Source organism: Aeromonas sp. R10-1 (assembly GCF_040908465.1).
GTDB classification, from domain to species: domain Bacteria; phylum Pseudomonadota; class Gammaproteobacteria; order Enterobacterales; family Aeromonadaceae; genus Aeromonas; species Aeromonas caviae.
This window is the reverse complement of record NZ_JBFODT010000010.1, coordinates 1-54,162: the sequence shown is the minus strand read 5'-3', so window position 1 is coordinate 54,162 and position 54,162 is coordinate 1. Positions and strand designations below refer to the sequence as shown.

Here is a 54,162-nt window from a genome sequence, read left to right as displayed (position 1 = left end):
CAAGGTGGTGGTGATCCGCTCCGGCGACAAGGGCGCCGAGGTGATGACCGCGTATGGCAACCCAGCCACCTTCTTCCAGGTGCTGGACAACGGCAAACCGGTCAATGCCCATGGCAACAGCATCCGCTACGAGCTTAAGAACCGGCTGGTGACCATCACCGGCAACGGCCAGCTCAAGCAGGAAGACAGCCAGGTGACCGGCGATCTCATTCGCTACGACATCGTCAAGCAGAAGATGATTGCCGAGAGCAAGGGGCCCACCCAGCGCGTCAAGACGGTGTTCCTGCCGGATCAGGTGGAGAACTTTGACAAACCCGCTGATCAGAAGAAGTAGGAAACAACAGCCATGGCAGTGTTAAAAGCAACGGGTCTGCAAAAGAGCTACAAGCGCCGCATGGTGGTCAGCGATGTGAGCCTGGAGGTGGGAACGGGCCAGATCGTGGGCCTGCTCGGCCCGAACGGCGCGGGCAAGACGACCTCCTTCTACATGATCGTGGGCCTGGTGCAGCGGGATGCTGGCCTCATCACCATCGACGAGCAGGACATCAGCCTGCAGCCCATGCATATCCGTGCCCGCAATGGCATCGGCTATCTGCCCCAGGAGGCCTCCATCTTCCGGCGCCTGTCGGTGTTCGACAACTTGATGGGGGTCATGCAGACCCGCAAGGGGTTGAGCCGCGAAGAGCGGGAGGATAAGGTCGAACAGTTGCTGGAAGAGTTCAATATCACCCATATCCGCGACAGCCTGGGCCAGAGCCTCTCGGGTGGGGAGCGTCGCCGGGTGGAAATCGCCCGGGCGCTGGCGGCAGAGCCGAGATTCATTCTGCTCGATGAGCCTTTCGCAGGTGTTGATCCTATTTCTGTCATCGATATCAAAAAGATCATCCAGCATCTGAAAGAACGCGGGTTGGGTGTGCTGATAACGGACCACAACGTCAGAGAGACGCTGGATGTGTGCGAGAAGGCCTACATCGTCAGCCACGGCAAGATGATTGCCGAGGGCGCGCCGGCCGATATCCTCGCCGATGAGCAGGTCAAGCGCGTCTATTTGGGCGATCAATTCAGTCTATAGTAAGGGGGCACCCCTCATTTTTGTTAGGTGACTGCCTCGCTGAACATAAGGATATCCCGACGTAGATGAAGCCGACATTACAGTTGCGTCTCGGTCAGTCCCTGACCATGACGCCACAATTACAACAAGCGATTCGTCTGCTCCAGCTCTCCACCCTGGAACTCCAGCAGGAAATTCAGCAAGCGCTCGACAACAACCCCTTGCTGGAGCAAGAGGAGAACGAGGCGCAGGAAACCAGTCAGACAGAGACACAGGACGCCAGTCAACTCGACTCCAGCGATGCCATGGCCCAGGAGAGCATGCCGGATGAACTGCCGGTGGACACCACCTGGGACGAGGTCTACTCGGCCGGTACGGCCCAGAGCGCAGGCCCCATCCATGACGGGGAAGACAGCGTCTATCAGGGAGAGACCACCGAGAACCTGCAGGACTACCTGCTGTGGCAGATGCGGCTCACCCCGTTCAGTGATGTGGATGCTGCCATCGCACTTGCCATCATCGATGCCATCGACGAATCCGGGTATCTGACTGCCACCCTCGAGGATATTCAGGCTGCAGTCAGCAGCGAGGAGGTAGAAGTCGAACTGGATGAGATCGAAGCCGTGCTCAAGCGGGTGCAGCATTTCGATCCGGTCGGCATCGCCGCCCGTTCGGTGCAAGAGTGTCTGCTTATCCAGCTCGGCCAGTATTCGCCGGACCTGCCCTGGCTCGACGAAGCCAGAGAGGTGATCCGCGAACACATGGACCTGCTCGGCAATCGCGACTACCGCACCCTGGCTCGCAAGACCCGCCTCAAGGAGAGCGATCTCAAGGAGGTGCTGGATCTCATCCAGCAACTGGAGCCCAGACCCGGCAACGGCATCATCCAGAGTGAATCCCAGTACGTGATCCCGGATGTGTCCGTGGTCAAGAAGGGCAGCAAGTGGGTGGTTGAACTCAATCCGGATTCTGCTCCGCGCATCCGTGTCAACGAGGCCTATGCGGCCATGGCGCGCAATGCCCGCAGCAGCACGGATACCCAGTTCATCCGTTCTCATTTGCAGGAGGCCAAGTGGTTCATCAAGAGCCTGGAGAGTCGTAACGACACCCTGCTCAAGGTGGCCAGCTGCATCGTCGAGCAGCAGCAGGGCTTTTTCGAGTACGGCGAAGAGGCCATGAAACCCATGGTACTCAACGACATCGCGGAAGCGGTGGAGATGCATGAGTCGACCATTTCACGGGTCACGACCCAGAAGTACATGCATACGCCCCGCGGCATTTTTGAACTGAAGTTTTTTTTCTCCAGTCACGTCAATACGGAGGGAGGAGGAGAGTGCTCATCGACCGCTATTCGCGCCCTGATCAAGAAGCTGGTGACGGCGGAAAACCCCGCCAAGCCGCTTAGTGATAGCAAGATCGCGGATTTGCTGGCCGAACAGGGTATTATGGTGGCGAGACGCACGATCGCAAAGTACCGTGAATCCTTGTTGATCCCGCCATCCAATCAGCGCAAACGCCTGGTTTAGGCAAACAAAAGGAAGACGTTATGCAAATTAACCTGACCGGACACCATGTCGAGATTACCGAAGCTCTGCGTGATTATGTGAACAACAAATTTGCCAAACTCGAGCGTCACTTTGACCATATCAACAACGTACACGTGGTGTTGAGCGTCGAAAAACTGAACCAGATCGCCGAAGCCAAGCTGCATGTCAGCGGGGGAGAGGTGTTCGCCAATTCGCAGCATGCCGACATGTATGCGGCGATTGATACCCTGCTGGATAAACTGGATCGGCAGATCATCAAGCACAAAGATAAGTTAAATCAAAAATAACTATGCAACTTGAACACATACTGAGTCGGGACTGCACCAAGAGTGCGGTCCCTTGTACCAGCAAGAAACGCGCGCTCGAGATCATCAGTGAACTGGCCGCAGAGCGCCTCGGCGCTTCCCGCCAGGTCCTGTTTGAAAGCCTGCTGGCGCGAGAAAAGATGGGCAGTACCGGGATCGGAGCCGGTATCGCCATCCCCCACGGCCGGATTGACGACGCCTTCGCGCCGACCGCCGTGTTGATGACCTTCTCCGAGCCCATCCCTTTCGATTCTATCGACAATCAACCGGTTGACCTGCTCTTTGCATTGCTGGTGCCGGAAAGCGAGTGCAAGCAGCACCTCAAGACTCTTTCCCTGATGGCATCCAAACTGGGTGACAAGGCCGTCTGCCGCCAGTTGCGCCAGGCGACCAGCGACGAAGAACTCTATCAGATCATGACGTCGGCCTGAGGCCGGGTCTGACACAGCCACGTTGGCGTGAGGGGACAAGATGCAGTTAATAGTAGTAAGCGGTCGTTCGGGCTCCGGCAAGACGGTGGCCCTGAGGGTGCTCGAGGATCTCGGGTACTACTGCGTGGACAACCTGCCGGTCAACCTGCTGCCCCAGTTGATCGTGTCGGTGGAGAGCCAGTATGACAAGCTGGCTGTCAGCATCGACGTGCGCAACCTGCCTGCCCAGGCAGACAGGCTGGAGAACCTGCTGAGCCAGGTGCGCAACGAGGGGCGAGTCAAGTTTTCGAGCTTCTTCTTCGATGCGGACAACGCGACCCTGCTCAAACGCTACGGTGAGAGCCGCCGTCTGCACCCTCTGTCCCGCAACAAGCTTTCGCTGGACGAGGCGATCCGGGAAGAGACCCACCTGCTGGCACCGCTCTCCTCGACCGCCGACCTGCGCATCGACACCACCAACCTCAGCATTCACGATCTCAGCGAGCTCATCAAAACCCGGGTGCTCGGCAAGAAAGAGAACGAGCTGGTGCTGGTGTTCGAGTCATTCGGTTTCAAGTACGGCATTCCCAAGGATGCGGACTTCGTGTTCGACGCCCGTTTCCTGCCCAACCCGCACTGGATCCCGGAGCTCAAGCCCTTCACCGGCAAGGATGAGCCCGTGGCCAACTACCTCTCCAGCCAGCCGGATGTCATGCTGTTCATCCAGCAGATCGAGAACATGCTGGGGACCTGGTTGCCCCACCTGGAGCGCAACAATCGCAGCTATGTGACCGTCGGGATCGGCTGTACCGGCGGACAACACCGCTCGGTGTTCATCGCCGAGCGGCTGGCCAGCGCATTCCGGTTGCTTGGCAAGAACGTGCAGATCCGCCATCGCACGTTGGACAAGCGTTCAAACCCCGCCTGACAGATCCACAGGATGCTCAGATGACCGTTTCCGCCTCGGTAGAAGTCAAAAACAAGTTAGGCATTCACGCGCGACCGGCCATGATGCTGTTCGAGCTGGTGCAGGGGTTCGATGCCCACGTGTTGCTGCGCAACGAAGAGGGAGTCGAGGCCGACGCGGACAGCGTGATCGGCCTGCTGATGCTGGACTCCGCCCAGGGCAAACAGGTGGAGGTGCAGGTGGAGGGCCCCGAAGAGGTGGAGGCCCTGGCCGCCGTGGTGGCGCTGTTCACCTCGGGCTTCAATGAGGAGTAATACGCCTCGGCGTGCTCAAGGTGCGCTGCGAGCCAGCGCCTTGAAAGCGGCAAAATCCCGACAAGCCAGCAGACTTCTGCTGGCTTTTTCGTTCATCAGTGCCAGAAACAGATCATAAAGTCCCATGGCTTCCTCATAATCCGCCTTGGCGATGGCCAGCACGAAGATGAGGGTAGCGCTCTCGCCGTTACCCCAATCGATCCCCTGGGGGGCCAGCACGGTATAGACCAGGGTGCGGCGCGCCAGCAGGCCGAGGGAGTGGGGCAGAGCGATGCCGTCCCCCAGCATGGTTGAGACGATCCGCTCCCGCTCCTGCAAGGATCCCCGGAATCCGCTCTGCACCAGATCCTCCGCCTCAAGCTGGCTGCAGATGCGATCAAACAGCGCTCCCTGGCTGATGGGTTCATCAAGCACCATGAAGTGGTCGGCATCGAAATACTTGTCGAGCAGATAGGGACGGGTGCGATCGACGAGCACCAGCTTGCCGAGCTGCTCCAGCTGGTACTGGGTCGGGAAGGGGGAGACCTGCACCACGGGAGCATTCTTCTCGCTCACCTTGAGGGTGCTGATGACGAAATCCTGCTCGACTCGTACCAGTCCCTCATAGTCCCGCACCGACTCCAGCGTGGTCAGCTGCAGTTGGGGGTATTCCCGCCGGATGCGTGCTTCCAGCACCCGGAAGGTGGCGTTGCCCGCATCGCACAGCAGCAGCGCCTGGGGGCGCCGGGTGTAACCGATGTCGTAGTGGCGCTCCAGGCCGACCCCGATGTGGATCACCAGGTAGCCGATCTCGTGGTGGGTCAACCGGTAGGGGGTCTGCCTGATCCACTCAGAGATGGCCGCCAGGGTGATGTCGTAGGCGAGGGGGTAATACTGCTTGATGTGGTCCGCCAGGGGATTGTGGCTGCCAATCTGGTATTTGACCCGCAGCAGCATGGCGCCGATATGGGTCTGCAGGTCGGCTCGCAATTGCGGGTCGCTGCGCAGGTCATAGGGGTAGTGGTGGTGGATGTAACCCAGCAGGTGCGTAGTCAGCTGCTCGCTCTCGGCCGCCATGGCCGGGCTGAGCAGGGGCGTCTCTGCAGTGAGGCGAGCCTGGATCTGGATGGCGAGACAGGCGATCTCTTCCTGCCCCGGTGACGTCAGGGTTGGCAGCTCGGCATAGATGTCGTGGGCCACCACTGCCAGGGGCGGGGTGATGTCGTCGCTGGCAAACTGGCGCAACTCGTGGCCAGACGCCTGGCGAAGCAGGGCGACGGCACAGTAGACGGTGACTTGCTGCAGGCTCTCGTCGGCCAGGCGCAGCTGATGGCGACCGAGTTGCTCGTGAATGTGGTTGCCCACTACCTCCAGCGTCTTGCTGGGGCAGAGGGTGGGCAACAGGCTCTGGAGCGGATGCTGGTGCAGCAGCTCCTGGCAGAGCAGTTGGGTGAGGCAGGCGCGGATCGCCATCTCGCTTCCCGCAATGCGCATCCCCACTCTGGGTTTGCTGTCGATGGTGAGCCCGAAGTGGGCGAGCCGCTCCCGCACCTCCGTCATGTCTCCTTGCAAAGCCGCCCGGCTCAGATACCAGGTGTCCGCCAGCTCGTCGAGTTTGATCCCCTGTTCCGCCGTCAGCAGCAAGACCTGGAGGTGCAGCACCCGCTCGCGGCTGGTGCGAGGCAGAGGGCTCTCCTGCCCCTGGGCGGCCAGCAGCGCATCGAACAGTCCCTGATTGTAGATCTTGAGCTGGTAACCGCTGCCCCGCTGATGGATCAGGTGGGCGCCCCGGGTGGCAATGAGCTCGTTCAGGGTCGCCACGTCGGTACGCACCGTGCGGGTGGAAACATTGAGACGGCGGGCCAGCTCCTCCTGTGGCAGAGGCTCGGCGTGAAGCAGGGCGAGCAGTTGCTGGAGTCTGGGGTGGGGCAGCTTGGTCATGAGGGGGTGAGGACTCCTGTCGCGCATGGTGGGTCGATGTTAACAAGGGGGTCATTAACAAGCCAGGCACCGCCCAGTGATCGGACCGGTGCCTGTGGGGTTGCTATGCCAGCAGTGCCTTCACCATGGCAAGGAGGGTACGCACATCCTCCGGCCGGGTCTGGCCACTGACACTGTCGATGATGGAGCTGTAGACGTGGGGGATCACCTTCTCGACTCCTGCCTCCAGCGCGATCCGCACTATCTCCTCGAAGTTCTCAAGATCGATGCCGCCGGTGGGCTCCAGCCAGAAGCCGTGGCGGGCACAGGCCTCGGCCACTGCCTGATATTCGGCGCGGCAGGCGAGTCCCCCCATGGGGAAGAACTTGACCGAGCTGCCGCCCATGTCCTTGAGCAGGGCAATGGCGGTGTCGATGGGGACGATGCCGTCAGCCTGCTGTGCGCTGAGGGGGCCAGTGGAGATCTTCACCATCCCCGGGGTGCCGGTGGGGGAGACAAGGCCATTGACGAGGGTGTCAGCTTGACCGAGCAGCGCCCGGCTGGCCCCGACCCCGGTGAACACCTGATTGACATGCTGAGGCTGCAACTGGCGGGCCAGCTCGGCCACCATGGCGGACTGGCGCGGATCACCTGCTCCCAGTCCGATGGAGAGGGCGTTATCGATAAGCTTGGCGTAGGCCTGCATGTCGGCGACGGCAGAGGGGATGTCCGGGTAGTTCTTGGAGAGCACACCGACCAGGACGTGGCCCTCGGCAGCCTCATAAATGTCGACGGCATTCTCTTTGGAACCTGCCAGCACGTTGAGGCAGACCCGATCGCGGTAGTAATTGGGGGTAAGAGACATCAGTTGTTCTCCTGAGCGAGGTGGGCAATGGCGGAGTGGATCTGGTCGAGCTGGGGCAGGGTGACGCTGCGCACGTCTATCTCGATATGCCCCTCGTTGGCCTTGTAGCCGCGGCAGTAGATGGCGGGGGTACCCTGTTGCAGACGGGAGACCACTTCCACCGTGGTCATGCCGATCTGCTGGTGGTCGAAGGCGATGTCGGTGCGGGCGATATCGCGCCCCGCGCTGTCCCACACCACCTTGGCGCTGACGCCGGGCAGCTGGTTGAGGCGCTCGATGAAGGGGGTCATCTTGGCAACCATGGCGGTGCCGCTCTCCTTCTCTTTGACCAGGTAGCGCTCGATGGCGTGGGTCAGGCCAAGGATCCCCTCCTTGCCCACCTTCATGGCACGGCCGATGCCGCCAGCCTGCTGCTTGACCCACTCCACATACTGACGTCTGCCGAGCACCAGGCCGCTGGTGGGCCCTTCGATGGCCTTGGCGCCGCTGTAGATGACCAGATCCGCACCCTGGTTGTAGTAGAGACGCAGATCCTCTTCGGCCGCTGCATCGACGATGAGCGGGATCCCGTGGGCCTTGGCCACCTCGGCCGCCTCGGCCACCGACAGAATGCTCTTCTGCACGCAGTGGTGGGACTTGATGTAGAGGATGGCGGCAGTATTGGCATTGATGGCGGCGGCCAGCTGGGCGGATGAGCACTCGTTGGCGTAGCCTGCCTCCACCACCCTGCCGCCCCCCAGGTTGACCATGGTGCCGACGGGGGCACCAAAGTTCACGTTGTGACCCTTGGGCAGCACGATGTCGCTCGGCACGTCGTGGGCATGAGCATGCAACTGCTCGAGGCGATAGGGGTCGCCGCGCACGATCACGGCGGCCACCGACTGGGCGATGCCGGCGCTGGCGCAGGAGACCACCACCGCATCTTCAACGCCCAGCAGATCGGCCAGGTAGGCGCCGGTCTTGTTGACCAGATCCTTCACCTCGAAGTAGTGGCCGAGGCCGAAGTTGACCGCATCGACCACCTCTTGCTCGGGGGTGGATACGCCGAGGATGGTCATGCGCCCGGAGGCGTTGATCACCGGTTTGAGCCGGTATTTCTCATACACAGAAGGCATGGTGTGATTTCCCGTAGTGAGTCAGAACCAGTTCGCCGCCCACCAGGGCGGCGAGAGGGAGCAGTTGCCGGTCACCGCTGCGGGCGCCGGCCTCGGTATCGGTAAAGAGAGTGGGGCCGCAGCTCACCTCGAACAGGGTGATGTCTGCATCGGCGCCAACCTCGAGTCGCCCCTTGCCGGGCAGGCGCAGGGCATCGGCGGCCTGGTGGGTGACGCAGGCGAGCACCTGCTCCAGGGTCATGCCGATGGCGAAGAATTTCGACATAACGTGGGCAAGGCTGTAGACGGGCCCCTTGATGCGGTTCTTGCAGTAGATGTCTGAACTGATGGTGTGGGGCAGGATGCCCTGGGCAATGGCCAGCTCCGCCACTTCGAAGCTGAAGCTGGCACCGCCATGGCCGATGTCGAGCAAGAGTCCCCGCCGCATCGCCTCGCGCACCGCCTGGCGCAGTTCACCCGCCGGGGTCAGGATGCGGTTGGGCTTGCCGTTGAAGCAGTGGGTCAGCAGATCGCCCTCCCCCAGCAGGGCGACGATCTCGTCCAGATCCGGCGGCGTGTTGCCCACGTGCACCATCAGTGGCAGGTTGCCATTGGCCTGCTGGATCTGCTTGGCCATGCGCAGGGGTTGCAGACCGCTTTCACCCACCACGCTGCCGCTCATGCGTGCTTTGATGCCGACGATGAAGCCGGGATGGCGCCGGATGGCCGCCTGGGTGAGGGCGGGATCGATGTCTGCCGGATCCGCCAGCTCGTTCTGGCGCAGCAGGCCGATGCGGGAGATGTTGAGCAGGGCGTGCACCCGGGTCTTGCAAGTGGCGGCTATGCGCTGGAAGTCGTCCACGTCGTCGGCCCCGGTACTGCCGGCGTCGATGACGGTGGTGACGCCGGACGCCACCCCTACCTTGTCCGGCTCATCGTGATAGAGGGGGGAGGCGGGGTAGCAGTGGGTGTGGCTGTCAATCCAGCCGGCGCTCACATGGACCTGTCCGCCCAGAGTGAGGGTTTGCTTCGCCTCCGAGCTTTCTGGCAGCGCACCCAGCGCCGCTATCTTGCCATGCTTGATGGCGACGTCGACAAGCTGCCCGTTTCCCAGGCGTCCCGCCCTGATGATCATGTCGTACATGCTGATATCCCTCTTGGAACCTGCTTGTGCTCTTACTGCGAGGCCGCTTCCAAGGCTCATGTGCTGCTCGCGTATTTGTAACCAGGAGTTCTCACGTCTATCCATACGCTCCGGCCCCTGCGCTGCTCTTCACCTTGCTGACGACCTCTCGCGACAGAGCGCAAACAGGTTCTTGAATGCCGCCCAAGAGACGGCCTTGGATTAAGCCAGGGCGATGGGGAAGAAGGTCCCGAACAGCATGGCCCCCAGAATGGCGCCGCCCGTGATGGGCTTCTCCCAGATGTAGAACAGCAGCGCACCCAGCAGGGAGCCTATCCCGATGGGAATGGAGGCGCCCATGGCGGAGAGGATGATGAGGGGACCGAGGAAGCGGCCCGAGCTGTTGCCAGCCCCCATCATGACGTCTGCGCCGTAGGTGGAGTTGCTCTGGTTGATGGTGAACTTGCGCGCCAGGATGATCACGTAGCCGATGGCCATCCCAATCCCCATGCCGGTGATCAGGGAAGCGGTGAAATTTTCCACCGGATAGACGATGCCGGCCCCCAGCAGCAGGGCGGGCACCCCGAGGCCGACTCCGGTCTGGATGGCGCCGCCGATGTCGAGGATCCCCACCAGGGAGCCCTCGATGATGCGGGCGAACAGGAAGCTGGCACCGAAGGCGGCGACTGCACCATAGGCTCCCGTGTCCATGCCGGCTTTCAGCATGGCGACGAAGGCCACCTCGTTGAAGGCGCCGACCCCGTAGAGGTAGAACATGTGGGTACCGGCGAAGACGCCGGAAGAGAGCAGACCGACAAAGATGGGGAAGGACCAGTCGGCATACCAGAAGTTGTTTCTCAGTTTCTCATCCATGGTGTGCTTCCTTATTTGCCGCTCATGAGGTTGTGGACGTTTTCCAGCCACAGGGGAACGCCCAGGTGGAAGGATTCAATGAGTTTCATGTCAAAGCCGCGGAAGAAGCCGCTCAGCACGAACAGCAGGACGATGGCACTCATCATCACCTTGGTGACGTGGTTCCAGCCGCTCTCTTCCACCCCCTTGCCGATCAGGATGCCAAGCACCAGGCCTGGTACCGCGTTGCCCATGATGAGCTGGGCTAGACCGCCGAAGATGGTGGCCCAGAAGCCGGACTTCTTGCCTGCCTCGATGGCGGCCAGCCAGAAGATCACCGGCATGACGGTATTGACCAGCAGGTTGGCGGCGGGCACCAGTACCTTGACCGCGGTGACCTGCAGGGCTGCTGGCACGGCGGCGGCGGTGCTGTTGAGGAAGGCGACTACGATGGCACCTATGATGCCGCAGGCGATGGCCATCTTTTTGGGATCATGGAGGGTGGTGGCGAGATTCCGGTTCTTGATCATCAGGGCCGCTGCACCCCAGTTCGGCAGGATGCGGTGATCCACGTCCTGAGTGAAGGCGCCGGCCGCGACCGTGGAGGCCCAGGCGTTGAAGAAGAAGCCCAGACCGAAGGAGAAGTGGGAGGCGGGGTCCCCTTCGCAGGAGTTGAGCTCGCCCAGGGTACGGAACGCGCCCATCCCCTGCACGGTCGGGGCGTGGAACATCCGCGCCGCGCCAGCCCCCACCCCGACGCCTACCAGGCCGCCGATGATGAGTGACTTCATCAAAATGATTAGAAACATCCAACTTGTCCTTTTGGTTGTGGGGTCAGGCCCGGGTGAAATCCACCTTGTCGACATCCAGGCTGGTGACCTTGACGGTGATCGCCAGCCGGACCCGGAACTCGTGGCGCTGGCGTGGCAGGAAGAAGAACAGGAACTTCTCCACCCGTACCGACTCCTCGGCCTCGAGCACCTCGACCTCGAGGGGTTCGATGCGCAGCATCACCTTGGGGCTCTCCTTGAGCAGGCTGGGTTGCACCTGGCTGAGGGCTGCAGCGAACGCCTGCTGGCGAGTCGCCCCCTTGCCGTTGACCGTGATCCGGGTGGTGAAGTCCTCTTTCATCAGGCGCGTCCGTGTTTCTTGGCGAAGGCTTCGATCAGCTTCTGGCCCAGCTCTTCCTTGTCCATGAAGCCGAAGCCCAGTACCACGCACCCCTCGTTGATGGCGGTGACACCCTCTTCGATGGATCGCATGCCGTAGCGGCACTTGTAGCCGTACTTGGTCTGGGCCGTGATGGCGCCCGCGCCACCGCTGCCGCAGAAGGAGATGCCAAGGTCGGCCTGCTCCTTGTTCATCACATCACCGAGCTTCATGTCGGCGGCCATGCCGGGGATGACGGTCACGGTGGCGCCGGCGGCTTCTGCGCCTGCCCCCACTTTCTGACCCTTGCCGAGACGATCTCCAATCACGAGTTTGATGGCAGTCATTTAGCTTTCTCCTTTTACTGAGCTGAGTTCGTTTTCTTTGGCCACTTCAAAATGGACGGACAAGAGGTGCGCCTCCTCGTAGGCGAGGCGGTCGAGCCAGGCAACGACCTGCTCTGCCAGGCGCAGGGAGAGGGGGGAGATCTCCTCGAACAGGCTGAGGTCGACCTCCGGCAGGGATTCCCCGCTGTAGGAGCGCCACACCATGGCCTTGACGTGGGAGGCCAGCATCTGTTGCTGCACGTCGTTGGGGCGTATGCCCTGATCCACCAGCAGGTTGTGAATGCGGGCCAGGGTCAGGTCGGTCTTGCGCAGCAGTGCCGGGCTGTCCGGGGTCAGGGGGGCGTCATGGGTGTCGGTATTCAAGGTCTGCTCTCCAGGCTGGCAGAAAGGATGGGATCACCATAAAGCGGAGGAGAGTGCGGGAGGAGGCAGGTTTTTTCCGATTCGAAGTGGAAATCCGGAGGGAAAGGCATCAAAAGAAGCCCTTTTGGCGATCAAGAAGAGGAAAGGAGCGGACTGGCGGCAAGGGAGTGTGATCGGTGGCGCGTTTTGACGGCGTCTTCGCCCGATTGCTCATTGGCGCAATGTGTGAGCTGTCTCACGCACAGGTGGGAGCCGGAGGAAAGCGGGCACAAAAAGGGCCCTGTCGGGCCCTGCGAGGATCCGCCTCTCAGGTGGCGGGTGCCGCACTGCTGGTCGGCAGGGTCTGATTCTGGTAGCGCAGGTCCTCTTCGATGATGACATCGACGTCCAGCGGCTTGCCGTTGCGGATCACCGAGATGGTGAGCTTGGTGCCGGGGCGGCTCTCGACGATCTTGTCCATGACGGGACGCACGCCGGTGATGGCCTCTCCGTTGATCTTGAGCAGTACATCCCCACGTTTGAGACCGGCCTTGGTGGCTGGGCCATTGGGATCCAGGCTCTCCACCACCAACCCCTGCAAGTCCCCCAGGTTCAGCATGCGCGCGACGATGGGATTGATCTCGACGCTGGAGATGCCGAGGTAGCCGCGGATGACCCGGCCGTTGGCGATCAGCTCGTCCATGATGCGCTTGGCCAGCTTGTAGGGGATGGCAAAACTGATGCCATAGCTCTCCTGATTGCCGTTGAGGTGGTAGGCGGCGGTATTGATACCCACCAGATCGCCACGGCCATTGACCAGGGCGCCTCCGGAGTTGCCCTCGTTGATGGCGGCATCGGTTTGCAGCAGATCCTGTCTGCCATTGCTGTCCGGCCCCATGCTGGAGAGGCCGATACGCCCGGTGGCGCTGATGATGCCTTGGGTGATGGTCTGGCCGACGTTGTAGGGGTTGCCGATGGCGAGCACCACGTCTCCCACGTCCGGCAGACGATCCGGGTCCTGAGGGATCACCGGCAGGTTGTCCGATTCGATGTAGAGCACCGCCAGATCGGTCAGTTTGTCGGTGCCGACCAGCTCTGCACTGAATACCCGACCATCTTGCAGGGCGACGATGATCTGGTCCGCATCGGCGATGACGTGATAGTTGGTGAGCACGTGACCGCGCTGGTTCATGATGACGCCGGACCCCAGCCCCTGGGGTCTGAGTTCGGCTTTTTCACCGCGATTGCCGGCGAAGCTGCGGGTGTAGATGTTGACGACGGCAGGGCCGGCACGATGGGCCGCGTAGGAGAAGCTCAGCTCGCGGGCATTGGTGATGAGGCCCGGCAGGGGGGCGCCGCCGCGAAAATTGGGAAACACCAGCAACAAAAGCGCAGCTATGGCGAGGCCAAAGCCGACGGACTTGCCCAAGTAGCTGATCAGAGGTGGGATTTTCATGTCTTTCTCGTCCGTACAGGCTGCGGGCAGAGAATAACATTATCGATGGATAAAAATCACCCGCGGCGGTTGCCGCGGGTGTGAGGGGCTTAACGGATCACCAAATAGAGCGAGGAGTCACCGCGCTGGATGTTCAGCGCCAGGACTTCCGGCTTGTTTTTCAACACCTTGGTCAGTTCACCCATGGAGTTGATGCGCTGGCGGTTGACCCCGATGATGATGTCGCCCTTTTGCAGGCCGGAGGCGGCTGCCGGTGAGCGGGGATCGATGTCGGAGACGGCCACGCCGGTCACGGGGTCCGTGGTGGTGCTCAGCTTGGCCCCTTCCAGTGCCGGATGCAGGGCGCTGGCCAGGATCTCGCTGTCATCCGCTTTCTTCAGGGTGACCTTGACGGTCTGCTCCTTGCCGTCACGGATGAGGCCGAGCGAGACCTGCTTGTCGGCCCCCATGGTGGCGATTTTGGCACGCAGCTCGCCGAAGGAGCGGATGGGCTTGCCATCGATGCTGATGATGATGTCGCCTGCCTTGATGCCTGCCTTGGCGGCAGCGGAGTCAGGCATGACCTGGTTGACGAAGGCACCGTCCTTCTTGTTGTAGCCGAAGGTCTTGGCGATTTCGCTGGTGAGCTCGGTGCCGGTAATCCCCAGCTGGCCACGGCGCACTTCGCCGTATTTCACGATCTGCTCGGAGAGATCGCGCACCATGTTGGACGGGATGGCAAAGCCGATGCCGATGTTGCCGCCGTTGGGGCCCAGGATGGCGGTGTTGATGCCGATCAGCTCCCCGCGCAGGTTGAGCAGGGCGCCGCCCGAGTTGCCGGAGTTGATGGCCGCATCGGTCTGGATGAAGTTCTCCAGATTTTCGATGTTTAGGCCGCTGCGACCCAGGGCGCTGACAATGCCGGAGGTGACGGTCTGGCCCAGGCCGAACGGGTTGCCGATGGCCAGCGCGTAGTCACCGACTCTCAGCTCGTCGGAGTCGGCGAACTTGATCTGCACCAGATCCTCGGCCTTGATTTGCAGCAGGGCGATATCCGACTGTTTGTCTTCCCCTATTTTCTTGGCTGCATACTCACGGCCATCCTTCAGGTTGACCTTGATTTCGTCCGCCTCGTGGACCACGTGGGCGTTGGTGATCACGTAGCCTTTCTTGGCATCGATGATGACGCCGGAACCAAGCGCCTGGAAGGGCTGCTCGCTCACCTGCTCGTCAGGCATGTTGGGGCCGAAGAAGAAGCGGAATTGTTCCGGCAGGCGCTGGCGGGTGATCTTCTTGCCAGAGACGGAGATGTTGACCACGGCAGGGGTCACCTGCTCGAGGACGGGGGCCAGGCTCGGCATCTCCTGGTTGTTCGCCATCAGGGGCAGTGCGGCCTGCGCCGGTGCTGAGGACATGGCGATACCGACACTGAGGGCTAAGACACTGAATACAGAAAGAGATTTACGCATATGAGAAACAGCTCCCAGAAAAAGTTGCAGTGCAATCGTCAAGGTCTGACCACGATAAAGCGTAATTAGTTCAACCGACGATCAGCCCGGCTGCTTGAGCAGGCCGGACGCACCGGCGTAATCGCGGGGAGGAAGGCCCGGCTCCTCGCTGTTGGCGGCATCGCCTGTTTCTTCCACTTCGGGTTCGCGGAACAGTGGTTCCTGTACCTTGGCCAGGAACTTGCTCTGTTCCGCCATATGGCGATAAAGGGTCTGGTACTGTTCGGCCAGTTGCTCCATCAGGGCTGCGCTGTCGGCGAAGTGGGTGGTGATCTGCCCCTGGTAGCTTTCCAGCTCCTTGTGGGCTTTTTTCAGCTCCTGTTCCAGGCGTCCGGCATCCCGGCTACGGACAGAGAAGCGGCCGATCAGCACGCCGATGATCAGGGCGGCGATCGCCAGCAGGATCCCGTTAAACAGAGTCATAGAAGCTCCTTGTTACAGCTAACACGATGAATTTGAAGCGGTCGGATGGACCGCAACGCCTCGTTGGCACTATACCGTGCCCCCCGAGAGCGTGATACCATTTTGTCCCTCATTCAGGGACTTGGAGGCGGTTTACAGGATGACCCCGCAGCAAAAATATCAGCAGGATTTGCAGCGCCCCGGCTTTGTGGCCGATCCGGCCCAGGCCATGGCAGTCGCCCGCCTGGAGCGACTCTATCAGGATCTGTGCGCAAGCCCGACTCCGACCAGATCCCGTGGCCTGCTGGGTTGGCTGCAAAAGCCGAAAACCCGTGACCCCGTCCAGGGGTTATATATGTGGGGCGGTGTGGGCAGAGGCAAGACCTGGCTGATGGATACTTTTTTTGAGAGCCTGCCGGGGGAGCGCAAACTGCGCATCCACTTCCACCGTTTCATGCACCGTGTGCACGACGAGCTCAAAGGGCTGACCGGTCAGTCCGATCCGCTCAAGCTGATCGCCCGCAAGCTGGCCGACGAGACCGACGTCATCTGCTTCGACGAGTTTTTCGTCTCGGATATCACGGATGCCATGCTGCTCGGCACTCTGTTCCAGGAACTCTTTGGCCATGGTGTAGTGCTGGTGGCCACATCCAACATCCCCCCTCAGGATCTCTACCGCAACGGGTTGCAGCGTGCTCGCTTCCTGCCTGCTATCGCTCTTATCGAGCGTCACTGCGAGGTGATCAATGTCGATGGCGGTGTCGATTACCGGCTGCGAACCCTGGAACAGGCAGAGATCTATCACTTCCCGCTGGATGAGCAGGCCAGGAGCAACCTGGATCGTTATTTCAGCCAGTTGACCGGGACTGGGGCGGTGACTGCCGCCGAACTGGAAGTCAACCATCGCCAACTGAGTGCACTGGGCGTGGGGGAAGGGGTGCTTTATATGGAGTTTGAACAGCTGTGCTGTACTCCACGCTCCCAGGGCGACTACATCGAACTGGCCCGTGAGTTCCACACAGTCCTGCTGGCCAATGTGCAACCCATGGGCAGCAGCACGGATGACGCGGCCCGCCGCTTCATCGCCATGGTGGACGAGTTTTATGAGCGGCATGTCAAGCTCATCATATCGGCGGCGGTCCCCATGACCGGGCTCTATGGCGAAGGCCTGCTGAATTTCGAATTCAAGCGTTGCCTTTCAAGGCTTCAGGAGATGCAATCGCACGAATACCTTGCCAGAGTGCACCTTCCTTAGTCACAATACCGCGCCTGCCAGTCGGATGGGCATCTGCGGCAGGTAGGGCCGGGCGACATTTGCTAGCTTCATGGCAGTGAAATTAGCAGGTGATATTTAAGGCAACTTCACTTATAATCGCCCGGCCCACGTTACAGCTGTCGATAAGACAGCAACACTTTAAGCTTTACTTGTATTCGAAGGGGTACAGGTAGGCCATCGTTTGTTGTTTGTGGGAGAGCCCCCATAAGCAATTGGGTCTGTAACAGGTAATTGGGTTTAACTTAATGAAAACTTTCGTTGCCAAGCCAGAAACCGTAAAACGTGACTGGTACATTGTGGACGCAGAAGGTAAAACTCTGGGTCGTATCGCAACCGAGATCGCTGCTCGTCTGCGTGGTAAGCACAAAGCCGAGTACACTCCGCACGTTGACACCGGTGACTACATCATCGTTGTAAACGCTGAGAAGGTACACGTAACCGGTAAGAAATTTACCGACAAAATGTACCACGCTCACTCCGGTTTCCCGGGTGGTATCAAGTCCATCAGCTTCGACAAGCTGATTCAGCGTAAGCCGGAAATGGTAATCGAAGCTGCCGTCAAGGGCATGCTGCCGAAGGGCCCGCTGGGCCGTGCCATGTTCCGTAAGCTGAAAGTTTACGCAGGCGCAGAGCACGCTCATGCTGCTCAGCAACCTCAAGTACTGGATATCTAACGGGAACTGGCAACATGGCAGAAAATCAATACTACGGTACCGGCCGTCGCAAAAGCTCCACTGCTCGCGTATTCATCAAAGCGGGTAGCGGTAAAATCGTAATCAACCAGCGCTCCCTGGAGCAATACTTCGGCCGTCCGACTGCCCGCATGGTAGTTCGTCAGCCGCTGGAACTGGTCGAGATGACCGAGAAACTGGATCTGTACATCACCGTTAACGGTGGTGGCATCTCCGGTCAAGCTGGTGCGATCCGCCACGGTATCACTCGTGCTCTGATGCAGTACGACGAGACCCTGCGTTCCGAACTGCGTAAAGCTGGCTTTGTTACTCGTGATGCCCGTAAGGTTGAGCGTAAGAAAGTCGGTCTGCACAAAGCGCGTAAGCGTCCGCAGTACTCCAAGCGTTAATTCGCTTTTGGTACGCACTCTCAGGAGTGTCAAAAAAGCCTGGCAATTTGCCAGGCTTTTTTTATTGGTAATGTTACATGTGACAATGCTAAGCATACGTCACAAAAGACAAAAAATTGTGTATTTATTGTTTTTGCCCATCGACTCCCTTTCTTGTCAAATTGTTATCTTTTCTTTAAAATTTCCATGGTCTTTCTGTGTCAATTGCCACTCCGCTTCCATCGCAGTTGTCAGAGGGAGAGGAGAAGTAAACAGGGACACTATAAGAATGAGCGGAGTCCACATGGGAGAGTTTTTGGATGAGCAATGCGCCAGTTGATACCGGTCGCCGCAGATTTCTTACCTGGTCAACGGTTGCCGTTGGCGGTGTAGGAGCTGCTTTTACCGCAGTGCCGTTTATTAAGTCATGGAATCCGAGTGCCAAAGCCAAGGCGGCAGGGGCCCCGGTTGAAGTGGATATCAGCAAGCTGGAGCCGGGTCAGCTGATCCGCGTCGAGTGGCGTGGCAAACCGGTCTGGGTGGTGAAGCGCACCAAGCAGACGCTGGATGCTCTGGCTGCACACGATGACAAGCTGCGGGATCCTGAGTCAGACGAGCCACAGCAACCGGACTATGCCCACAATGGCTACAGATCCATCAAACCGGAAATCTTCGTGGCCGTTGGCATCTGCACTCATCTGGGATGCTCCCCCTCCTATCTGCCCGACAGCTTCGGCGAGCAGGTTCAAGGGGTAACTTCCGGCTTCTTCTGCCCCTGCCATGGCTCCAAATTCGACATGGCCGGTCGAGTGTTCCAGGGCGTCCCCGCACCGCTGAACCTGGTCATTCCGCCATACCAATTTCTTAGCGACACCACCATTCTGGTCGGTGCCGATGGCAAGGAGGCCTGACCATGTTTGCCAAACTCATGGACTGGATCGATGATCGTTTCCCGCTCACGGCCATGTACAACGACCATATGGCCAAGTATCCGGCGCCCAAGAACCTGAACTTCTGGTACTTCTTCGGCTCGCTTGCCATGTTGGTGCTGGTCAACCAGATCATCACCGGCATCTGGCTGACCATGAACTACAACCCTTCGGCGGAAGGTGCCTTCGCTTCCGTGGAATACATCATGCGGGATGTGGATTACGGCTGGCTGCTTCGCTACATGCACTCCACCGGGGCATCCGCCTTCTTCATCGTGGTCTACCTGCACATGTTCCGCGGCATGATCTACGGCTCTTACCAGAAGCCACGGGAACTGCTGTGGATCTTCGGCATGCTGATCTTCCTGGTGCTGATGGCCGAGGCCTTCATGGGTTACCTGCTGCCCTGGGGGCAGATGTCGTTCTGGGGGGCCCAGGTCATCATCTCGCTGTTCGGTGCCATCCCCGTTATCGGTGACGATCTGACCCTGTGGATCCGGGGGGACTATGTCATCTCGGGTGCGACCCTGAACCGCTTCTTTGCGCTGCACGTCATCGCTCTGCCGCTGGTACTGGTGATGCTGGTGGCCATGCATATCCTGGCGCTGCACGAGGTGGGCTCCAACAACCCCGATGGCATCGACATCAAGAAGCACAAGGACGAGAACGGCTGGCCACTGGATGCGGTCGCGTTCCACCCCTATTTCACCGTGAAGGACATGATCGGAGTAGCCGGTTTCCTGTTCTTCTTCTGTGCCATCATCTTCTTCAAGCCAGACATGTGGGGCTATTTCCTCGAGAAACCGAACTTTGAGGTGGCCAATGGCCTGAAGACGCCGGCGCATATCGCTCCGGTCTGGTACTTCACCCCCTTCTACGCCATCCTGCGTGCGGTGCCTGACAAGCTGCTGGGGGTCATCATGATGGGCCTCTCCATCGTGGTGCTGTTCCTGTTGCCCTGGCTGGATCGCTGCAAGGTGCGCTCGGTGCGTTACCGCAGCACCCTGCACAAGCTGAACATCGCCCAGTTCGTGGTCTGCTTCATTATCCTGGGGGTGCTGGGCGTGCTGCCATCAACCCCGACCCTGACGCTGATTGCACAACTCTGTACTCTGGGTTATTTCGGATTCTTCGTCCTGTTGTTCTTCTACAGCAAGAATGAGAACACCAAGCCGCTGCCGGAGAGGGTGACATTCAAATGAAAAGAATAATTTTTGCAGTGCTGGCCCTGCTGCCTGGTCTGGTGTTGGCCTCTGGTGGTGGCTTCCCCCTCGACAAGGCGGAGTACGATCTGAGTGATAAGGCATCCCTGCAACGGGGGGCCGCCACCTTCATGAACTACTGTGCCGGCTGTCACTCCACCCAGTACCAGCGTTATAACCGGGTGGCGGCCGATATCGGCATTCCGGACGATCTGATGAAGGAGAACCTGGTCTTCACCGGCGCCAAGATCGGCGATCTGATGAAGAGCGCCATGTCCGAGAAGGATGCTGCTCGCTGGTTCGGCGCGCCGCCCCCCGACCTGACCCTGGTTGCCCGGGTGCGTGGTGCAGACTGGATCTACACCTATCTGCGATCCTTCTACGTGGACGAGACCCGTCCATTCGGGGTGAACAACGCCGTCTTCCCGTCCGTGGGTATGCCCCATGTGCTGGAGCCGTTGCAGGGGACGCCCCGCGCCGAGTTCAAGACGCACACCCTGGATGGCGTGGAGATGCAGCAAGTCGTCAGCATCAAATCTGACGGCAACGGTGAAATGAACAACGAAGAATATGATCAGACGGTACTGGATCTGGTAAACTTCTTGGTCTACTCGGCTGAGCCGGTGCAGCAGGAGCGCGAACGTATGGGCTTCTGGGTACTCGGATTCATCGCTATCTTCTTCATCTTCACTGTGCTGTTGAAGAAGGAATTCTGGCGCGACGTTCACTAAGCGACCAGATCGGAGTAATATGACGCACGGCAATGAAGACAGACATGCTTCATTGCCGTTTCTGCTTTTTAATGACGGGAGGGTTCAATGGCTGTAGCTGCCAATAAGCGTTCGGTAATGACGCTGTTTTCCGGTGCCAACGATATGTTCAGCCATCAGGTGCGTATTGTCCTGGCGGAGAAGGGTGTTAGCGTGGATATCTGCCAGGTTGATCCTGCCAACCTGCCGGATGAGCTGGCCGAGCTGAACCCGTACAACACTGTACCGACTCTGGTGGATCGCGAGCTGGCGTTGTACACCTCGCGCATCATCATGGAGTATCTGGACGAGCGTTTCCCGCATCCGCCCCTGATGCCGGTTTATCCGGTCGCGCGCGGCAACAGCCGTTTGATGATGCACCGCATCGAGCTGGACTGGTACTCTCTGGCCGACAAGATCATGGCGGGCACCGATACCGAAGCCGCCCGTGCCGAGTTGCGCGACAACCTGCTGGCCATCGCCCCCATCTTCGGCGAGATGCCCTACTTCATGAGCGAAGAGTTCGGTCTGGTCGACTGCTACATGGCGCCGTTGCTGTGGCGTCTGCCGAGCCTGGGCATCGATTTCACCGGCCGTGGCGCCAAAGAGCTGAAGGCTTACATGGTACGCCTGTTCGAGCGTGAATCCTTCCAGGCTTCCCTGACCGAGGCCGAGCGCGAGATCCGTGCCGGCGTATGAGCATGGAACCGACAATGACACCCAGTCGCCCGTATCTGCTGCGGGCGTTTTTTGACTGGTTGCTGGATAACGATCTGACTCCCCATCTTGTGGTCAATGCCAACATTCCCCATGTGATGGTACCGATGCAGTTCGTGCAGGATGGCCAGATTGTTCTGAACATCGCCCCCCGGGCCGTGGGCCAGTTCCACATGGACAATGACGCTGTCAGCTTCAGCGCCCGTTTCGGTGGCGTATCGCAGCAGGTCTATATCCCCATGGCGGCCGTACTGGCCATCCATGCCAGGGAGAATGGAGTGGGGACCCTGTTCCCGCCGGAGCCCGGGTATGACCTCTGGCTGGAACAGGCACAGTCACCCACGTCGGTTGACCCCGAGCCGGAACCACCGCGCCCGAGCGGTCGCCCGACCCTGAAAGTCATCAAATAAAAAACGCAGCCTGAAGGCTGCGTTTTTTCATCCTGCCAGATGGTCAATTTTGGGCAAACTCGAAGGCCTTGATCACCTGCTTAACGCCGCTGACGTGGCGGGCGATTTCCACGGCCTGATCCCCTTCCTGGCGGGTGACCAACCCAATGAGGAACACCTCGCCATTCTCGGTGACAACCTTCACCTTGGCGCTGTCGAAGTTCTTGGTGCCCAGCATGTCGGCCCGCACCTTGGAGGTGATCCAGGTGTCATTGCTGCGCACGCCGATGCTGACTGGTTTGCCAAGGCGCAGCTCGTTGTAGACATGGCGAACTCCTTCAATCCGGCTCACGATTCTGCCCGCTTCCTGTTTGTAAGCGTCAGAGGGTGTCTGACCCACCAGCAGCACACGGCCGTTGTTGCTGTAGACACTGATCTTGCTGGCGGCGCTCAGGGGCTTGTTGTCGGCCAACAGGTTGGCGGCTTTCAGCTCTATGGTCTGATCGTCCCACTGGGCACCCAGGGTGCGGCGATCGCCGCTCGCCTTGGCGGTGCCAGCCGCGCCGCCGACCACCACGGCAGCACAGCCTTGCAGCAGCAGGACGCCGGTCAGCAGGGCAAGAGCGAGAATAGGCTTCTTCATGGTTTCAGTCTTCCTGTTGCGGGAAAAGTGTCTGGTCGATGAGATCACAGAGACAGTGCAGGGTCAACAGGTTCACTTCCAGAATACGAGGACGGCGAGCGGAAGGAACGCGGATCTCCACGTCATTGGGGCCCAGCAGACCGGCGATCTCTCCCCCGTCTCCGCCACCGAGAACAATGATGGTCATGTCGCGGGAGAGGGCGGCCTCCGCAGCCTTGATGAGGCTGCGGCTATTGCCTGTCGTGGTGATGACCACCAGGATGTCGCCTGGCTGTCCCAGAGCACGTATCTGTTTGGCATAGACCTCTTCGAAACCGTGATCCGTGGCGATGGCGCTGATGGTCGCCATGTCGGGCGTCAGGGCGAGACCGGGCAGGGAGGGGCGAGGCGTTTCATAGCAGTTCACCAGTTCGGAAATGAACAGCTGTGCCAATGCCGAGGAAGGACCATTGCCACATGCCATCACCTTGTGGCCATTGAGCAGGCAGATGGTCAGCATCTGGGCTGCCGTATGGATGGCATCCGGCAGTGCTTCGGCGGCAGCTATCTTGGTCTGGATGCTTTCGGTGTAATTCTCTTTGATGGGATCAGTCATGGGGTCCTCTTAAAACGCGTTCTGGATCCAGTCCGGCTGGTCGCCCTCGAACGCGATCACATCGAATCGACAGGCCTGGTTGGCCTCATTGATGGCATGTTGCTTGAAATAGTGGCGCGCGGCCAGCACGATCTTGTGCTGCTTGCGCCGGGTGACCGAGCTGGCTGCACCGCCATGGGTGGCGTGGGCACGATATCTCACTTCAACGAACACCAGGGTCTCCCCCTGGCGCATGATGAGATCGATCTCGCCGCCACGGCAGCGGTAGTTGCGGGTCACGGGTTGCAGGCCGCGGGCCTGCAACCAGCGTTCCGCTATTTGCTCAAAGTGTTGTCCCTTGCTCGTCGCTGCCGACGGCAACAGGTTCAACCACTGCTGGTGAAGTTGTGTCAGTAGCCTCTTCATGAGTCGCATCCTCCAGCTGGGGGGCGGCGCTGTCGCTGACCAGCTTGCCATTCTGGTAGGTGGCCCAGTCCAGCATGCGCACTATGTTGCCCTGGGGATCCACGCTCAGCTGGCCGCTCATGCCGGGTTGCTGCATGGCATTGACCTTGCGCATTTGCGGCAGGTTACCTGCCAGGCTGACGGCATCGTAGCCGAGGGCGAACAGGCGCAGCAGGTCGCCCTGGGTCTGGGGCCAGAGCAGGGCTATCTGTTCACGCTGCGCCTCGAAGCCACCCAGCAGCAGCGGCATGTCGGAGATATGCATGCCGTTGAGCTCGGAGGCTACCTCGGTCGTCCCGCCGTCGTATCCCCGAGAGCTGCTGTAGATGGGCAGGCTGCCCATGGGATTGACCGAGATGTCCACATAGGGCTTGATCATCCGGGTTTCCAGGCTGTTGGCCACCACATAGACGGCGTCGATGCTGCGCGGCGCGGCATCGGACAGCTGGACAATCTCCCCGGCTCGTGCGGTGGAACGGCCGCTCAGAGCGTTCTTGACCATGCCCTGCACTTCGTTGCGTGCCCCGAAGGTGGCAACCACGGGCTTCTCCTGGCTGACGCCGGCCCAGGCCTGTTCAAACGCCTTGATACTGCTGTAGCCAATCCGGCCTTGTGCCGCGATCAGCAGCGGCTTGCGGTAGCCCTGACCATAGAGGTACTGGGCCGCCTGGCTCGCATCGGCAGCGGCGGAGAGCGAGAAATAGAAGGTATTGTCGTTGACGATCGGCTTGTCCAGCTCGTTGAGCGCCAGCACCGGCACGGTCGGACTCGACTTGAGCAGCTCCTCCACCTGATCCTTGAGCAGGGGGCCGATGATCATGTTGGCCCCTTCCTGAATCGCCTGCTTGTAGAGATCCCCCATCGCCTTGCCCTGGGTATCGTAGAAGTTCAGGGTGAACTGGCTCTGATTTTCCTTGTAGGACATCAGCATGCCGTTGCGGATGGCGGCGCCCTGGGCTTCCAAGTTGCCGGAGAGCGGCAGGAAGACGGCGATCTGCTGCAGCGAACCGTTGTCCGTAGTAGCGAGATCCCCAAGGCCGGCCGGCATGTCGCTCTGGGCAGGGTGGTTAGGGAAGCTCTGCTTCCAGCCGGCAAGCTGGCGGGCCAGCTGGCTCGGCTGTGCCCCGAATTCGTTCACCAGTGCCGCAAGACGCAGCCAGCCGGTGGTCACATCGGGAGCTGGCTCCTCTTCGAGCGCCTGCAGGGTGGAGGGGGTCATGCTTTTCAGCAGTGACCAGATCTGCTGGTGATTGGTGGCCAGCTCATTCTTGGCCAGATAAGGTTCCAGCAGGATCAGCGACTTGGCCGCACCAAACTTGTTGTTGATGTCGAGCTGCAGCACCACGCGCTGGCGGTACCAGTCCTTCTGGGTATCGGCATCCAGCACCACATCCGGCTTGCCTTCCAGCAGGATCAGCGCCTGGTTGGCGTTGCCCTGGGCTAGCAGCAGGTGTGCCTGCAGCAGTTGCAACTGCGCCTGCTGCACCGGGCTCTTCGCCTGCTTCTGCAACTGCTGATACAGGGCGGCAGCCGGTTTGGCCTGGCCGAGCGCCAGATAGCTGCGCGCTGCCATCATCTGCCACACGAAGGCCTCTGCCGGTTTGGCGGGATCCACCTGCTCCAGATACCACTGGGCATTCTTGGTCAGATCCGAGAAGGCTGACGGCATGCCGGGTTGTCCGGAAGATTGATTGGGCTCCGACGCACAGGCGGCGAGCAGGACTGCCGCGAGTAGGATGCCGAAGAGTCGTGATACACTTAGCTGCTTTATAACCCGGTTCAAGTTCATTCCCCGACCAGTGTTGAAATTCTCCATAGTGTAAACGGGCCAATATGGCGACACAATTGTCGGGACACTCGGAGCTCCCATGAGTGACATCCCAACCCTGTATATAGTCCCCACTCCGATCGGCAATCTGGCCGACATCACCCAGCGAGCACTGGACGTGCTGCGCAGCGTCGATCTGGTGGCCGCCGAGGATACCCGGCATACCGGGATCCTGCTCAGCCACTACCAGATCTCGGTATCGACCTTTGCCCTGCACGATCACAACGAGCAGCAAAAGGCGGATGTGCTGATCGCCCGCATCAAGGAGGGCAAGAGCGTGGCCCTGGTCTCCGATGCGGGGACGCCGCTCATCAGCGACCCCGGTTATCACCTGGTCACCCGTTGTCGCGAAGCCGGGGTCAAGGTGGTGCCGCTGCCCGGTCCCTGCGCCGCCATCACGGCGCTGTCCGCCGCCGGGCTGCCCACCGACCGCTTCGCCTTCGAGGGTTTCCTGCCGGCCAAGGCCAAGGGGCGGGATGATCGCCTGCAAGCCGTCATCGAAGACACCCGCTCTCTGGTGTTCTACGAATCGCCGCGCCGGGTGCAGGAGACGGTGGAAGCGATCGCTCGCATCCTTGGTGAGCGCCAGGTGGTGGTGTGCCGCGAGCTGACCAAGACCTTCGAGTCCATCCACGGTCTGCCCGCCTCCGAGATGCTGGCCTGGCTCGGAGAGGACGATAACCGTTGCCGCGGGGAGATCGTGCTGGTGGTCGCCGGTGCCAGCAAGGTGGATGACGAGTTGCCTGCGGAGGCGATCCGCACCCTGGGCCTGCTGGTCAGCGAGCTGCCCCTCAAGAAGGCTGCAGCCCTCACCGCCGAGATCCACGGGGTGAAGAAGAACGCCCTCTACAAATACGGTCTCGAGCACTATTAATTGCCGTAAACCGGAATTGACGGTTTACCCCGTCCGTCTCGCGAGGCTATAATCCGCGCCTCGGAGTTGGCTGGGCAATCGCTGCTTCGTCGTTGTGTCCCTCGGGACAGACGGGCGGAGGGGAGGAAAGTCCGGGCTTCACAGGGCAGGGTGCCAGGTAACGCCTGGGGGGCGCGAGCCTACGACCAGTGCAACAGAGAGCAGACCGCCGATGGCCCGCAAGGGATCAGGTAAGGGTGAAAGGGTGCGGTAAGAGCGCACCGCGCGACTGGCAACAGTTCGTGGCACGGTAAACTCCACCCGAAGCAAGACCAAATAGGCCCCTATTGGCGCGGCCCGCGTTGGGGGCGGGTAGGTTGCTTGAGCCAGCGAGCGATTGCTGGCCTAGAGGAATGATTGCTACCCGGGGCAACCCGGTACAGAACCCGGCTTACAGGCCGACTCCGACCTCTTTCTGGTAAGTAATTACCTCGAAATCCCGGCACCTTTTGGTGCCGGGATTTTTATTTTCGGCTGGTCACGCGGTCGCGTGGCGCCTTTTGGGGTTTTGTAATAAAGTTCTCGCCCCTTTCGGTCGCTCTGTGTCGTCTGGGCTATCGGTATCGATCATGGAGCCGGCATGTCTCCATGCAGCAGGACGAGATGAAAATGGCAAAGGTGGATTTGTAATGTCATCAAGCGGCGTAATGCACACCCCTTCCCGGTTGATCTGTGCCGAGCGGGGCAGAGCCCTGCCTCAATATGACTTGCTGGGGGTCGAGAGGGCCAACCAGGCCCGTCTCAGGCAACTCAACACCCAACTGAGCGTCTTTTCCCAGCAGGCGTCGGGCTGCATGGCCCAGTTGTTCAATGCGGCGGATTGCGATCTGGGTTACCAGGACTTTTCTTCTGCGTTGCCGCAAGAGGAGGATGATCATCAGGTCTGGGTCGAAGCCCGTACTCCTCTGGATGCCCAGCGTGTCGCCTTTTTCTCCATCTCTCCTGCGGTCATCTATCGGCTTGCCGTGCTGTTTTTCGGCGGCACTCTGCAACACAAGGGGGCCACGGCACCCCATGGTAGGGGATTGACCGACACCGAACAGCGACTGCTGTTGCGGCTGTGCCAGTACCAGGTGGAAATCTGGTCGACCTGTCAAGGTCAGGGAGACCTCTCCTGGCAGCTGAATCTGATCTCCCGGGAGGCCCTGCCCGCAGGCCCGCTCTGGAAGGCGCAGGCCAGTATGCTGGCCGGTGGCAGCCAGCACGATTGGCAGTTCTGGCTGGCGCCCCCCGAAGAGGCGCCCGGTATCGCTGAAGGTCAGCGTGTGCAGGTGGCGCAACTGGAAGAGGCGCTGATCCAGGTGCCGGTGCGGCTGCGGGTAGTCATGGGGCAGATGTCCATGACGCTGGCGGATCTCGAATGCCTCAAGGTGGGAGACGTGCTCTCGCTGGATTTACCCGAGGTGGTGCCGGCCCTGATCGGCCAGCGCCCCTGTTTCAATGGACGCATTGCCGAACATAAAGGCAGCCTGGTGTACCAGGTCGCAACAGTGGTAGAGGAGTAGTCGAATCGTGAACGAGCACAACATGAATGACCCGCTGGATCTGGATGGCCTGGATCAGCTGTTTGGGGACGACATCAGCATGCCGAGTGCGGCCGACTACATGGCGCCGACCAGCAGTACCAAGCAGCGGGATCTCTCCTTCTTTCACCACATTCCGGTCAAGGTGACGCTGGAAGTGGCCAGCACCGAGGTGGCGCTGGGCGAGCTGATGAAGGTGGAAGAGGGGGCCGTCATCGAGCTGGACAAGCTGGCGGGCGAGCCGCTGGATGTCCGCGTCAACGGGCGCCTGCTGGCCAGGGGCGAGGTGGTGGTGGTCAACGGCAAATACGGGCTGCGGCTGGTGGACGTCGTGGACACCAAATTGCTGGGCGGCATGAACGACTGATGCGTTATCTGCTGGTTGCCCTGCTCCTGCTGGCGTTGCCGAGCTGGGGCGCGGACATGACGCTGTTCTCGGTATCGCCGAGCGAAGCAGGGGGAGAGGACTACAGCGTCAAGCTGCAGATCCTCTTCTTCATGACCCTGCTGGGTCTGCTGCCGACCCTGCTGCTGATGATGACCAGTTTTACCCGGATCATCATAGTGCTGGCCATCCTGCGTCAGGCCCTGGGATTGCAGCAGAGCCCACCCAACCGGGTGCTGATCGGCATCAGCCTGATCCTGACCCTGGTGATCATGAGGCCGGTCTGGACCGAGATGTACCAGAACGCCTTCGTGCCATACGACCAGAACGAGATCACCCTGACGGAGGGGCTGGCCCGCGCCGAAAAACCGCTGCGCCAATTCATGCTGGCCCAGACCCGGGAGCCGGATCTCGAGCAGATGCTGCGCATCTCCGGAGAGCCGACCACCCTCGCCAAGAGCGAGGTGCCGTTCGGCGTGCTGTTGCCGGCCTTCGTGCTGAGCGAGCTGAACACCGCCTTCCAGATAGGTTTCATGCTGTTCATCCCCTTTCTGGTCATCGATCTGGTGGTCGCCAGCGTGTTGATGGCCATGGGGATGATGATGCTCTCCCCTCTCATCATCTCGCTGCCATTCAAGTTGATGGTCTTCGTGTTGGTGGATGGCTGGTCCATGACGGTCGGTACCCTGGCGGCCAGTTTCGGCGGGGGAGGCTGACGTGACCCCCGAGCAGAGTGTGGCCCTGGTGGGCGGGGCCGTGAACCTGGTGGTCATCATGGTCTCGGTGCTGATCGTGCCCGGTCTCATCGTCGGGCTGGTGGTCAGCATCTTCCAGGCGGCGACCCAGATCCAGGAACAGACACTGAGCTTCCTGCCCCGTTTCATCGTGACCCTGCTGACCCTCATCTTCACGGGAAACTGGCTGCTGTCGCAGATCACCACCCTGTTCGCCGACCTGTTCCAGAAGATCCCCGGGCTTATCGGATGAACTCCCTGCTGTCGTTCAGTGCGGCCGAGCTGACCGCCTGGCTGGGACAGTGGTGGTGGCCCTTCATTCGCATCGCGGCCGCCTTCTGGGTGATGCCGGTATTCGGTGACGGCCGGGTGCCTGCACAGGTTCGCATCCTGCTGGCCTTCGTCATCAGTCTGCTGATCGCCCCCATGATGAAAGGCATGCCGGCGCTGGATCCCCTCAGTGCCGGCATGATGGTGCTGACCCTGGAGCAGTTGCTGTTCGGTCTGCTGTTCGGGCTCTGCATACAGATGCTGTTCATGGTGATGACCATGGCGGGGCAGATCCTCTCCATGCAGATGGGGTTGGGGATGGCGGTGATGAACGATCCTTCCAACGGAGACACGGCGCCCATCGTCAGCCAGATCATGCTGGTCTTCTGCTCCCTGTTGTTCCTCGGTCTGAACGGCCATCTGGTGACTTTGGATGTCCTGGTGCAGAGCCTGCGCACCTGGCCGCCGGGAACCTCGCTCTACGTCCTCGATCTGAAGGGGGTCATCGGCCTGTTTGGCTGGAGCATCGGAGCTGCCCTCATCCTGACCCTGCCTGCCGTGGTGGCCATGCTGATGGTAAACCTCACCTTTGGGGTGCTCAATCGCACGGCCCCTTCCCTGAACATCTTCTCTCTGGGCTTCCCCATGACGTTGCTGCTGGGGCTGCTCACCATGGCCATCTCCATCAGCGGCGTCCCGGCCCGCTATCTGGATCTGGTCGGTTACGTGCTGACCCAGCTCAGGGCATTGACGCCGACATGAGCCAGAACAGCGCCCAGGACAAAACCGAAGAGGCCTCCTCCCAGAAACGGCGCAAGGCGCGGGAAGAGGGCCAGATTGCACGCTCCAGGGAGTTGAGCTCGGCCGGCCTGCTGCTCGTCGGCGGTCTGGTCATGCAGTGGATGGTGCCGAGTTTCGGGCTCTTCTTTGCCGAGCTGATGAAGCAGCCCCAGCGTTTCAACTGGCAGGGGGCACGGGATCCCCAGATGATGATCCAGTGGACCGCGGACGCCCTGATCGGGATGCTGTGGGTGCTGCTGCCTCTGTTTGGCGTGCTGGCCCTGCTGCTGGTGCTGCTCAGTAGCGTGCCTGGCGGCATGGTGCTGGTCTGGAAGAAGCTGATGCCAAGCGGGGAGAAGCTCAACCCGCTCAAGGGGCTCAAGCGGATGTTCTCCACCCACAGCCTGATGGAACTCCTGAAATCCCTGCTCAAGGTGCTGCTGATCGGCGGCACCCTGGCCATGATGCTCCAGCACCAGTGGCCCACCCTGATGATGATGAATCGCATGCCGCCCCAGGCGGCCATGGAACAGGCGCTGCGGATCCTCTCCCAGGCATTCATCTTGCTAGGCAGTGTGCAGATGCTCATCGCGGTGCTGGATGTGCCCTACCAGCGCTGGTCCTTGAACAAGCAGTTGAAGATGACCAAGCAGGAGGTCAAGGACGAGCACAAGAACAGCGAGGGGCGTCCGGAGATCAAGGCGAGGATCCGCCAGGTGCAGGGGATGCTGGCCAGGGCCCGCATCGAACAGCGGGTGCCCCAGGCCGATGTCATCATAGTGAACCCGACCCATTATGCGGTGGCCATCAAGTACGATCCCGAGCGGGCCAACGCCCCCTATGTGATTGCCAAAGGGGTGGACGGCATGGCGGAGCGGATCCGCGAGGTGGCCAAAGCCCATGACAAGCGGGTGATGAGCCTGCCCGAGCTGACCCGGGCCATCTACTACTCCACCCGGGTGGATCAGGAAGTGCCGGCGGGTCTGTACACCGCGGTCGCCTATGTATTGAACCATGTATTGCAGCTACGGGCCTATGAGGCTGGCAAGGGCAGGAAACCCAATCCCCTTGCCCCTCTGCACGTGCCGCCCGAATTACGTCAACCTGAGAGGTAAGTTGTGAACTGGCGTGTCTTTACCCAATCCTATACAGCCATCCCCATGATGCTGCTGGCCATCCTGGCGATGATGATACTGCCTCTGCCGGGTTGGCTGCTGGATGCCCTGTTCACCTTCAACATCGTGCTGGCGGTGCTGGTGCTGCTGGTCTCCGTCTCGGCCCGCCGGCCCCTCGACTTCTCCGTCTTCCCGACCGTGCTGCTGGTGGCGACCCTGATGCGGCTCTCCCTCAACGTCGCCTCCACCCGGGTGGTGCTGCTGCACGGCCATGAGGGCAACGAAGCGGCCGGCAAGGTGATCCAGGCCTTCGGCGAAGTGGTCATCGGTGGCAACTACGTGGTGGGTCTGGTGGTCTTCGTCATTCTGATGATCATCAACTTCGTGGTGATCACCAAGGGGGGCGAGCGGATCTCGGAAGTGTCCGCCCGCTTCACCCTGGACGCCATGCCGGGCAAGCAGATGGCCATCGACGCCGACCTCAATGCAGGGACTCTGGATCAGCACCAGGCCCGGGCAAGGCGGGAGGAGATCGCCAGGGAAGCGGACTTCTACGGGGCCATGGATGGGGCCTCCAAGTTCGTACGTGGTGACGCCATCGCCGGTCTGCTGGTGCTCATCATCAACCTGGTGGGCGGTCTCGCCATAGGTATCTTCCAGCACTCGCTGCCGGTTTCCGATGCCTTCCGCATCTATGCCCTGCTCACCATAGGTGACGGTCTGGTCGCCCAGATCCCCTCCCTGCTGATGTCCACGGCGGCAGCCATCATCGTCACCCGCGTGAGTGACGAAGGGGAGATGTCGGATCAGGTTGGCCAGCAGATCCTGGCCTCTCCTCGGGTGATCTACACGGCGGCGACCGTCATGCTGATCCTGGGGCTGGTTCCCGGCATGCCCATGCTGGCCTTCCTCAGCTTTGCGGCCGTGCTGGCCTGGACCGGCTGGAGCGTCAGCAAGCGCCGGGTGCAGGATCCCGCGCTGGATGCGGCCGAGGCGCTGACGCGCCAGATGGTGCAGCCGGAGCCCCAGGGTCTGGAGTGGCAGGACCTGCCCCCGGTGGATGCGGTCGCCATCGAACTGGGTTATCGCCTGGTACCGCTGGCGGAGGCGGACAAGGGGGCCGAGCTGCTGGCCCGGGTGCGCGGTATTCGCAAGACACTCTCCGAGCAGTACGGCTTCCTGCTGCCCGAGATCCGGGTGAGGGACAACCTGCAATTGCAGCCGGACCAGTACCGCATCAAGCTCTCCGGCATCCCTTTGGCCTCGGGCAATGTGGATTGCCAGCGGTTGATGGCCATCAGCAGCGGTGAGACCTATGGCGCCCTGGATGGCGAGCTGACACAGGATCCTGCCTATGGCATGAGTGCGGTCTGGATTTCACCGGACAACAAGGCCAAGGCCCTCAATCTGGGCTACTCGGTGGTGGATTCCGCCACCGTCATCGCGACTCACGCCAGCAAGCTGCTCAGGGAGCAGCTCGACGGCCTGTTTGGTCATGACGAGGTGGGCAAGCTGGGTCAGCATCTGGCGACTCAGTCCCCCCGTCTTGCGGAAGAGCTCAATCTGGCCCTGACCCAGATGCAGCAGCTGCGGGTCTTCCGCCAGTTGCTCAAGGAGCAGATCAGCCTCACCGACATCCGCACCATCGCCACCACCTTGCTGGATGCGAGCGAGCTGACCAAGGATCCCGTCCTGTTGGCGTCCGATGTGCGCTGCGCACTGAAGCGCCAGATCGTCAGACAGGCGATAGGGTCCCGCGACGTGCTGGCAGCCTTCACCCTGGATGACCGGCTGGAGCAGACCCTGCTGACGGCCATGAGCCAGTCACAGCAGCAGGGCAAGATCCAGTTGGACAGCTTCCCGGTGGATCCCCAGTTGCTGGCGCAGTTGCAGCAGAACATGCCGCTGGTGAAGGAGCAACTGCAGCAACAGGGATATGCGCCCGTGTTGGTGGTGATGCCCCAGCTCAGACCGCTGATAGCCCGTTATGCCCGTTCCTTCTCGAAAGGCCTCAAGGTGCTCTCCTATAACGAGATACCGGAAGATTTGCGAGTCGAAGTCATCGGGACTCTGGGCTGAAGTGGAATTGCCTTGGCGTCACAGGGACAGGAAGCGCCTATTCCGCATATCTGCTTGAATTGTCATATAAAGCCGCTATCATGTGACGACTTTTGACGCGATACATACTGACAGCAAAGAAAAAATAGAAATAGTCGGATGTATCACATGGCTTCAGGGACAACGTAGCCATGCCATCCAAATACGGGTCGTCGCATGATAAAGGCAAACTGAACTGAAAAGTCAGGACGCAAAGCCTCCGGTCTAACAGCATTGATGCTAATGATAGCGGGGTTACCAAGGCCATGATTTCCCGCCTTGTTTTTATACTGATATAGACCATTCACTCAATAACGGGTGCGGTCTCTATTTGTGTGTCTTTATTTTTCACGCATCAGTTCTGTTGATTGATTCATGTGCAATCACAGGTTCGGGATATATGTTTTCTGATTTATCTAGCAAGGAAAATTCAATACCGACCGGTATTGAAACGCATGCTCATTTATTATTAGTTTCCGCTTCGTTATCAAATGGAAACGATGTTGATCGTATATTGCTCAGTGCCGGTTATCGTGTTTCCTGTGTCGATTCCGTGTCGCTGGCCAAGCAATTTCTCTCGAACCATGCGGTCGATCTCATTCTGCTCGACATGGCGGTCATGACCGAGGCCGGGCCCGCCATGGTGCAGACGCTGGCAGGGACCGACTGCGTCATTCTGGTCAACGAGCATCAGGCCTACCTGGCAGCGGAAGCCATGCGGGCCGGCGCCATCGACTACATCATCAAGCCCTTCAGCCAGCGCCAGATCCTCGATGTGGTGAGAGGGGCCCTGCGCCTGCGCCAGGCCATTCCCAATCTGATCGCCACGTCCCCCCAGAGCCTGCAGGTGTTGCAGCTTGCCCGGCGGGCAGCCAAGACATCGGCCACCATCCTCATCGGTGGCGAATCCGGGACAGGCAAGGAGCGACTGGCTCGTTACATCCACGAGATGTCCAGCCGGGCCGGCAAGCCTTTCGTGGCCATCAACTGTGCGGCCATCCCGGAAGCCATGCTCGAATCCATCCTGTTCGGACACAGCAAGGGGGCCTTCACCGGGGCAACCGCCAACCAGCAGGGAAAATTCGAGCTGGCCCAGGGCGGCACCCTGCTGCTCGACGAGATCTCCGAACTGCCGCTGGCGCTGCAGGCCAAGTTGCTGCGGGTGTTGCAGGAGAAAGAGGTGGAACGCCTCGGCAGTCATCAGGTGATCGCGCTGGATGTGCGGATCATCGCCGCCAGCAACCGGGACCTGAGGGAGCTGGTGCTGCAGGGCGCGTTTCGCGAGGACCTTTTCTACCGGCTCGACGTGCTTCCCATGAGCTGGCCGGCACTGCGGGAGAGGCGGGATGACATCCTGCCTCTGGCGGAATACTTCATCGAACGCTACGCCGCACAGCAGGGGTATCGCCTCGGCGAGAGTGCCCGTCAGCAACTGCTCTCCTATGACTGGCCTGGCAATGTGCGTGAGCTGGACAACGTGATTCAGCGAGCGCTAATTATGGCTCGCGGCTTGCATATTCAGGCCGTCGATCTGATGTTGCCCCATTACGCCGCCGAAGCCGACACCCCGCAACCGCAGGCGCTTGCGGCCCCCGAGGGGCTCAGCGAGACCAAGCGGCATGCTGAATTTCAATTCGTCCTTGAGACGTTGCGCCGTTTCCGTGGTCACCGGACACGCACGGCCGAAGCCCTCGGAATGACGACCCGGGCACTTAGATACAAGCTGGCTGCCATGCGCGAGCAGGGCATCGATGTCGAGCAGCAGATACAAAACTAAGGGATAACCGAGTGAAGATTGAGATCATGTCATCACAGGTGACGCTCCTGCAGCAGATGCAGGAAATGCAGCGAGTCGCCAGTCAACCCCCTTCCATCGAACCGAACGAGGCGTCAGGCGTCTCGTTCAGCGACGCCATGCGCGACGTCGTCGGCCGCGTCAACGAGCAGCAGAACATCGCCTCCCGATTGATGACCGCCGTCGATGCGGGTCAGAGCGACGATCTGGTGGGGGCCATGGTGGCCAGCCAGAAGGCCGGTCTCAGTTTTTCCGCCCTGATGCAGGTGCGCAACAAACTGATGACGGGTTTTGATGACATCATGCGCATGCCGCTCTGAGGTTGATCATGACTGAACTGGTATCCTCCGCACCGGGGGCGTCGGGCTCCCTGCTGGCCCGGGTGCAGGACGGGGTGCGCAACTGGCGTACCCTGTCTCGCGACAACAAATCCATTCTGACCATCGCGCTGCTGGCCGCCGTGGTTGCCGCCACCATAGTGGTCATCCTCTGGACCTCCAGCAAGAATTACGTGCCCCTCTACGGCAAGCAGGAGCTTTACGACACCGCCAACATCATGGAGATGCTGGAGAAGGAGCAGGTACCCTTCCGGCTGGAGAAAAGCTCCGGCCAGATCCTGGTGCCTGAAAGCCAGTTGGCCCACATCCGCATGGCGCTGGCCGCGCGGGGCGTGAGGGCGGCCATGCCGTCCGGCCTGGAGGGGCTCGACAATGTCACCGGCCTTGGCACCAGCGAGTTCATGGAAGGGGCGCGCTACCGCCATGCCCTGGAAGGGGAGCTGGCCAGAACCATCATTTCCCTGGATGCGGTGCGCAGTGCCCGGGTGCATCTGGCCATTCCGAAGCGGACCCTGTTCGTGGGGCGCGACGAGGAAAAACCCAGCGCGTCCGTGATGCTGGATCTGCAACCGGGCCAGACCATGGAGGCGGGCCAGGTCGAGGCGATTGCCAACCTGGTGGCGGGCAGTATCTCCGGCATGAAGCCCGGGGCCGTCACCGTGGTGGATCAAAGCGGCCAGCTGCTGAGTGCCGAGCTCGGCGACAAGGCCGGTTTCGGCAAGCAGAGCGTCCAGCAGATGGAATATGTGCGCAAGCTGGAGCAGTACATTCGCCAGCGTGCCAGCGACATGCTCTCCCCCATGCTGGGCACGGGCAACTTCCGGGTGCAGATCGCCGCGGACGTCAATTTCAATGCGGTGGAAGAGACCCAGCAACAGCTCGATCCCAATGCCGTGGTGACCAGGGAGTCCAACAAATCGGACAAGACCATCGATGCCCTGGCTCTCGGTATCCCCGGTGCGCTCTCCAATCGACCGCCCGAAACCGCTCCCAAGTCCGATCAGGCCGCCACCGAGGGGAATGCTGCCCAGGAGCCTGCCAAGAACGATACCCGCACCGAGCGGCAGGAAGTCAGCAGGCAGTATGAAAGCAGCCGCACCATAGTGCATACCCGCTATCAGCAGGGACGACTTGAGAAAATGAACGTCTCCATCCTGCTCAATCAGCAGAGCGCCCCCAAGGAGGGGTGGAGCCCGGAACAGCTCGAGCAGATCCGCCAGATGGTGGAGCGTTCGGTGGGCTTTGACGGCTCCCGTGGCGACCAGATCAGCCTGCAGGTCTTCGATTTCACCGGTGCGGTGCCGGTGGAGCCGCCAGCGTCGAGCTGGCTGGAAACCCCTTACTGGCAAGACTCCCTGCGTTACCTGGTGGGTGGTTTGCTGGGGCTGACCCTGGTGTTCTTTGGCATCCGTCCTCTGGTGAAGCACCTGGTGCGTACCCAGCAATATCCCGACACTGATGCCGCACAGGAGCCGGACGAGGAGCAGGAGCCGACCATGGGCCTCTCCATGCGCCGGGAAGGGGATGGGGAACTGGAAGAGTCTGCGACGGGCAAGAGCCTGTCCCAGTCTCAGTCCGAGTTCCGGCTCGAGCCCCAGTTCTCCTCCCTGGATCTGGAGGCGCTGCCCGAACCGGGTTCCGAGCTGGAAGTCCAGCTCAAACACCTGCAACTGCTGGTAGACAAGGACACGGCCCGGGTGGCGGAAGTGGTCAGACAATGGGTGAGTGGCAATGAGCAACGTTAATCTGAATCAGAACGCGGTCGACATCGACATCGACAATCTGGAAAAAGCCGCGATCCTGCTGCTGAGCATGGGCACCGAGGCGGCGGCCAAGGTGATGCAGAAGTTGTCCCGCGACGAAGTGCAGCGCCTCATCTCCAAGATGGCCAGCCTCTCCGGCGTGAGTTCGATAGAAGCCAAGTGGACGCTGCAGCAGTTCTTCAACCAGTATCGCGAGCAGAGCGGCATCGGCAGTGCCTCCCGGGAATATCTGGAACAGACCCTGGATCTGGCGCTGGGCCAGCGGCTTTCCCGCAGCCTGCTCGACAGCCTCTATGGCGATGCGATGAGCCAGGACATCCAGCGCCTGCAATGGGTGCCGGCGGATGTGCTGGCCCGCTTCTTCCGCAATGAGCATCCCCAGATGCAGGCTGTCTTGCTCGCCTTCCTGCCCCCCCAGACCGCCTCTGCCGTGCTCGATGCCCTGCCGGGGTCGGTGCACGACGATCTGCTGGTGCGGGTTGCGAGCCTCAGCTCGGTCAGCGAACACGTGCTGGGTGAGCTGCGGCTCACCCTGGATCGCTGCCTCGCCTATGTGGCCGATCAGTCCGGCGCCAAGGTCAACGGGGTGCGCCAGGTGGCCGATATCCTCAATCGCTATCAGGGAAACAAGGAGCAGATGCTCACTCTGCTGCGGGAGCACGATGGTGAGCTGGCCCTCGAAATCGAGAAGAACATGTTCGACTTCATGGCCCTGCGTCGCCAGAGCGACGATACCCTGCAACGTCTGGTGCAGGAGCTGCCGGCGGATCTGCTGGCCCTGGCCCTGAAGAACACCGATGCAGGTTTCCGCAAGGTGGTGCTTGGCGCCATGCCCAAACGGATGGCACAGGCACTGGAGGCCCAGATCCAGGATCAGGGCAGCGTCTCCCTGCGCAAGGTGGAGCAGGCCCGGGAAGAGGCCATGAAGCTGGTGCGCGAGCTGGTGGAGCAGGGCGAGATCGAGTTCCAGCTGTTCGAAGAGCCCACCGTCAGTTAACAGGAGACAGGCATGAGTCAGCATGTGCGCAAACTGGCGGCAGGTGCCACCCGTCTCTACCGCTTCCCGGCGCTGGGCCAGAGCGGGGAAGAGGCCAGAAGCCAGCAGGAAGAGTTCGAATACGGCTACCAGCAGGGGCTGGAGCAGGGGCAGGCGGAAGGGTATCAGGCCGGTTACCAGCAGGGGCTGGCCAGTGGCCTGTTCGAGGGGGAGGCCAAGGGGCTGCAACAGGGACAGGTGCGTGGTCTGGCCCAGGGGCTGGCCGAGGGACGTGCCGCCTTCGATGAGGCCATGGTGCCCTTTGCAACGCTGCAGCAGCAGTGGGAATCCCTGACCCGGGCCCGGATGCTGGAACAGAAGGCCCTGGTGGCCCAGCTGGTGGCCCAGGTGGCCAAGCGCGTGATCCAGGCCGAGTTCACCCTCAATCCCCAGCAGGTGCTCCAGCAGGTGGAGCAGGCCATGGCCAGCCTGCCGAGCGAGTCGGAAGAACTGGTGATCTACCTCAACGAAGGAGACCGGCAGCGCCTGGCCGAGCAGGGGGTGACCCGCTGCGAGAAGTGGCCGTTGCAGGTGGACCCGGCACTGGCCGTGGGGGACGCCCGCATCGAGACACGGGCCGCGGTGGTCGAGATCAACACGGGGGAGCGCCTCGGCCGCTGCATCGAACAACTCAACCAGACCCTGGAACTCTCTTCGGATGCATGATGCGCTGCAACAGGCGCTGACCTGTGCCCTCGATAGCCTGGAGGAGGTGCCCGGCTATCGTCGTTATGGCAGGCTGGTGCGCGTGACCGGCCTGACTCTGGAAGTCGTGGGGTGCCAGCTCATCATGGGGCAGCGCTGCGAGGTGGAGACCGCCACCGGCGCCGCCCTGCTGGCGGAAGTGGTCGGCTTCAACCGGGACATTTCCTACCTGATGCCGCTCCAGCCCATGAGCGGTCTCTATGCCGGCGCCCGGGTGCTGCCCGTCGACGGAGAGGAGACCATCCGGGTCGGCGAGCATCTGCTTGGCAGGGTCGTGGATGGCCTGCTGCAACCGCTGGACGGCCGTCCCCTGAAAGAGGAAGGGGAACGGGTTCCCCTGTTTTCCTCCCCTCCCAATCCCCTGTTGCGCACCCCGGTGCGCGAGCCGCTCGACGTGGGCATCCGGGCCATCAATGGCCTGCTGACGGTGGGCAAGGGCCAGCGTCTGGGATTGTTTGCCGGTTCCGGTGTGGGCAAGAGCATGCTGCTCGGCATGATGACCCGCAATACCAGCGCCCGCATCGTGGTGGTGGGGCTCATCGGCGAGCGTGGCCGGGAGGTGAGGGAGTTCATCGAACACAGCCTGGGTAGCGAGGGGCTTGCCCGCGCCGTGGTGATCGCGGCTCCGGCGGATCAATCCCCCCTGATGCGGCTGCGCGCCGCCCAGCTGTGCCACCGCATCGCCGAATATTTCCGCGAACAGGGTCAGGATGTATTGCTGCTGATGGATTCTCTGACCCGCTACGCCCAGGCCCAGCGGGAAATCGCGCTGGCCATCGGCGAACCTCCTGCGACCCGCGGCTATCCGCCCTCGGTGTTCAGCCTGCTCACCCAGCTGGTGGAGCGGGCGGGCAACGGCACGCACCCCGAGGGCAGCCTGAGCGCCTTCTATACCGTGCTGGCGGAAGGGGATGACCAGCAGGATCCCGTGGTGGATTCCGCCAGGGCCATTCTCGATGGTCACATCGTGCTGACCCGCCGTCTGGCGGAGGAGGGGCACTATCCCGCCATCGACATCGGTGCCTCGGTGAGCAGGGTGATGCCTCAGGTGGTCTCTCCCGAATGGCAGGGGCTGGCGGTGAATCTGCGCCAGCTCTGGGGCCGTTACCAGCAGGTGCGTGAGCTGCTGCCCCTGGGGGGTTATCAGCCCGGGGCGGATCCCCAGATGGACGAGGCGGTCCAGCGCTATCCTGCCATCGCCAGCTTCCTGCAGCAGGGCATTCAGGAAGAGACGCCCATCACCCAGGTGCTGGGCGGTCTCAAGCATGTGCTCGGCAGGGCGTAAGGAGGCGGCATGCTGAAATCCTATCTCGGTCTGCAGCAGGATGCCCTGGAGGCCATGGGCAAGGAGCGGCAGCGTCTGCGCGAGGTGGCGATGAAGGAGGAGCACCGAGCCCTCAGGCTGCAGGAGGTCATCGAGACGATGCACCCGGGCTCGTCGAGCTTCCATCCCCTGCTGTGGCAGAACAAGCAGCAGATGCAGGGGCAGCTTCGCCACCTGCTGACCCACCAGTTGCAGCAGTGTGCGCTCGCCAGCCAGGATCTGGCTCATCACGAGGGGCAGCTCGTCAGGCAGTTCGGTCGGGTCAAGGGGCTGGAGCTGTTGCTGGACAAGCGGGCCCTGGCGGCCCGTCAGCGTCAGGAGTCAGGTGAGCAGCGGCAGCTCGACGAACTCGCCGCATTGGGCCATCGTGCCCGGCAGGGAACGTAAAGGGTCAGTCGGGGAAGTGCTCCTGCCTGCCATAGGATGACTCCTGGCCCAGCAGGGTGTGGATGGTCTCTATCTGGCCTGCCAGCAGGCGGCCGTTCTGCTCGTTCTGGCGGCGGCACTGCAGCAGCAACTGCTCCAGCCGCTGCCACTGCTCGTCCACTTGCTGGCGCAGCGGGGAGGGGAGCTTGCCGATGAGGATGGCCATGCCCCGTTCGTCAGGCTTGAGCCCCAGTGCCTGGAGATGTTCGCAGCGCAGCCTGACCTGGTGCTGGATCTCGCCCATGAGCCGGGTCTGTTGCCGGTTGTGTTCCGTCAGCCCGGCCACGTCGTGGCTTGCCAGCAGACGGTACTGATTGAGCAGCAACTGCAGCAGGTCGGCGTAGCGGCCACAATCCTGCCGGATGCCGATGATCAACTGCTGGATCCGTTGTTTGGGAGGCAGACTCATCGGCGATGCATGTCCAGAATGGCCTGGCTCAGGGCATCCATGTCCAGTTCGAGCCGACCCTCGCTGATGGCCTGGCGGATCTGGTTGACCTTCTCCATGTCCACATCAGAGGTGGAGGCCAGCTCGACCCTCGCCTGATTGATGGTCTGGGCGGTGGCGCTGATCCTGGCTTCCCCCTGGCTGGCCTGGGGCTGGGGTGCCGGTGTGGCTCCCGCCTTGCGCTGAGACTGGGGTTGAACGTAGACAGGGTCGGTGCGTGTGATTTTCATAACGTGAATTCCTGGTGGTCTCTCTTGTGACAGGCGACCCTGAGGTGGCCGAACTTGAATCAAACTCGCCATTTCTGTGCTAAAAGCGGGTTTCGACTTCCCCCTTGTCAACCACCCAGGCCTGGATCTCTTTGCCGGAGCCGAGATTCCTGACCCTCACCCCTTCACCGATGGCGCCGTTTGACAAGGCCGTTCCACGGGTCGTGGCGGAAAAGCCCGGTTGCCCGGCCCGGATCAGCACCCCTTCCCCTGCCCTGACGGCCCAGGCCTGTTGCAGATCGAGTTCACCGACCAGTTGCCCCATCCTCAGATGGCGAAGGCTCTTGCTGCCTGCCAGGGGCTGCGAGCTGTGGGTGAAGCCCCGCTGCAACCGGCTGGCATCGAGGGATTTCTCCAGCAGATCCTCCGGGGCGATGACATGTCCCTTGGGGATGTCCCGTGCCGCCACCCAGACCGGCAACATCAGGGTGACCTCCACCCGGGCCCGCAACTGCCAGGCGGGCTCGGTACATTCCACCAGATAGGGGCGCCGCCCCCAGGGCTGGCGATACTGCCCGCCAGCCTGGAAGCGAACCGCCTGACGACATGCCGGCAGGTGGGCCACGGCGGGGGAGAGCCAGACCTGATAGTCGGCCCGGGTCTCTGGCCAGCCTTGCTGGCGCTGATACTCCCCCAGTGCCGTTTCGGCATCCGCCCTCAGACCGTCGGTCAACTGCTGCGACAGCGACGAAGTGGCCGCCCACGAGGGGAGTGCCAGGAGCAGCAGGGCAAGGAGACCTGCTCGCTTCCCTATGGGAAACAATGCTTCCCCTTTTGTCACTCTTGTCAGCCAGGGGTGATGGCCTGACCAGCGGAAACAACGGTTTTTCATGATTGGCATGAGTCTTGATAAAGGATGCACCGGTCTGACTGGTTCACAAGAAGGATGAAGCATGAGTATCTCATTTGACAGTGCGCTTGGCGTACACCCCTATGCCCTCGATGTGCGGGCAGACAGGGCTCGTATTCTGGCAGGGAACTTGGCCAATGTGGATACCCCGGGCTATCTGGCACGGGATGTGGATTACAAGGCCATCCTCGGCAGGGTCGCCCGGCAGGTGGAGGCAGGAGAGCCGGGCAGCACCATCAGCGAGGGCACCATGGGCAATGACATGCAACATCCCCTCTACCGCATACCCTATCAGGTCTCCATGGATGGCAACACCGCAGAGCTCAGCGTGGAGCAGAGCAAGTTTGCCAGCAATGCCACCGACTTCCAGACCAGTCTCACCTTCCTGAATATGAAAATCACCGGGATCGCCAAGGCGATCGAGGGCCGTTAATCATGTCGTTCAATCGCATCTATGACATCGCCGGCAGCGCCATGCGGGCGCAGACCGTCCGCCTTGACACCGTGGCTTCCAACCTCGCCAACGTCGACAGCGCCGCCGGCAGCGAAGAGGCCGCCTTCCGCGCCATCAAGCCCGTCTTCTCCACCCTCTATCAGCGGGTTCAGGAGGCCGAGGGGCTGGGGGCCGCCCAGGTGCAGATCGCCGGTATCGTCCAGTCTGACCGCCAGGTGGAGAAACGTCTGGAGCCGACCAATCCCCTGGCCGACGGGGATGGCTTCGTTTACTACTCCAACGTCAACGCGGTGGAAGAGATGGCGGACATGATGAGCGCCTCCCGGGGATTCGAGACCTCGGTCGAGGTGATCAACCGCATCAACAGCATGCAGCAAGGGCTGCTGCGTCTTGGTCAGGGGGTGTAAATGAGCCTGCCTCAAGTCAGCAGCCTGGATACCGCCCGCAGCGCCAGCCAGCGCGCCGCCACCCCTGAGATCGCCGCCAACGGTACTTCCGAGGGGCAGGGGGTCCAGCTTCGCAACGAATTCCTCCAGATGATGGTGGCCCAGATCCAGAACCAGGATCCCACCAACCCCCTTGATGGTGCCCAGTACGTTACCCAGCTAGCCCAGTTCAGCATGGTGGAAGGGGTCGAGAGCCTGAAAGTGCTGCAGCAGAAGTCCATCAACATGATGGACACCCAGCAGGTGCTCCAGAGCACGGATCTCATCGACAAGGAAGTGATGGTGCCGAGCCAGACCCTTGGCCAGGAGCAGGAGAAGGCGATCCGCGGTCAGGTGGAGCTGGGCGGCGCGGCCGACACGGTCGAGCTCAAGGTCTATGACAAGCACGGCACCCTGGTCGCCACCAAGAACTGGGGCGAGAGCAAGGCGGGGGCGCTGGATTACGAATTGCCGGTACTGCCCGCTGGCGAATACAGCTTCGAGGTGAAGGCTTCCCTGGGGGGAGTCGCCACCACCACCCGCAATTATGTAGCCAGCCAGGTGGAGCGCGTCAGCTTGCCGGGCACGGGCGAGATCATGCTGCAAGTGGCAGGCGTGGGGGAGGTTCCCCTGTTCAGCGCCGTCCAGTTTGGCAAGTCGGCGTAACCAGATAGGAGCGAAACATGTCTTTTAATATCGGACTGAGTGGCCTGCGCGCCGTCAACCAGGAATTGAGCGTCATCAGCAACAACGTGGCCAACGCCAGCACCGCCGGTTTCAAGTCCAGCCGTGCCGAGTTTGCCGCCATCTACGGTGGCGGCCAGGCCGGCGGCGTGGAGATGAGCAACGTCTCCCAGAACTTCGATCGCAACGGGGATGTGACCCGTACCGGGCGGGGCCTGGATCTGGCCATCTCCGGCAACGGCTTCTTCGTGCTCAAGGATGACAACGGTCAGACCTCCTATACCCGGGCCGGCCTGTTCCAGCGTGATGCCAGCAACTACCTGATCACCGCCAGCGGCAACCGTCTGCAGGGTTATGTGACCAATGATGCGGGTGAGCTGCAATCCGGCGTGGTGGGTGACATTCAGGTCAAGGCGGGCAGCCTGGCGGCCAAGCCGTCCGACACCCTGGAGTTCGTGGCGAACCTCAAGGCGGACGCCAGTGTCATCGACCAGGGGCTGCACCCCTTCGATCCCGCCAAGGCGGACAGCTTCAGCTACTCCCAGTCTAGCAAGGTGTATGACTCTCTCGGGGTCGAGCACACCGTCACCCAGTATTTCGTGAAGACCGGCGAGAACACCTGGCAGGTCAACTATGCCTTCAACGGGACCCAGACCGGTGCGCCGGTGACCATGGAGTTCAACACCAACGGCACCCTGAAGTCGCCGACCACGGCCCCCGTGCTGAACCTGGCCCCCGCCGGTGCCGAGCCCATCACCCTCACCGCCGATCTGGCCCGGGTCAGCCAGTACGCCTCCGATTTCAACGCCACGCGCAACCAGTCCAACGGCTATACCGCCGGGGATCTGACCGGGGTCAGGGTGGATGCGGACGGTGGCGTCTACGCCACCTTCACCAACGGCCAGAGCCTGCTCCAGGGTCAGGTGGTGATGGCGAACTTCGCCAATCCCCAGGGCCTGCTGCAAGCCAACAACACCACCTGGCAGCAGTCGTTCAGCTCGGGCCAGCCCGTGCTGGGGGCACCGGGCAGCGGGACCCTGGGCGGCCTGACGGCGGGAGCCTACGAGGCATCCAACGTCGACTTGACCGGGGAACTGGTCAGCCTGATGACCTCCCAGCGCAACTACCAGGCCAACGCCAAGACCATCAGCTCGGCGGACAAGATGACCCAGGTCCTGTTCAACTCCTTCTAAGGCGTGATCCGTGGAAAAGCTTATCTATACCGCCATGTCGGGGGCGCAACACACCCTCATGGCCCAGCAGATCCGGGCCAACAACCTGGCCAACGTGAATACCGCCGGCTTTCGTGCCGACTTCGAGCGGGCGTCCGCCTATGCCCTGACCGGCGATGGCTACCAGAGCCGGGTCATGGCCAGGGAAGAGCAGGCGGGAACCGACTTTCGGGCGGGTGCCCTGATGCAGACCGGCCGCAAGCTGGACGTGGCGATCCGCGGCGACGGTTTTCTCACCGTGCAGACCGCAGACGGCAAGGAGGCCTACACCCGTGCCGGCAACCTGGAGGTGGACGGGGAGGGGTTACTGACCCTCAACGGCCGTCCCGTGCTTGGGGATGGCGGCGAGATGGTACTGCCCGCCTATCGGGATCTGAGCTTTGGCAAGGATGGCTCCCTCAGCATCACCCCGCCGGGGGGCGGTGCCCGTCTGGACGTGGGCCGGCTCAAGCTGGTGAACCCGGATCCGGCCGAGCTGGTCAAGGGGGCTGACGGCCTGTTTCGCCAGCGCCAGGGCGGGGATGCGGAGATCAGCGAGCAGGTGGTGCTGGCGTCCGGTTTCCTCGAGGGGGCCAACGTGAACGCGGTGGACGAGCTGATCGGCAGCATGTCCCTGACCCGCAACTTCGAGTTGCAGGTCAAGTTGATGAAGACGGCGGACGAGCAGGCCAGGCAGGGTGCCAGGCTGATCTCTGGCCAGGGCTGACGGTCGGCCATGGCGGCCGGGAATGAATACTGACGGGATGCACCCCGTTCGAACGAATCAGGTGGAGAAACGAAGATGCATGCAGCGCTTTGGGTGAGCAAGACGGGTCTGTCGGCACAGGATGCCAAGATGGCCAGCATTTCCAACAACCTGGCCAACGTCAACACGGTCGGTTTCAAGCGTGATCGGGTGGCGTTCGAGGATCTGTTCTATCAGGTTCAGCGCCAGCCCGGTGCCCAGCAGGATCAGCAGAACCTGTCCCCCATCGGCATCCAGATGGGTAACGGTGTGAGGGTGGTCGGCACCCAGAAGGTATTCACGCCAGGGCAGTTCCAGAACACCAACCAGGAGTTGGACATGGCGGTGGTGGGGGCCGGCTTCTTCAGCGTCGAGCGCCCGGATGGCGAGACGGCCTATACCCGCAACGGTCAATGGCACCGCAATGCGGAAGGGCTGCTGGTCAATGCCGACGGCCTGCCCATGCTGCCGCAGATCCAGATCCCGGACAACGCCACCAAGATCGCCATCGGCACCGACGGCACCGTGAGCGCCACTCTGCCGGGACAGCAGGAGAACGTGGAGCTGGGGCGCATCACCCTGACCAACTTCTCCAACCCGGCCGGTCTGGAAGCCCTGGGTGGCAACCTCTACCGGGCGACCGGTGCCTCCGGTGAAGCCATCGAAGGGGTGCCGGGTGAAGAGGCCATGGGGGCCATCAAGCAGTTCACCCTGGAGAGTTCCAACGTGAACGTGGTGGAAGAGATGGTGGACATGATCACCACCCAGCGCGCCTACGAGATGAATGCCAAGGTTGTCTCCTCCGCCGATCAGATGCTCAAGTTCGTGACCCAGGCGCTGTGATGATGAAGCCGGTGTGGTATTGCGTCGTGCTCGCCCTGCTGCTGGGGGGATGCTCCACCTACGAGTTGCAGGCCCCCGAGCCCGGTGACGAGAAGTGGGCCCCTTCCCGCTCCGAGCTGACGAAAGCCGGGGTGGGGGAGGATGGCAGCCTCTACCGTAACGACTACATGATGACCCTGTTCCAGGATCGCCGTGCCTACCGGGTCGGCGACATCCTGACCGTCATGCTGGAGGAGCGCACCCAGTCCAGCAAGAAGGCCAACACCAGCATGAACAAGAACAGCAATCTGAGCGTGCCTGTGCCTTCCATCGGCGGTGTTTCCCGACCGGACTGGAGCGCCTCTATCAAGGCGGATCGCGACTTCGACGGCGGGGCGACCTCCAGTCAGCAGAATACCCTGGCGGGGGCCATCACGGTCACCGTGGCCGAAGTGATGCCCAACGGGGTGCTGGGGATCCGGGGGGAGAAGTGGATCCGCCTCAACCAGGGGGATGAGTACATCCGTCTGGGGGGCATGGTGCGGGTCGAGGACATCGACCAGAGCAACCGCATCTCGTCCCAGCGCATCGCCGATGCCCGCATCACCTATGCCGGTCGCGGCGCCCTGGCCGACAGCAACCAGATGGGCTGGCTGTCGCGCTTCTTCAGTTCCGCCTTCTCCCCCTTGTGAGGATTTCGATGAACAGATGGTATATCGCCCTGCTCTGCCTGGCGCTGTCGGGCGTGGCCGGCGCCGCTGCCCCCGCCAAACGGGCCCTGCTGGACATTGCCGACGTGCAGGGGATGAGAGCCAACCAGCTGGTGGGCTATGGCCTGGTGGTCGGCCTCTCCGGTACCGGGGATCGCAGCCAGGTCAAATTCACCGGCCAGTCCATGACCAACATGCTCAAGCAGTTCGGGGTACAACTGCCCGATGACATCGATCCCAAGCTCAAGAACGTGGCAGCCGTCTCCGTGCAGGCGACGCTGCCCGCCCTCGCTGGCAAGGGTCAGCAGATGGACGTGACCGTGACCTCCATCGGCGATGCCAAGAGCCTGAGAGGCGGCTCGCTGCTGCTCACTCCCCTGCGCGGCATCGACGGTGAAGTCTATGCGGTCGCCCAGGGCAACCTGGTGGTGGCCGGTGTCAAGGCGGAGGGGCAATCCGGCTCCTCCGTGACCATCAACGTGCCGACGGCCGGCATCATCCCGAACGGTGCCATCATCGAGCGGGAGGTGGCCAGCAACTTCTCGGACAAGCCGGAAGTGACGCTCAACCTGCACCAGCCCAACTTCAAGACGGCCCGCAACGTGGAGCGGGAGATCAACCGCCAGCTCGGCCCCGTGGCCAAGGCGGTCAGCGCCGGTCGCATCCAGATTGCGGCCCCCCGCGATGAGAGCCAGCGCATCTCCTTCATGGCCCTGTTGCAGGACATCCAGGTGGACATGGGCAAGGAGCGGCCACGAGTCGTTTTCAACAGTCGTACCGGCACCGTGGTCATGGGGCAGGGGGTCAAGGTGCACAAGGCAGCGGTCAGCCATGGCAGCCTGACGGTCACCATAGGTGAGAGCCAGACGGTGAGCCAGCCCAACGCCTTCTCCAACGGGCGGACCACCACGACGCCCAACTCCCAGATCCAGGTTGACCGGGAGCGCAACAACATGTTTGTCTGGCCAGATGGCACCTCCCTGGAGGTGATCGTCAAGGCGGTGAATTCCCTGGGGGCGACCCCGGATGATGTCATGGCCATCCTGCAAGCCCTCGACGAGGCGGGAGCCCTCGAAGGCGAGCTGGTGGTCATCTAAGGATCTCTATGACCAGAATTACCTCGGAGCCTGGTTTCTATCAGGATCTCAATGAACTGCAGCAGATAAAGAGCAACCCGGATCAGCGCGCGGCCCTGGAGGCGGCGGCCGGCCAGTTCGAGGTGAGCTTCCTGCAGACGGTGCTCAAGCACATGCGTTCGGCGTCCGACGCCATGCAGGATGAAGAGGACAGGCTTATCAAGGGGGAGTCCCTCTACCGCGACATGTACGACAGCCAGCTCGCGATGAGCCTGGTCAAGCGCGGCGGCATGGGGCTCAAGGAGCAGATGGTCAATCAACTGGCCCCCACATTAAAGAATGCCGAGCCGGTGGTCGCTTCAGACTCCCAGACCCTGGCTGCCTTCAGTCAGCCTCTGAATTCGGCAAAAATGAGGAAAGTTGACTGATGTCGCTGCTCAGTATCGGTTTTAGCGGACTCAATGCATCGCAGATCGCATTGAACATCTCTGCCCAGAATATCGCCAACGTCAATACCATCGGGTACAGCCGCCAGGAGGCCATGATGGGCAGCCTGTCGGGCTTTGGCCGGATGGACAACGGCATGGGGGTCGAGGTGACCGGGGTTCGCAGGATCACCGATGACTATCTGGTCTCCCAGCACTGGCGCAGCCGCTCCGCGACCGGCTCCTCCTATGCTTTTCACCAGTACATCAATACGACAGAGCAGTTGCTCGGCAGCGAGTCGATGAACATCACCAAGGGGCTGGACAGTTTCTTTGCGTCCCTGAGCGCCGCCCTCGACAGCCCGGAAACACCGGCGCAGCGCAGCCAGATCGTCAGCTCGGCCGGTGCCCTGGCCAACCGCTTCGGCCAGTTGAACGAGAGCCTGCTGACCCAGGAGAAGCAGATCGACGATCAGCTGGGCAGCACCATTACCCAGGTGAACAGCTATCTCAAGCAGGTGGCGGAGCTCAACACCCAGATCGGCGAGCAGGCTTCCAAGGGGGTCAACACCTCGGCGCTGGAAGACAGCCGCGAGCAGATAGTGCGCGAGCTGTCGACCTTCATGGAGGTGCGGGTCAACCGTCAGAGCGACGGCTCCTTCTCCCTGAGCCTGCCCCAGGGCCAGCCCCTGGTGCTGGCCGGCAGCAGCAGCACCCTCTCTCTGGCCGGCGACACCCTGAGCCTGAGCTTCGGGCCGCAATCCTTCGAGGTCCCCAGGCTTCAGGGCGGCACCCTGGCGGGCGTGCTGGAATATCGCACCACAGTGCTGCGTCCCCTGCGCGACGAGCTGAACCAGATCGCGAAGAAGCTGGCGGATGACTTCAACGCCAAGCAGGCGGGCGGCGTCGATCTGAACGGCGATCCCGGCAAACCCCTGTTCAGCTACGACCCCCTCAATCCCTCCGGCACCCTCAAGGTGGCCGACGGCTTTACCGGGGATCACCTCGCCTTCGCCAAGGCGGGGGGCGGCAACGGCGACAACCGCAACCTGCAGGAGCTGCTGACCATCAAGGATGATCAGTACGATGCCTACAGCGCCCTGCTTGGCAAGATGGCGGTGCAGAGCGGTCAGGCCAAGGCGACCATGGAGGCCGATGCCAACATGGAGAAACAGCTCGCCGCCAAGCTCAGCAGCGTGAGCGGCGTCAACCTCGATGAGGAAGGGGTCAAGGTGATGGCCTACACCAAGGCGTATCAGGCCAATGCCAAGGTGATCAGCACCTCGGATCAACTCTTCAATTCCATTCTCAACATGTTCTGACGGAGTCCGCATGCGCATCAGCACCAACCAGATCCAGCTCAGCATGCTCGACAACCTGCAGCGGGGCTTTGGCGACTACGCCCGGCTGGATCGCCAGATCTCCTCCAACAAGCGGATCCTGCAGCCTTCGGACGATCCCGTGGGCAGCGTGCAACTGCTCGGTCTGAAGAAAGAGCAGGTGGCCATGGCCCAGTACCAGAAGAACATCGCCAATGCCAAGAGCCAGCTATCCCAGGGGGAGCTGCAGTTCGAGACCATGACCAACATGCTGAGCCGGTTGCGAGAGCTGACCCAGACGGCGGCCAACGGTTCCCTCTCCGAGGACGATCGCCGGGCGGTGTCCAGCGAGGCGGCCATCATCAAGGAGGGACTGCTGGATCTCGCCAATGCCCGCAACGAGAACGGTTCAAGCCTGTTCAGCGGCAGCCAGGTGGACAAGACCCCCATCGTCCAGGGTCCGGGTGGCGGCTATCTCTATCAGGGGGATGCCCTGGTGCGGGAGGTGGAGATTGCCCGGGGGGTGACGGTGTCCCTCAACCAGACCGCAGACAGCCTGTTCATCCAGAACGGGGATTTCTTCAAGCAGCTGGACGACATGGTGGCGGCCTTCGATGCCGGCGCACCGGATGCGGCGGATCAGGCCAGAGCCATGCTGGATCGCAGCAAGACCCTGCAGGATGACATCAGCCAGATGGTGAGCACCATAGGGGCGCGCATCAATCTGCTGGATCAGGTGGACGAGGGTCATGCCGAGAAGAGCACCTATAGCAAGGAAGTGAGCAATCAGATAGAGTCCCTCGACTACGCGGGGGCCGTGACCCAGCAGGCGCATGTGCTGATGGCTCTGCAGGTGCAACAGCAGGCCTTCGCCAAGGTGAATGGCCTGAGCCTGTTCAACTACATGCCCTAAATCTGTCTAAGGAGCCAGGATGCAGATTCAACAAACCCGTCCGGGGAGCGTGGTCGAAACGCCGGCCCAACCCAGGTTGCAAGGTCGTTCGACTGCCCAGGCTACTTCTCCCCAGACTCCTCGCAATGAACGCCAGCCCAATGTCATCCGGCTGGATCGCTGGGCCCTGATCGGCACGGCGCAGCAGCGAATCGCCCATGCCCAGGGGGGCGAGCAGGCCCTGAGCCAGGTGTGGGGCGAGCTGAAGCGCCTCGAGCAGCAGCTCGGCCAGCAGAAGGCGGCGAGCGGGGATCTGGTCTCCCGTCTCAAGGTACTGGAAGAGAAGCTGACCCAGCCGCAGGCGCCACTGACGAGCGAGCTCAGGCCACGCTTGCTGGCGTCGGCCACGGACAGCAGGGTGCACTACAGCGCGGAGCGGCTCGATCTGCTGAGCCCAAGGGCGAGTGCCGAGCGTCTTGTCTTCTCCTTCCCTCAGACCAGCAGCGCCGTCGAGGTGCTGCTGCCCGCCGATGCCAGTGAAGCGGAGGCGGCCGCCCGTCTGGATCGCGCGCTGCGCAAGGAGCATATCCAGGCGCGCCTGAACGAGCTGGGCAAGCTGGAGCTGAGCGTGCCGGATCAGCACAGGCGCAAGCTGGATGAACCCGTGCTGCTGAGCGGTGAGGGCATCCGCATTCCCGCCGGCAACCCGGTACCCGTGCAGTTCAAGCCAAAGGCGGGGCAGTTGACCCAGCTCGGCGAGGGGCTCGACAAGGGGGAGATCAAACAGGAGCAGCAACGGCTGAAGCGACTGCTCGGAGAGATAGAGCAGTCGGTGCGCGAGCTCAAGCAGTTTCGCCAGCGGATGGTGAAGCAGCTCGATCGGGTGAAGTCACGCAGCCAGAACCTGCAGCAGGAGGAGCTGGTCCAGTTGCAGGGCAAGCTCAGCCTCCAGCTCAAGGAAGGGGGCTTCATGGGGACCATGTCCGGCCTGCTTGCCCAGGCCAACGTCTCGCGCCAGAACGTGGTGGCGCTGCTCACCTAGGGGGCCAGGTCCCGTTCACGACAGAAAACCGCCATGCAGCTCGCTGGCGGTTTTCTGTTTTCAGGGTTTGAGCAGGGCGTACAGGGAGATGTCCGACGCGAAGCCGGAGTCGTTGAGCCCCTGTTCTATGGTCTTGATAAAACTCGCATTGTGCTGGCGTATGGTGTGGTAGCTGTAGAAGAGGTTGACCACGTCCTGCTCGTCCAGCTCCTTGTCCATGGCCAGTAGGCAAAGGTAGTTGCGCAGCAGGAAGTAGTCGACCACCAGCAGTTGATAGGCCTGGCACTTGTCGCCCTGCTGCAGCGGGAAGTTGTGGTGATAGACGTAGTAGAGCAGGTAGTTGTCCAGGATCTGGGGATGACTGGCCAGGAAGGGGGCGACCCTGTCGTGCCAGACTTGCTGCAGGTGTGCAAGCTTGTCCTCGTCGTAGGTTCCCTCCAGTACCTCGTTGATCTTGTCGAGGCAGACCTGCATGGTCTGCCGCCCCCGTCTCCCCTGGGAGTAGGCCAGCAACTGGTGGGTCATGGTTCTGAGGCCCCACCACTGCAGTCTGGGCAGGGCGGGCAACTGCTCGAACATGGTGTTGAGCTCCCCGCGTTCGGCCAGTACCGCCACCTGATCGAGGAAGGCCTCGTGGGAGAGTTGCGCAGGATCCCGGTGGATCAGCATGCCGACCAGCCATAGCCGAATCGCCACGGGGATATCCGTGGCGGCCAGCACGTGAATGCTCAGGCTGTGCAACGTCGCCATGGCGTTGGAGGGGGGCGGAGCGAAGGGCAGGGGCTGGGTGAGCTCGGTGACCTCGGTCTGCATCGCCAGGGGGTCAAACAACAACTGGCGGCACACCTGGGGGCAGGAGAGCATCAGGGACCTCTTGAGCTGGTTGCCGATGCGGGTCTGGGCTCTGGGGTAAGTCTTGCAGGTGTGACTCAGGGCATCCGGACCCGCCTTGCTGTGGATCTGGCACAGGCGGTGTTCATCGAGGAAGGGGCAGGCGCCCTGTTCGTCGAGCTTTATCTCCCCCCAGCGCTCGTTGCTCTGCTTCACCTTGATGATGTGCAGCTTGCTCAGGGATTTGACCGTGGGGTCGGGGTGGCGCTCATAGCTGCGGAAGGTCTGCTTGTCGATGCTGATGGTCCAGCTGTGGCAGCAGTTGTCCTCGCAGCGATCGCCGATGCACTGAAAATGTTGAACGAAATGCGGTGTGTAGAGCGAAGCAGCCATGTCGCCATCCGGTAGTGAGAGAGGACGTTTTAAAAGCAATAAGCATGCCGGATAGGGGAGAAGGCGCATACCCGAGATACCGGAATGCCCGGGAGGGGGTCAGAAGAATAATATGCGTTGGGGAGATTACATTTCTGCACGAAAGGGGTCGCCTCTATCTGATGTCAACCTAACGGGCTGCTGTGCAGCGTTTAACTCGAGGAATACATCATGGGCTTGTCCATTCATACCAACTTCGCCTCTCTGACCACCCAGAACCAGCTGAACAACACCAACAAGATGCTGGGCACCGCCATGCAGCGCCTGGGCACCGGTCTTCGCATCAACTCCGCCGCCGACGACGCGGCCGGTCTGCAGATGGCTACCCGTCTGCAAGCCCAGTCCAACGGCCAGAAGGTCGGCATGCGCAACGCCCAGGATGCCATCTCCATGATGCAGACCGCCGAAGGCGCCCTGGACGAGATGACCAACATCGTTCAGCGCATGAAGGATCTGGCCACCCAGGGTGCCAACGGCACTACCAGTACCGAAGACTACACCGCCCTGAACGCCGAGTTCGGCGAGCTGTCGAAAGAGCTGGCCAACATCACCGACAACACCACCTTCGGTGGCCAGTCCCTGCTGAAGAAAGCCGCTGGCAACTTCGAGAAGGGGGCGGTCAAGTTCCAGATCGGTGGCTCCGCTGCCGAGACCCTGAGCGTGGACATCTCCACCGACCTGAAGAAAGTGACCGGTTCCACCGCTGGCTCCGGCCTGGATGGTACCGCAGTCAAGGGTGGCGGTATCGGTGATCAGACCAAAGCCAATGCCGCTATCACCGAGATGGAAACCTTCCTGAAAGACATCGGCAGCGCCCGTTCCTCCTTCGGTGCCAACATCAACCGTCTGGAGCACACCGTCAACAACCTCTCCAACATGAAAGAGAACACCGACATGGCGAACGGCCGCATCATGGATGCCGACTTCGCCCAGGAGAGCAC

63 protein-coding genes, 1 other RNA gene and 1 riboswitch (1 of these 65 only partly in view) are annotated in these 54,162 nt (G+C 61.5%); of the genes, 44 read left to right on the top strand and 20 right to left on the bottom strand.

Annotated elements, in window-relative coordinates:
• The 7 genes from lptA to npr all read left to right on the top strand — a co-directional run.
• Positions 1 to 334 carry the 3' portion of a lipopolysaccharide transport periplasmic protein LptA gene (gene lptA, locus AB5Y93_RS04515; protein ID WP_010675873.1) on the top strand. The gene continues 185 nt to the left of window position 1, outside the view, so 334 of the gene's 519 nt are visible here — the last part of the coding sequence; its start codon lies off the left edge, out of view; the stop codon is at positions 332 to 334.
• Positions 335 to 346: 12 nt separating this feature from the next.
• Entirely contained in the window at positions 347 to 1,072 is a 726-nt protein-coding gene (gene lptB / locus AB5Y93_RS04510) for an LPS export ABC transporter ATP-binding protein (RefSeq protein WP_010675872.1), read from the top strand.
• Between the two features lie 65 nt (positions 1,073 to 1,137).
• Positions 1,138 to 2,577, top strand: coding sequence for an RNA polymerase factor sigma-54 (locus tag AB5Y93_RS04505; protein ID WP_039040474.1), 1,440 nt, complete (start codon positions 1,138 to 1,140; stop codon positions 2,575 to 2,577).
• A gap of 20 nt (positions 2,578 to 2,597) precedes the next feature.
• The gene (hpf, locus tag AB5Y93_RS04500; RefSeq protein ID WP_005305957.1) at positions 2,598 to 2,885 is read left to right on the top strand and encodes a ribosome hibernation promoting factor; all 288 of its coding nucleotides are present in this window, start codon (positions 2,598 to 2,600) and stop codon (positions 2,883 to 2,885) included.
• A 2-nt stretch (positions 2,886 to 2,887) separates the two neighbouring features.
• Positions 2,888 to 3,334, top strand: a complete 447-nt coding sequence (gene ptsN / locus AB5Y93_RS04495) for a PTS IIA-like nitrogen regulatory protein PtsN (protein ID WP_010675870.1) — start codon at positions 2,888 to 2,890, stop codon at positions 3,332 to 3,334.
• Between the two features lie 40 nt (positions 3,335 to 3,374).
• Positions 3,375 to 4,241 carry an RNase adapter RapZ gene (rapZ, locus tag AB5Y93_RS04490; protein WP_010675869.1) on the top strand — a complete coding sequence of 289 codons (867 nt, stop codon included), beginning with the start codon at positions 3,375 to 3,377 and terminating at the stop codon, positions 4,239 to 4,241.
• A gap of 20 nt (positions 4,242 to 4,261) precedes the next feature.
• Positions 4,262 to 4,534 carry a PTS phosphocarrier protein NPr gene (gene npr / locus AB5Y93_RS04485; protein WP_010675868.1) on the top strand — a complete coding sequence of 91 codons (273 nt, stop codon included), beginning with the start codon at positions 4,262 to 4,264 and terminating at the stop codon, positions 4,532 to 4,534.
• Between the two features lie 15 nt (positions 4,535 to 4,549).
• On the opposite strand, the gene AB5Y93_RS04480 is transcribed toward npr, so the two are convergent.
• The 12 genes from AB5Y93_RS04480 to AB5Y93_RS04425 form a co-directional block, all read right to left on the bottom strand.
• Entirely contained in the window at positions 4,550 to 6,454 is a 1,905-nt protein-coding gene (locus AB5Y93_RS04480) for a transcription antiterminator (RefSeq protein ID WP_368228871.1), read from the bottom strand.
• Positions 6,455 to 6,557: 103 nt separating this feature from the next.
• Entirely contained in the window at positions 6,558 to 7,298 is a 741-nt protein-coding gene (locus tag AB5Y93_RS04475) for a KDGP aldolase family protein (protein ID WP_042864831.1), read from the bottom strand.
• Positions 7,298 to 8,413 (bottom strand): DgaE family pyridoxal phosphate-dependent ammonia lyase, encoded by a 1,116-nt coding sequence (locus tag AB5Y93_RS04470; RefSeq protein WP_253583603.1) that lies wholly within the window; start codon positions 8,411 to 8,413, stop codon positions 7,298 to 7,300. The genes AB5Y93_RS04475 and AB5Y93_RS04470 overlap by 1 nt, the downstream gene beginning before the upstream one ends.
• The gene (locus tag AB5Y93_RS04465) at positions 8,397 to 9,536 is read right to left on the bottom strand and encodes an amidohydrolase/deacetylase family metallohydrolase (RefSeq protein WP_368228870.1); all 1,140 of its coding nucleotides are present in this window, start codon (positions 9,534 to 9,536) and stop codon (positions 8,397 to 8,399) included. The genes AB5Y93_RS04470 and AB5Y93_RS04465 overlap by 17 nt, the downstream gene beginning before the upstream one ends.
• A 201-nt stretch (positions 9,537 to 9,737) precedes the next feature.
• Complete coding sequence (locus AB5Y93_RS04460; RefSeq protein ID WP_041211843.1) at positions 9,738 to 10,388, bottom strand: DUF4310 family protein; 651 nt, start codon at positions 10,386 to 10,388, stop codon at positions 9,738 to 9,740.
• Positions 10,389 to 10,399: 11 nt separating this feature from the next.
• Positions 10,400 to 11,176 carry a DUF4311 domain-containing protein gene (locus AB5Y93_RS04455; RefSeq protein ID WP_368228869.1) on the bottom strand — a complete coding sequence of 259 codons (777 nt, stop codon included), beginning with the start codon at positions 11,174 to 11,176 and terminating at the stop codon, positions 10,400 to 10,402.
• A gap of 25 nt (positions 11,177 to 11,201) precedes the next feature.
• On the bottom strand, positions 11,202 to 11,498 hold the full coding sequence (locus AB5Y93_RS04450; protein ID WP_368228868.1) for a DUF4312 family protein: 297 nt from the start codon (positions 11,496 to 11,498) through the stop codon (positions 11,202 to 11,204).
• Positions 11,498 to 11,863 carry an SFCGS family glycine-rich protein gene (locus AB5Y93_RS04445; RefSeq protein ID WP_010675860.1) on the bottom strand — a complete coding sequence of 122 codons (366 nt, stop codon included), beginning with the start codon at positions 11,861 to 11,863 and terminating at the stop codon, positions 11,498 to 11,500. The genes AB5Y93_RS04450 and AB5Y93_RS04445 overlap by 1 nt, the downstream gene beginning before the upstream one ends.
• Positions 11,864 to 12,226 carry a transcriptional regulator gene (locus AB5Y93_RS04440; RefSeq protein ID WP_069652273.1) on the bottom strand — a complete coding sequence of 121 codons (363 nt, stop codon included), beginning with the start codon at positions 12,224 to 12,226 and terminating at the stop codon, positions 11,864 to 11,866.
• A 307-nt stretch (positions 12,227 to 12,533) separates the two neighbouring features.
• The gene (gene degS, locus AB5Y93_RS04435) at positions 12,534 to 13,661 is read right to left on the bottom strand and encodes an outer membrane-stress sensor serine endopeptidase DegS (protein WP_324029141.1); all 1,128 of its coding nucleotides are present in this window, start codon (positions 13,659 to 13,661) and stop codon (positions 12,534 to 12,536) included.
• 89 nt (positions 13,662 to 13,750) lie between these two features.
• Positions 13,751 to 15,109 carry a Do family serine endopeptidase gene (locus AB5Y93_RS04430; RefSeq protein WP_042015057.1) on the bottom strand — a complete coding sequence of 453 codons (1,359 nt, stop codon included), beginning with the start codon at positions 15,107 to 15,109 and terminating at the stop codon, positions 13,751 to 13,753.
• Positions 15,110 to 15,190: 81 nt separating this feature from the next.
• Positions 15,191 to 15,571 carry a YhcB family protein gene (locus AB5Y93_RS04425; protein ID WP_010675856.1) on the bottom strand — a complete coding sequence of 127 codons (381 nt, stop codon included), beginning with the start codon at positions 15,569 to 15,571 and terminating at the stop codon, positions 15,191 to 15,193.
• A gap of 139 nt (positions 15,572 to 15,710) precedes the next feature.
• Here AB5Y93_RS04425 and zapE point away from each other — a divergent pair, with 139 nt between their 5' ends.
• From zapE to AB5Y93_RS04385, 8 genes are all read left to right on the top strand, one after another.
• Positions 15,711 to 16,805, top strand: a complete 1,095-nt coding sequence (gene zapE / locus AB5Y93_RS04420; protein ID WP_368228867.1) for a cell division protein ZapE — start codon at positions 15,711 to 15,713, stop codon at positions 16,803 to 16,805.
• A gap of 266 nt (positions 16,806 to 17,071) precedes the next feature.
• Positions 17,072 to 17,500 carry a 50S ribosomal protein L13 gene (rplM, locus tag AB5Y93_RS04415; RefSeq protein ID WP_005336289.1) on the top strand — a complete coding sequence of 143 codons (429 nt, stop codon included), beginning with the start codon at positions 17,072 to 17,074 and terminating at the stop codon, positions 17,498 to 17,500.
• Positions 17,501 to 17,514: 14 nt separating this feature from the next.
• Positions 17,515 to 17,907 (top strand): 30S ribosomal protein S9, encoded by a 393-nt coding sequence (rpsI, locus tag AB5Y93_RS04410; protein WP_005336286.1) that lies wholly within the window; start codon positions 17,515 to 17,517, stop codon positions 17,905 to 17,907.
• Positions 17,908 to 18,206: 299 nt separating this feature from the next.
• The gene (petA, locus tag AB5Y93_RS04405; protein WP_368228866.1) at positions 18,207 to 18,797 is read left to right on the top strand and encodes a ubiquinol-cytochrome c reductase iron-sulfur subunit; all 591 of its coding nucleotides are present in this window, start codon (positions 18,207 to 18,209) and stop codon (positions 18,795 to 18,797) included.
• A 2-nt stretch (positions 18,798 to 18,799) separates the two neighbouring features.
• Positions 18,800 to 20,017 (top strand): cytochrome bc complex cytochrome b subunit, encoded by a 1,218-nt coding sequence (locus AB5Y93_RS04400; RefSeq protein ID WP_104454879.1) that lies wholly within the window; start codon positions 18,800 to 18,802, stop codon positions 20,015 to 20,017.
• Positions 20,014 to 20,748 (top strand): cytochrome c1, encoded by a 735-nt coding sequence (locus AB5Y93_RS04395; RefSeq protein ID WP_104454878.1) that lies wholly within the window; start codon positions 20,014 to 20,016, stop codon positions 20,746 to 20,748. Before AB5Y93_RS04400 ends, AB5Y93_RS04395 begins: the two co-directional genes overlap by 4 nt.
• Positions 20,749 to 20,835: 87 nt before the next feature.
• The gene (sspA, locus tag AB5Y93_RS04390) at positions 20,836 to 21,465 is read left to right on the top strand and encodes a stringent starvation protein SspA (RefSeq protein WP_039040485.1); all 630 of its coding nucleotides are present in this window, start codon (positions 20,836 to 20,838) and stop codon (positions 21,463 to 21,465) included.
• Positions 21,462 to 21,893, top strand: a complete 432-nt coding sequence (locus AB5Y93_RS04385) for a ClpXP protease specificity-enhancing factor (RefSeq protein WP_185367287.1) — start codon at positions 21,462 to 21,464, stop codon at positions 21,891 to 21,893. Before sspA ends, AB5Y93_RS04385 begins: the two co-directional genes overlap by 4 nt.
• 43 nt (positions 21,894 to 21,936) lie before the next feature.
• On the opposite strand, the gene dolP is transcribed toward AB5Y93_RS04385, so the two are convergent.
• The 4 genes from dolP to AB5Y93_RS04365 are packed head-to-tail and all read right to left on the bottom strand — an operon-like array spanning position 21,937 to position 25,223.
• On the bottom strand, positions 21,937 to 22,515 hold the full coding sequence (gene dolP, locus AB5Y93_RS04380; RefSeq protein WP_010675849.1) for a division/outer membrane stress-associated lipid-binding lipoprotein: 579 nt from the start codon (positions 22,513 to 22,515) through the stop codon (positions 21,937 to 21,939).
• 4 nt (positions 22,516 to 22,519) lie between these two features.
• Positions 22,520 to 23,110 (bottom strand): SIS domain-containing protein, encoded by a 591-nt coding sequence (locus AB5Y93_RS04375; RefSeq protein WP_010675848.1) that lies wholly within the window; start codon positions 23,108 to 23,110, stop codon positions 22,520 to 22,522.
• A gap of 9 nt (positions 23,111 to 23,119) precedes the next feature.
• Positions 23,120 to 23,515 carry a YraN family protein gene (locus tag AB5Y93_RS04370; protein WP_049637187.1) on the bottom strand — a complete coding sequence of 132 codons (396 nt, stop codon included), beginning with the start codon at positions 23,513 to 23,515 and terminating at the stop codon, positions 23,120 to 23,122.
• Positions 23,433 to 25,223, bottom strand: coding sequence for a penicillin-binding protein activator (locus tag AB5Y93_RS04365; protein ID WP_234917982.1), 1,791 nt, complete (start codon positions 25,221 to 25,223; stop codon positions 23,433 to 23,435). Before AB5Y93_RS04365 ends, AB5Y93_RS04370 begins: the two co-directional genes overlap by 83 nt.
• A 199-nt stretch (positions 25,224 to 25,422) precedes the next feature.
• Between AB5Y93_RS04365 and rsmI the strand changes: the two genes are divergently transcribed.
• From rsmI to lfiJ, 16 genes are all read left to right on the top strand, one after another.
• Positions 25,423 to 26,256 carry a 16S rRNA (cytidine(1402)-2'-O)-methyltransferase gene (gene rsmI / locus AB5Y93_RS04360; RefSeq protein WP_042864839.1) on the top strand — a complete coding sequence of 278 codons (834 nt, stop codon included), beginning with the start codon at positions 25,423 to 25,425 and terminating at the stop codon, positions 26,254 to 26,256.
• A gap of 62 nt (positions 26,257 to 26,318) precedes the next feature.
• Positions 26,319 to 26,705: RNase P RNA component class A (gene rnpB / locus AB5Y93_RS04355), an RNA gene on the top strand.
• 219 nt (positions 26,706 to 26,924) lie between these two features.
• The gene (gene lfiM, locus AB5Y93_RS04350) at positions 26,925 to 27,800 is read left to right on the top strand and encodes a lateral flagellar motor switch protein LfiM (protein ID WP_183148999.1); all 876 of its coding nucleotides are present in this window, start codon (positions 26,925 to 26,927) and stop codon (positions 27,798 to 27,800) included.
• A gap of 7 nt (positions 27,801 to 27,807) precedes the next feature.
• Complete coding sequence (lfiN, locus tag AB5Y93_RS04345) at positions 27,808 to 28,185, top strand: lateral flagellar motor switch protein LfiN (RefSeq protein ID WP_041211834.1); 378 nt, start codon at positions 27,808 to 27,810, stop codon at positions 28,183 to 28,185.
• On the top strand, positions 28,185 to 28,919 hold the full coding sequence (gene fliP, locus AB5Y93_RS04340) for a flagellar type III secretion system pore protein FliP (RefSeq protein ID WP_041211833.1): 735 nt from the start codon (positions 28,185 to 28,187) through the stop codon (positions 28,917 to 28,919). The genes lfiN and fliP overlap by 1 nt, the downstream gene beginning before the upstream one ends.
• Before the next feature lies 1 nt (position 28,920).
• Entirely contained in the window at positions 28,921 to 29,190 is a 270-nt protein-coding gene (gene fliQ / locus AB5Y93_RS04335; protein WP_041211832.1) for a flagellar biosynthesis protein FliQ, read from the top strand.
• On the top strand, positions 29,187 to 29,969 hold the full coding sequence (gene lfiR, locus AB5Y93_RS04330) for a lateral flagellar biosynthetic protein LfiR (RefSeq protein WP_104452187.1): 783 nt from the start codon (positions 29,187 to 29,189) through the stop codon (positions 29,967 to 29,969). The genes fliQ and lfiR overlap by 4 nt, the downstream gene beginning before the upstream one ends.
• Positions 29,966 to 31,102, top strand: a complete 1,137-nt coding sequence (gene flhB, locus AB5Y93_RS04325) for a flagellar biosynthesis protein FlhB (RefSeq protein ID WP_368228865.1) — start codon at positions 29,966 to 29,968, stop codon at positions 31,100 to 31,102. The genes lfiR and flhB overlap by 4 nt, the downstream gene beginning before the upstream one ends.
• A 3-nt stretch (positions 31,103 to 31,105) precedes the next feature.
• Entirely contained in the window at positions 31,106 to 33,181 is a 2,076-nt protein-coding gene (gene lfhA, locus AB5Y93_RS04320; protein ID WP_041211829.1) for a lateral flagellar biosynthesis protein LfhA, read from the top strand.
• Between the two features lie 193 nt (positions 33,182 to 33,374).
• Positions 33,375 to 33,462: riboswitch (cyclic di-GMP riboswitch) on the top strand.
• Positions 33,463 to 33,713: 251 nt separating this feature from the next.
• A complete protein-coding gene (gene lafK, locus AB5Y93_RS04315; protein WP_269475233.1) occupies positions 33,714 to 34,976 on the top strand; it encodes a lateral flagellar response regulator transcription factor LafK in 1,263 nt (420 codons plus the stop codon).
• Between the two features lie 11 nt (positions 34,977 to 34,987).
• On the top strand, positions 34,988 to 35,314 hold the full coding sequence (lfiE, locus tag AB5Y93_RS04310) for a lateral flagellar hook-basal body complex protein LfiE (RefSeq protein ID WP_080767903.1): 327 nt from the start codon (positions 34,988 to 34,990) through the stop codon (positions 35,312 to 35,314).
• Between the two features lie 8 nt (positions 35,315 to 35,322).
• Positions 35,323 to 37,077 carry a lateral flagellar M-ring protein FliFL gene (gene fliFL, locus AB5Y93_RS04305; RefSeq protein WP_368228864.1) on the top strand — a complete coding sequence of 585 codons (1,755 nt, stop codon included), beginning with the start codon at positions 35,323 to 35,325 and terminating at the stop codon, positions 37,075 to 37,077.
• A complete protein-coding gene (gene fliGL, locus AB5Y93_RS04300; protein ID WP_041211827.1) occupies positions 37,064 to 38,092 on the top strand; it encodes a lateral flagellar motor switch protein FliGL in 1,029 nt (342 codons plus the stop codon). The genes fliFL and fliGL overlap by 14 nt, the downstream gene beginning before the upstream one ends.
• 12 nt (positions 38,093 to 38,104) lie before the next feature.
• Positions 38,105 to 38,797, top strand: coding sequence for a lateral flagellar assembly protein FliH (gene lfiH / locus AB5Y93_RS04295; protein ID WP_041211826.1), 693 nt, complete (start codon positions 38,105 to 38,107; stop codon positions 38,795 to 38,797).
• The gene (lfiI, locus tag AB5Y93_RS04290) at positions 38,790 to 40,121 is read left to right on the top strand and encodes a lateral flagellar FliI-like assembly ATPase LfiI (RefSeq protein ID WP_041214019.1); all 1,332 of its coding nucleotides are present in this window, start codon (positions 38,790 to 38,792) and stop codon (positions 40,119 to 40,121) included. The genes lfiH and lfiI overlap by 8 nt, the downstream gene beginning before the upstream one ends.
• Positions 40,122 to 40,130: 9 nt before the next feature.
• Complete coding sequence (gene lfiJ / locus AB5Y93_RS04285) at positions 40,131 to 40,547, top strand: lateral flagellar protein LfiJ (RefSeq protein WP_041211824.1); 417 nt, start codon at positions 40,131 to 40,133, stop codon at positions 40,545 to 40,547.
• A gap of 4 nt (positions 40,548 to 40,551) precedes the next feature.
• Here the strand turns inward: lfiJ and flgN are convergent, their stop codons facing one another.
• The 3 genes from flgN to lfgA all read right to left on the bottom strand — a co-directional run bounded on the left by flgN (position 40,552) and on the right by lfgA (position 42,135).
• Positions 40,552 to 40,995 carry a flagellar protein FlgN gene (gene flgN / locus AB5Y93_RS04280; protein ID WP_042015073.1) on the bottom strand — a complete coding sequence of 148 codons (444 nt, stop codon included), beginning with the start codon at positions 40,993 to 40,995 and terminating at the stop codon, positions 40,552 to 40,554.
• Complete coding sequence (gene flgM / locus AB5Y93_RS04275) at positions 40,992 to 41,264, bottom strand: flagellar biosynthesis anti-sigma factor FlgM (RefSeq protein ID WP_041211822.1); 273 nt, start codon at positions 41,262 to 41,264, stop codon at positions 40,992 to 40,994. Before flgM ends, flgN begins: the two co-directional genes overlap by 4 nt.
• Before the next feature lie 79 nt (positions 41,265 to 41,343).
• Entirely contained in the window at positions 41,344 to 42,135 is a 792-nt protein-coding gene (gene lfgA / locus AB5Y93_RS04270) for a lateral flagellar basal body P-ring formation protein LfgA (protein WP_045522187.1), read from the bottom strand.
• Between the two features lie 61 nt (positions 42,136 to 42,196).
• Here lfgA and lfgB point away from each other — a divergent pair, with 61 nt between their 5' ends.
• From lfgB to AB5Y93_RS04210, 12 genes are all read left to right on the top strand, one after another.
• Positions 42,197 to 42,586 carry a lateral flagellar basal body rod protein LfgB gene (gene lfgB, locus AB5Y93_RS04265; protein ID WP_041211820.1) on the top strand — a complete coding sequence of 130 codons (390 nt, stop codon included), beginning with the start codon at positions 42,197 to 42,199 and terminating at the stop codon, positions 42,584 to 42,586.
• Between the two features lie 2 nt (positions 42,587 to 42,588).
• The gene (flgCL, locus tag AB5Y93_RS04260) at positions 42,589 to 43,014 is read left to right on the top strand and encodes a lateral flagellar basal body rod protein FlgCL (RefSeq protein WP_041211819.1); all 426 of its coding nucleotides are present in this window, start codon (positions 42,589 to 42,591) and stop codon (positions 43,012 to 43,014) included.
• Positions 43,015 to 43,698: a flagellar hook assembly protein FlgD gene (locus AB5Y93_RS04255; protein ID WP_042015076.1), complete on the top strand. Its 684-nt coding sequence runs from the start codon at positions 43,015 to 43,017 to the stop codon at positions 43,696 to 43,698.
• Positions 43,699 to 43,715: 17 nt separating this feature from the next.
• Complete coding sequence (flgEL, locus tag AB5Y93_RS04250; RefSeq protein ID WP_041211817.1) at positions 43,716 to 44,909, top strand: lateral flagellar hook protein FlgEL; 1,194 nt, start codon at positions 43,716 to 43,718, stop codon at positions 44,907 to 44,909.
• Between the two features lie 10 nt (positions 44,910 to 44,919).
• Complete coding sequence (lfgF, locus tag AB5Y93_RS04245; RefSeq protein ID WP_041214015.1) at positions 44,920 to 45,654, top strand: lateral flagellar basal-body rod protein LfgF; 735 nt, start codon at positions 44,920 to 44,922, stop codon at positions 45,652 to 45,654.
• A gap of 75 nt (positions 45,655 to 45,729) precedes the next feature.
• Positions 45,730 to 46,515 (top strand): lateral flagellar basal-body rod protein LfgG, encoded by a 786-nt coding sequence (gene lfgG, locus AB5Y93_RS04240; RefSeq protein WP_041211815.1) that lies wholly within the window; start codon positions 45,730 to 45,732, stop codon positions 46,513 to 46,515.
• Positions 46,515 to 47,186, top strand: coding sequence for a flagellar basal body L-ring protein FlgH (gene flgH / locus AB5Y93_RS04235; protein ID WP_042015080.1), 672 nt, complete (start codon positions 46,515 to 46,517; stop codon positions 47,184 to 47,186). Before lfgG ends, flgH begins: the two co-directional genes overlap by 1 nt.
• An 8-nt stretch (positions 47,187 to 47,194) precedes the next feature.
• Complete coding sequence (gene fgIL / locus AB5Y93_RS04230; protein ID WP_041214014.1) at positions 47,195 to 48,301, top strand: lateral flagellar basal body P-ring FlgIL; 1,107 nt, start codon at positions 47,195 to 47,197, stop codon at positions 48,299 to 48,301.
• Positions 48,302 to 48,309: 8 nt separating this feature from the next.
• Entirely contained in the window at positions 48,310 to 48,708 is a 399-nt protein-coding gene (locus AB5Y93_RS04225; protein WP_041211812.1) for a rod-binding protein, read from the top strand.
• The gene (gene lfgK, locus AB5Y93_RS04220) at positions 48,708 to 50,027 is read left to right on the top strand and encodes a lateral flagellar hook-associated protein LfgK (RefSeq protein WP_368228863.1); all 1,320 of its coding nucleotides are present in this window, start codon (positions 48,708 to 48,710) and stop codon (positions 50,025 to 50,027) included. The genes AB5Y93_RS04225 and lfgK overlap by 1 nt, the downstream gene beginning before the upstream one ends.
• Before the next feature lie 10 nt (positions 50,028 to 50,037).
• On the top strand, positions 50,038 to 50,937 hold the full coding sequence (gene lfgL, locus AB5Y93_RS04215) for a lateral flagellar hook-associated protein LfgL (RefSeq protein WP_041214013.1): 900 nt from the start codon (positions 50,038 to 50,040) through the stop codon (positions 50,935 to 50,937).
• Between the two features lie 19 nt (positions 50,938 to 50,956).
• Positions 50,957 to 51,958: a hypothetical protein gene (locus tag AB5Y93_RS04210; protein WP_041211809.1), complete on the top strand. Its 1,002-nt coding sequence runs from the start codon at positions 50,957 to 50,959 to the stop codon at positions 51,956 to 51,958.
• Between the two features lie 60 nt (positions 51,959 to 52,018).
• On the opposite strand, the gene fliB is transcribed toward AB5Y93_RS04210, so the two are convergent.
• A complete protein-coding gene (fliB, locus tag AB5Y93_RS04205; protein WP_324046100.1) occupies positions 52,019 to 53,182 on the bottom strand; it encodes a flagellin lysine-N-methylase in 1,164 nt (387 codons plus the stop codon).
• A 210-nt stretch (positions 53,183 to 53,392) separates the two neighbouring features.
• Here fliB and lafA point away from each other — a divergent pair.
• Positions 53,393 to 54,162: lateral flagellin LafA (lafA, locus tag AB5Y93_RS04200; RefSeq protein ID WP_368228862.1), on the top strand; the 770-nt coding region annotated here is incomplete at its 3' end.

Bases quoted from the DNA above. Each gene is read 5' to 3' on its own strand.
- AB5Y93_RS04470 (WP_253583603.1), bottom strand. From the start codon at position 8,413: ATGCCTTCTGTGTATGAGAAATACCGGCTCAAACCGGTGATCAACGCC.
- fliGL (WP_041211827.1), top strand. From the start codon at position 37,064: ATGAGCAACGTTAATCTGAATCAGAACGCGGTCGACATCGACATCGAC.
- lfiH (WP_041211826.1), top strand. From the start codon at position 38,105: ATGAGTCAGCATGTGCGCAAACTGGCGGCAGGTGCCACCCGTCTCTAC.
- AB5Y93_RS04445 (WP_010675860.1), bottom strand. From the start codon at position 11,863: ATGACTGCCATCAAACTCGTGATTGGAGATCGTCTCGGCAAGGGTCAG.
- flhB (WP_368228865.1), top strand. From the start codon at position 29,966: ATGAGCCAGAACAGCGCCCAGGACAAAACCGAAGAGGCCTCCTCCCAG.
- lfiI (WP_041214019.1), top strand. From the start codon at position 38,790: ATGCATGATGCGCTGCAACAGGCGCTGACCTGTGCCCTCGATAGCCTG.
- AB5Y93_RS04425 (WP_010675856.1), bottom strand. From the start codon at position 15,571: ATGACTCTGTTTAACGGGATCCTGCTGGCGATCGCCGCCCTGATCATC.
- rpsI (WP_005336286.1), top strand. From the start codon at position 17,515: ATGGCAGAAAATCAATACTACGGTACCGGCCGTCGCAAAAGCTCCACT.
- AB5Y93_RS04210 (WP_041211809.1), top strand. From the start codon at position 50,957: ATGCAGATTCAACAAACCCGTCCGGGGAGCGTGGTCGAAACGCCGGCC.
- AB5Y93_RS04505 (WP_039040474.1), top strand. From the start codon at position 1,138: ATGAAGCCGACATTACAGTTGCGTCTCGGTCAGTCCCTGACCATGACG.
- zapE (WP_368228867.1), top strand. From the start codon at position 15,711: ATGACCCCGCAGCAAAAATATCAGCAGGATTTGCAGCGCCCCGGCTTT.
- AB5Y93_RS04365 (WP_234917982.1), bottom strand. From the start codon at position 25,223: ATGCCGTCAGCCTTCTCGGATCTGACCAAGAATGCCCAGTGGTATCTG.
- AB5Y93_RS04395 (WP_104454878.1), top strand. From the start codon at position 20,014: ATGAAAAGAATAATTTTTGCAGTGCTGGCCCTGCTGCCTGGTCTGGTG.
- lfgB (WP_041211820.1), top strand. From the start codon at position 42,197: ATGAGTATCTCATTTGACAGTGCGCTTGGCGTACACCCCTATGCCCTC.
- AB5Y93_RS04460 (WP_041211843.1), bottom strand. From the start codon at position 10,388: ATGGATGAGAAACTGAGAAACAACTTCTGGTATGCCGACTGGTCCTTC.
- degS (WP_324029141.1), bottom strand. From the start codon at position 13,661: ATGAAAATCCCACCTCTGATCAGCTACTTGGGCAAGTCCGTCGGCTTT.
- lptB (WP_010675872.1), top strand. From the start codon at position 347: ATGGCAGTGTTAAAAGCAACGGGTCTGCAAAAGAGCTACAAGCGCCGC.
- AB5Y93_RS04370 (WP_049637187.1), bottom strand. From the start codon at position 23,515: ATGAAGAGGCTACTGACACAACTTCACCAGCAGTGGTTGAACCTGTTG.
- lfgL (WP_041214013.1), top strand. From the start codon at position 50,038: ATGCGCATCAGCACCAACCAGATCCAGCTCAGCATGCTCGACAACCTG.
- AB5Y93_RS04225 (WP_041211812.1), top strand. From the start codon at position 48,310: ATGACCAGAATTACCTCGGAGCCTGGTTTCTATCAGGATCTCAATGAA.
- AB5Y93_RS04375 (WP_010675848.1), bottom strand. From the start codon at position 23,110: ATGACTGATCCCATCAAAGAGAATTACACCGAAAGCATCCAGACCAAG.
- lfiJ (WP_041211824.1), top strand. From the start codon at position 40,131: ATGCTGAAATCCTATCTCGGTCTGCAGCAGGATGCCCTGGAGGCCATG.
- lfiR (WP_104452187.1), top strand. From the start codon at position 29,187: ATGAACTCCCTGCTGTCGTTCAGTGCGGCCGAGCTGACCGCCTGGCTG.
- fgIL (WP_041214014.1), top strand. From the start codon at position 47,195: ATGAACAGATGGTATATCGCCCTGCTCTGCCTGGCGCTGTCGGGCGTG.
- lfgA (WP_045522187.1), bottom strand. From the start codon at position 42,135: ATGAAAAACCGTTGTTTCCGCTGGTCAGGCCATCACCCCTGGCTGACA.
- hpf (WP_005305957.1), top strand. From the start codon at position 2,598: ATGCAAATTAACCTGACCGGACACCATGTCGAGATTACCGAAGCTCTG.
- dolP (WP_010675849.1), bottom strand. From the start codon at position 22,515: ATGAAGAAGCCTATTCTCGCTCTTGCCCTGCTGACCGGCGTCCTGCTG.
- AB5Y93_RS04255 (WP_042015076.1), top strand. From the start codon at position 43,015: ATGAGCCTGCCTCAAGTCAGCAGCCTGGATACCGCCCGCAGCGCCAGC.
- AB5Y93_RS04385 (WP_185367287.1), top strand. From the start codon at position 21,462: ATGAGCATGGAACCGACAATGACACCCAGTCGCCCGTATCTGCTGCGG.
- lfgG (WP_041211815.1), top strand. From the start codon at position 45,730: ATGCATGCAGCGCTTTGGGTGAGCAAGACGGGTCTGTCGGCACAGGAT.
- rplM (WP_005336289.1), top strand. From the start codon at position 17,072: ATGAAAACTTTCGTTGCCAAGCCAGAAACCGTAAAACGTGACTGGTAC.
- sspA (WP_039040485.1), top strand. From the start codon at position 20,836: ATGGCTGTAGCTGCCAATAAGCGTTCGGTAATGACGCTGTTTTCCGGT.
- AB5Y93_RS04450 (WP_368228868.1), bottom strand. From the start codon at position 11,498: ATGAAAGAGGACTTCACCACCCGGATCACGGTCAACGGCAAGGGGGCG.
- rapZ (WP_010675869.1), top strand. From the start codon at position 3,375: ATGCAGTTAATAGTAGTAAGCGGTCGTTCGGGCTCCGGCAAGACGGTG.
- petA (WP_368228866.1), top strand. From the start codon at position 18,207: ATGAGCAATGCGCCAGTTGATACCGGTCGCCGCAGATTTCTTACCTGG.
- flgEL (WP_041211817.1), top strand. From the start codon at position 43,716: ATGTCTTTTAATATCGGACTGAGTGGCCTGCGCGCCGTCAACCAGGAA.
- flgH (WP_042015080.1), top strand. From the start codon at position 46,515: ATGATGAAGCCGGTGTGGTATTGCGTCGTGCTCGCCCTGCTGCTGGGG.
- flgN (WP_042015073.1), bottom strand. From the start codon at position 40,995: ATGAGTCTGCCTCCCAAACAACGGATCCAGCAGTTGATCATCGGCATC.
- fliB (WP_324046100.1), bottom strand. From the start codon at position 53,182: ATGGCTGCTTCGCTCTACACACCGCATTTCGTTCAACATTTTCAGTGC.
- AB5Y93_RS04475 (WP_042864831.1), bottom strand. From the start codon at position 7,298: ATGTCTCTTACCCCCAATTACTACCGCGATCGGGTCTGCCTCAACGTG.
- lfiM (WP_183148999.1), top strand. From the start codon at position 26,925: ATGTCATCAAGCGGCGTAATGCACACCCCTTCCCGGTTGATCTGTGCC.
- npr (WP_010675868.1), top strand. From the start codon at position 4,262: ATGACCGTTTCCGCCTCGGTAGAAGTCAAAAACAAGTTAGGCATTCAC.
- lfgK (WP_368228863.1), top strand. From the start codon at position 48,708: ATGTCGCTGCTCAGTATCGGTTTTAGCGGACTCAATGCATCGCAGATC.
- fliP (WP_041211833.1), top strand. From the start codon at position 28,185: ATGCGTTATCTGCTGGTTGCCCTGCTCCTGCTGGCGTTGCCGAGCTGG.
- AB5Y93_RS04480 (WP_368228871.1), bottom strand. From the start codon at position 6,454: ATGACCAAGCTGCCCCACCCCAGACTCCAGCAACTGCTCGCCCTGCTT.
- AB5Y93_RS04430 (WP_042015057.1), bottom strand. From the start codon at position 15,109: ATGCGTAAATCTCTTTCTGTATTCAGTGTCTTAGCCCTCAGTGTCGGT.
- flgM (WP_041211822.1), bottom strand. From the start codon at position 41,264: ATGAAAATCACACGCACCGACCCTGTCTACGTTCAACCCCAGTCTCAG.
- fliFL (WP_368228864.1), top strand. From the start codon at position 35,323: ATGACTGAACTGGTATCCTCCGCACCGGGGGCGTCGGGCTCCCTGCTG.
- rsmI (WP_042864839.1), top strand. From the start codon at position 25,423: ATGAGTGACATCCCAACCCTGTATATAGTCCCCACTCCGATCGGCAAT.
- AB5Y93_RS04455 (WP_368228869.1), bottom strand. From the start codon at position 11,176: ATGTTTCTAATCATTTTGATGAAGTCACTCATCATCGGCGGCCTGGTA.
- AB5Y93_RS04465 (WP_368228870.1), bottom strand. From the start codon at position 9,536: ATGTACGACATGATCATCAGGGCGGGACGCCTGGGAAACGGGCAGCTT.
- ptsN (WP_010675870.1), top strand. From the start codon at position 2,888: ATGCAACTTGAACACATACTGAGTCGGGACTGCACCAAGAGTGCGGTC.
- AB5Y93_RS04400 (WP_104454879.1), top strand. From the start codon at position 18,800: ATGTTTGCCAAACTCATGGACTGGATCGATGATCGTTTCCCGCTCACG.
- flgCL (WP_041211819.1), top strand. From the start codon at position 42,589: ATGTCGTTCAATCGCATCTATGACATCGCCGGCAGCGCCATGCGGGCG.